Consider the following 57671-nt stretch of genomic DNA (forward strand, 5'->3'; position numbering starts at 1 on the left):
AGACACCATCACCGAACCGTCACCACAACGGCAGCGGGTCACCGAAGCGAAGAGTCACGACCACAGCAGCAGAACCAAGGCCACCCTGCCAGCCAACCTCAGGCCGGCCACGAAAACCCTCACAGCGTAGCGACGGCCAATCAGACACTGTGACGCGTGTCACAACCTCCATGTGTTCTACGCCACACTCTGCGTAGACTCCGGGCACGATCTCAGACCTGGCCCCCGTGGCCGAACTGAAACCCCCGCAGGAGGCAGTCGTATGCCCCATCCGTTCGTCGTCCCGCAGGTAGCAGATGTCGAAGTCACCGGCGGCGATCTCGCCCTCGTGGCCATCGTGGCAGCGATCGCCCTCGGCTCGCTGGGCATGGCCGTGCTGTTCAGATCGGAGGTCCTCCGCGCCGGCGAGGGCACCCCGAACATGCAGCGGATCGCCCAGGCCGTCCAGGAGGGGGCCAACGCCTACCTCACCCGCCAGTTCCGCACGCTGACGGTCTTCGCGGCCATCGCGTTCGTCGTCCTGCTCGCGCTCCCGGCCCACACGGTCGACGGCGCGAGCGGGCTGCAGTCGGAATGGGCGGTCCGGATCTCCCGGTCGATCTTCTTCCTGGTGGGAGCCGGGTTCTCGGGGGCGGTGGGCTACCTCGGCATGTCGCTGGCGGTGCGCGCCAACCTCCGGGTCGCGGCGGCGGCCAACGAGCAGGGGCGCGACCCGGCGATGAACATCGGCTTCCGCACGGGCGCCTTCGTCGGGATGTTCACGGTCGGACTGGGCCTTCTCGGCGCGAGCGTGGTGGTCATCGTCTTCCAGGAGACGGCGCCCAACGTGCTGGAGGGCTTCGGGTTCGGTGCCGCGCTGCTCGCGATGTTCATGCGCGTCGGCGGCGGCATCTTCACCAAGGCGGCCGACGTCGGCGCCGACCTGGTCGGCAAGGTGGAGCAGAACATCCCCGAGGACGACCCGCGCAACGCGGCGACGATCGCCGACAACGTGGGCGACAACGTCGGTGACTGCGCCGGCATGGCGGCCGACCTGTTCGAGTCGTACGCCGTCACCCTGGTCGCGGCGCTGATCCTCGGCTCGCAGGCGTTCGGTGACAAGGGCCTGGTGTTCCCGCTGATCGTCCCGGCGATCGGTGCGCTGTCGGCGATCGCCGGCGTCTACCTCACCAAGCCGCGGGCCGGCGAGAGCGGGCTGAAGACCATCAACCGGGCCTTCTACATGTCGGCCGCGGTCGGTGCGGTCGCGAGCGCGGTCGCCGCGTTCGTCTACCTCCCCAGCGAGTGGAGCGAGCTCGGGTCCGGTGCGACGGCCGACCTGTCGCCGCCGGTGTTCGCGGCCGGTGCGGTCGCGATCGGCATCGTGCTGGCGGCGGCGATCCTCGCCCTCACCGGCTACTTCACGGGGACCGAGCACCGGCCGGTCAAGGACGTCGCCCGGACCTCGCTGACCGGCCACGCCACCGTGATCCTGTCCGGGCTCTCGGTCGGCTTCGAGTCCGCGGTCTACACGGCGATGGTGATCGGCGCTGCCGTGTTCGGTGCCGCGCTGCTCGCGGGCGGCTCGACCGGCCTCGCGCTGTTCGCGGTCGCGCTGGCCGGCTGCGGCCTGCTGACCACGGTCGGCGTGATCGTCGCGATGGACACCTTCGGCCCGGTCTCCGACAACGCCCAGGGCATCGCGGAGATGTCCGGCGACGTGAGCGAGGAGGGGGCCCAGATCCTCACCGAGCTCGACGCGGTCGGCAACACCACGAAGGCGATCACCAAGGGCATCGCGATCGCCACCGCAGTCCTCGCGGCGAGCGCCCTGTTCGCGTCCTACACGCAGAGCGCGTACGACGAGGTCGGTGCCGCGCTGGACCAGGACTTCCTGGTCTACGACGCCAAGCTGATCGTGGGTGCGCTGCTCGGCGCCTGTGCCGTGTTCCTGTTCTCGGGCCTGGCGATCAACGCCGTCGGCCGCGCTGCCGGTGCGGTCGTGATGGAGGTACGCCGCCAGTTCCGCGACATCCCCGGGATCATGGAGGGCACCGCCCGTCCGGAGTACGGCCGGGTCGTCGACATCGTCACCCGCGACTCGCTGCGGGAGCTGGCCACGCCGGGCATCCTGGCGATCCTCGCCCCGGTGGCGGTCGGCTTCGGGCTCGGCGTAGGGCCGCTGGCCGGCTTCCTCGTCGGGGCGATCGCCACCGGCACGCTGATGGCGGTGTTCCTCGCCAACGCCGGTGGCGCCTGGGACAACGCGAAGAAGCTGGTCGAGGACGGCCACCACGGAGGCAAGGGCTCGGAGGCGCACGCGGCCACGGTCACCGGCGACACCGTGGGCGACCCGTTCAAGGACACCGCCGGACCGTCGATCAACCCGCTGCTCAAGGTGATGAACCTGGTGTCGTTGCTGATCGTCGGCGCCGTCGTCAGCCTCTCCTACGGCGAGAACGAGAACGACGTGGTCCGGATCCTCATCGCCCTGGCGGCGGCGGCGGGCATCTTCGCCGCGGTCTACATCTCCAAGCAGCGCGTCTCGACCATCGGGGACGACGCCCCGCAGCCCGCTGCAGCCGAGTCCGCCTGAGGATGCGACGACTCCTGGCCGCGCTGGCGGCGACCCTCGTGGTCGCTGCCAGCGCGGCCGTCGTCGTCCCGGCCCGGGCCACGACGCCCCGGACGACCGCGGCGTCGTACGTCGAGACCTCCGTCATCATCGGTACGTCGACCCGCGGCCGCCCCCTTCGCGCCTACTACCGCGGCGAAGAGGGCGCGCCGTACGTCCTGCTCGTGCTCGGCCAGATGCACGGCGACGAGAAGGACGGCATCGCGACCGCGCGCTGGATCCGGGACCACGCGCATCCCCGCCCCGGCACCGGAGTCTGGGTGGTGCCGACCCTGAACCCCGACGGCAACGCCCGCGGCACCCGCACCAACGGCCGGGGCGTCGACCTCAACCGCAACTGGCCCACGAGCGGCTGGTCGGGTGCCGGTCGCGGCAGCCGGTACTGGGGCGGTCCGCGTCCCGCGAGCGAGCCCGAGACCAGGGCGATGATGGCGTTCCTGGCCCAGGTCCAGCCGGACCGGGTCGCCTCGATCCACCAGCCCCTGCGGGCGATCGGGCGCGGCGGTCACGGGAGGTGGGAGAAGCGGCTGGCCCGGTTCCTGCACCTGCCGCGTCGCCACCTCGGCGTCGGCAACCCGTCCGGGACCGCCGCCCCGACGCTCACCGCCTGGTACGACACGACCCTCGGCGAGCACGGCGCCGCCACCACGATCGAGTACGGCGCCCGCACCAGCCACCGCTACCGCACCCGGGTCGCCGGCCGCGGCATCCTGCGCGCCGCCCGCGTCCTCTGACGGCGCCGCCGACCCGGAAGTGGCGAGGGTTTGCCGAGGTGGGGTGCCGGGTAGGTCGGCGCCATGACGATGCGACGTGCCCGTTTCCGTCGGGCGATGGCCATGGCGGCCGGAGCGCTGGTCCTCCCGGCGCTCGCGATCACGGGCCTCGGCTCGCCGGGCGCCGCTGCCGACGACACGCACCACCGCCCGGCGAAGGCCGGCAGCTTCCAGGTCTTCCCGGTGCCGACCCCCGCGGCCGGGCTCGGACGGATCGTCACGGCACCCAACGGTGACATGTGGTTCGTGGAGAAGAAGACCAACAAGCTCGGCCGGATCACTCCGTCCGGGGCGTTCACCGAGGTCGGGGTCGACCCCGGCTTCGGTGCCCTCAACGACCTCGACGTGGACGGGACCGGCAATCTCTGGCTGGCGTTCGCGGGCGGCGTCGCGCGCCTCCACCCGAGCAACCTCGGCACGGGTGTCTCCTACGAGACTCCCTCCCGGTTCGTCCGGGAGGTCCGAGTGGGACCGACCGCGACCTGGGGAGCCGGATCGACCGCCAACCCGGGCGTGGTGCGGATCGCCGGCGGCGGCTGGACCTCGGATGCCGTGCCGGAGTGCGCCGAGGCGCTCGGTCGCGGCCGCGACGGCCTGATGTGGTGCGCGGACCTCGATCGGCTGGTCCAGCTCAACGAGGCCGGGACGAGCGGCGTGACCCATCCGCTACCGGCGACCGCGACCTATCCCCACTCCATCGCCGCCGGTCCCCACGGCAAGATCTGGTTCGGTCGTGACGACGGCGGGTCCATGTTCACCTCGCCCGCGCGGGGCAACATCGGCTGGGTCGACGACAGCGGCCAGGTCCACACCCTGCGCACCGGCGACCGTACGGCGCCCCGCAGCCTCGTGACCGGAGCGGACGGCAACGTCTGGTTCACCAGCGTGGGCGCGGCGAAGGGCATCGGCCACGTCAACGCCGCGGGCGTCGGCGCGGTGGTCCAGGTCGGCAGCTACGAGCCCACCGCCCTGACCTACGGCGCCGACGGCGCGATCTGGTTCACCGACGAGGCCGACAACTCGATCGTCCGGGTCCCGCGCGAGAGCCTGTGGGTCACCAACGTCAACGTCGGCACCGGCTCGCAGCTCACCCCGCACGCCCAGCCGCCCGCCACCGCGAAGAAGAAGGTCAAGGCGGACAAGAAGCGCAAGAAGGCCACGCTGACGATCAGCTGCGGCAGCGGTCTGGTCGCCTGCTCGGGCACCGTCGTGGTGAAGGCCGGCAGGGCGAAGGCCGCAACTGGCGCGTACGCCGTACCCGTCAGCAGCAGCGGCAAGGTCAGGATCACGCTGACCAAGGCCGGCCGCAAGCTCCTGCAGCGCAGTGCGAAGGTCAAGGTCACGGTCGTGCTGAACGCCGCCACCGGCGCGCAGAGCACGAAGAAGGCCACGCTCACCCGCTGACCCCGACGTCGGTCCGGCCCCAACATTGGGGTCGGACCCTGACGCGGCGCACCTGCCCGACTGGCGCAATGGCACGGTGACCAGAACACTGCGCTACCTCGCCGTCCTCGTCGCGCTCCTCCTCGGGACCGGCCTGCTCCGGCCCGCGCCGGCCTCGGCCGACGACCCGGGCAAGTGGTACGACGGCGGGATCCGGTACTCGACGATCACGAACTGTCCCTCGCTCATCCAGGGCACGCCCTACCTCGAGAAGGGCGCGGGCGCGTACGCCGGCTACTGGGCCGACCCCGACAGCGGAGTCCCGGCGGCAGGGCAGACGTTCTGGATCCACTACGCGTTCTACGGCATGGGCATGCCGTGCTCGGGCGGCACCTACTTCTCCCCGACGATCTACCTGCCGGACGGCGTCACGTTCGACACCAGCCAGCAGATCCGGTGCGGGTACGACGGCAGCGGCGGCGCCGCGCCGCAGGGCAACTGCCCCGGCTGGGACCACATGTCGGCCGGGACCTACTCCAACAACCAGGACTCGGGGCTGTGGGGCGTGGCGCAGGGCCACCACTGGGAGTTCCAGTTCCCGGTGAAGGCGTCGCACGCGATCTCGGGCGCTGACATGCTGATCGCGGTCAGGACCGCGGACGGGAACAACAGCCCGACCCTCAACCTGCTCACGTCGATCTACGTCTTCAACGGCGGCGGCCAGCCGCCCTCGGGGCCGCAGGTCCTCTACGACACCCCGTCGACCATCAACGCGGCGACCGCTCCCGACGGCAGCCAGGCGCGGTACGGCTTCTACTCGACGTTCAACGCGATCACCAACCACGTCGGCGGCAACCTCGGGGTGCAGCTGAGCCCGAACCAGTCGACCGGCTGGCAGCTCGAGCTGCCCTGCGGTTCCTACTGCACCGACACCACGGGCGCGTCGCTGTGGACGACCTGGGACGAGTCCGCCTTCCCGCCGCTCACGCCCGGGGCGACGTACTACTGGCGTGGATATTTCAAGCCCACCAGCGGCGCCATCGTCTACGGGTCCTGGCAGTCGTTCACCGTCGGGGCCTCCGGGAGCGGTGCCACCAGCGACCCCGGCGGACTGGGCAGCACGGGCGGCGGCGCGCCGGGCGGGCTGTCGGGCGGCACCTCCCTCGGCGGCACGATCACCGCGATCAAGGCCGCCGCGACGGTGAAGGCGAAGGCCAAGGGCACGTTGCGTGCAGGCAAGCGCGGCAGGCTCAGGGTCACCGTCACCTCGGCCCGCGGCGCGACCGGCACCGTGACCGTGACCGAGAAGGGCAAGGTCGTCGGGACCGGGGTGCTCGCCGGCGGGACGGCCGTCGTACGTCTCAAGAAGCTCAAGGCCGGCAAGCACAAGCTGGTCGTGAGCTACGGCGGCGACGCGGCGGCCGGTCCCGCCGCCGGCAAGGCGAAGGTGACCGTGCGGTAGCGCGCGACTCAGGCGAGGCCGTCGAACGGACGGACCTCGACCGTGCCCCGGCACACCCGCGACGCCTCGGCGGCCAGCCGCAGCGCGACGTCGAGGTCGGGCACCTGGATCACCCAGAAACCGGCGATCGCCTCCTTGGTCTCCAGGTACGGGCCGTCGGTCATCACCGGCGCCTCACCCTGGCCGTCGACCACGGTGGCGGTCGTCGCGGGGGCCAGTCCGCCGGCGAAGACCCAGTAGCCGTCGGCCTTGAGCTGCTCGTTGAAGGCGCCGGTCTCGGCGAAGGACTGCTCCATCTCCTCCTTCGACCCGTAGCCGTAGAACTCGTCGGTCGTCTCGGTGGGTCCGTGCACGGACATCAGGTACGTCGTCATGTCGTCGCTCCTCGTTCGGGCGGTCCCGGTGACCGCCTCCTGTCCTCACCACGAACGCCACCACACGGATCCGACAGCCGCCACCCCGGAAATTCCTTCCGACATTTCTCGGGGCCGGTGTCGATCCGCGGCGGCGGCGTTCGTGGTACCAGCACAGGCAGGCCACCGGGCCCGCCGCTCACACCCAGGAGCAGAGATGTCCACCACCACCGCCACCCCGGCCCCCGTCACCACCGTCGTCGCCCCGGTCCGCCGTACCGTCTGGAAGCATGGCGTCGCCGCCGCGGGCGCCGCCTCCGTCGTGACCAGCACCCTCGCCGCGGTCGCCTCCGCCGCCGGCATCTCCTTCGCCGACCAGACCGGCGTCTCGATCCCGGTCCTCGGGTTCACCCAGCTGACGTTCGTGTTCTCGCTGATCGGCGTCGGCCTGGCCGCCGTCCTCGCCCGCAAGGCGCGTCGCCCGCGGGCGACCTTCGTGCGGGTGACCGTCGCGCTCACCGTGCTCTCGCTGGTGCCCGACGCCACCTTCGGCTTCGACGTCGCCTCGGCCATCAGCCTGATGACGCTGCACGTCGTGGCCGCGTCCATCGTCGTCCCGGTCCTCGCTGGTCGGCTGGCGCAGCGTCGGTGATCGCCGGCGGACGCGCGCCACGGCAACTACCGTGGCGCGCGTGGAGGGACCCGAGGCCGAGACCGGCCCGCGCACGCTGCAGGAGGCCGCCGGCCTCGTGCTCGTCGGCGCCGCGGACCAGGCGCGGGAGTTCCTGGCGGCGTGGACCGCGGAGCACCCCGACGACGTCGACGGCTGGTTCCTGAGCACGATGGCCGCCGCCGACCTGGCGGAGCAGCTGCCCGCGGTCACGGAGCTGCGCCGCCTGGCCCCCGGGCTCGGGTTCGCCCACCTCGTGGCCTTCGCCGCGCTGCGCGAGGCCGGCCGCCTGAACGACGCGCTGGACGCGCTCGAGCGGGCCCACGCGCTGACGCCGGAGCTCGGCGTACGTCGTGCCCGTGGCTCCGCAGTGGAACCGCTCGGATGTCCCGACCTTCCGTCGCCGCTGGCGGCCCCGGCCCCGGTGTCTGCGGAGGTCCTGCAGCGGCGGATCGTCGCCGGCTGCGCGGGCGACGACCTCGATCGGGTGGCGCTGGACGCCCGCTGGTGGACCCAGCTCGCCCCGGAGAACCCGCGTGCCTGGCGGATGCTGGCCCTCGTCAACTTGGCGCTCGGCCGGGACGACCGTGCGTCGAACGCGGCCCGGCACCTGCTCGACCTCACGCCGCAGGACCCGGCCGCCCAGCAGCTCGTCGTCGAGACGCAGACCGGGCTCGTCGTCGCGCCGCCGCAGCCCGGTCCGGCGCCCGACCCGGAGCAGGTCGACGCCTGCTGGTCCCGCGCCCAGCAGGCCGGGACCGACGACGACCACGAGACCGCGCTGCGGGAGCTGATCGCCCTCGCCCCGCACGTCCGCGACGGGTACGCCGACCTGAGCCTGCTCCTCGCGCGGGCCGGCGACCTGACCGGCGCGCTCGAGATCGCCGAGGCCGGGGCACGACAGGCCCGTCGTACGGCTGCTCCGGACGGTTGGCTCCCGCCGCCGCGCTGGACCGCAGCGGTGGTGGCGCGGTGCGACCGCGCGTGGCCGGATCCGGACGCCGAGGGTGACTGGGCGGCGCTGATCGCTCCGGCCCGGACCTGGGTCCAGCTCGACCCGGCCGCGGTGGCGCCGCTCGTCCTGGTGAGGGAGGCCTGCCGCCGCCTCGACCGCCCGGCCGAGGCGGCCGAGGCGCTCCGCCGGGCCCGGGCGATCGAGCCCCGCGACCGGACGGTGCGCCGGATGGCGAGGGCAGAGCGCTGGGACGACCGGCTCGACGCGCTGGCGCGCATCGACGCGGCCGGCGACTACTACCACCCGGGCCCGTCGGTGCGGCTGGCGATCTGGCTCGTGCTGTGCCTGCTCAGCACGCTTCTCCTCGCACTGCTGGACGACCCGCCTGCCAAGCCGCTCGCGATCGCACTGATGACGATGCCGACGGTCGGCGCCGTGCTGATGTACCGGGCCCGGCCCGACGACGGCACGCTGCGCGGCTTCCTCCGCGCTCTGACGCCGCTGGTGCGGATCGGGTCCGTCGCGGCCCTCGCCGTCACCGCGCTCGTCTGGCTCGTCGGGCTGGCCGGAGCCGTGTAGGCAGGGTCGAGCACCGGCGGACTAGCGTTGTCCCGTGCTGCCGATCTCCCTCGCCGCCCCGCTGCGCGACGCCCTGCTCACCGCCGACTTCACCTACGACGCGGTCAGCGAGCTGATCGGCCCGGAGGGCCACCAGGCGCTGTCGCGCAACGAGACCACGCCCGGCCGCCGGCGTACGACGGACGGGAGCCCGCTCGCGACGCTGGTGCGGCTGTTCCTGCTCCAGACCGCGGTGCCGGTCGAGGACGCGGAGCGGGCGCTGCCCGGGCTGGTCGACAAGCTCGCCAACGCGGGCGCGCTGGCGCAGAGCGTGGGGGAGGTCGCGGCGCGGCTCGACGTGCGGCCGTACGCCTCCGAGGAGGGCGACCTGTGGGTCGTCAGCGACCTGACGCCCGGCCTCGACGGCGTCGCGACGAAGGTGACCGGCGACTACGTGCTCGGGATCAGCCCGGCCTCGTCGAGCCTGGCCCAGCTGACCCTGCGTCACGACGTCGGCAGCGCCCTCGACCTCGGCACCGGCTGCGGCGTGCAGGCGCTGCACCTGGCCACCCACAGCGACCGGGTCGTCGCCACCGACGTCAACCAGCGGGCGCTCGCGATCGCCCGCTTCAACGCGGCCCTCAACGACGTCGACGACAAGGTCGACGTGCGCGACGGGTCGTTCTTCGCGCCGGTGGCCGGCGAGCGGTTCGACCTGATCGCGACCAACCCGCCGTTCGTGATCTCGCCGGCCACCGGCGAGCGGCTCGTCTACCGCGACTCCGGGCTGCCCGGCGACCAGGTCGTCGAGCACATCGTCCGTACGGCGCCCGACCACCTCACCGACGGCGGCTGGTGCCAGGTCCTCGCGAACTGGGTGATCGACCGCGACCGGCCGTGGGACGAGCGGCTCGGGACCTGGCTGCCCGACGAGTGCGACGCGCTGGTCGTGCAGCGCGAGGTGCTCGACCCGGCGTCGTACGTCGAGCTCTGGCTCAAGGACGCCGGCCACCACCCGGCCACCGGAGGCGACCCCGCGTCGTACGCGCACCGCTACGACACCTGGCTGTCTTGGCTCGAGGAGCAGGGCGTCGGCGGGATCGGCTTCGGGTGGATCAACCTGCGCCGCCGCGAGGGCGCCGCCACCGCGACGCTGCACCGCGACCTCCTCGAGTGGCCCTACGACGTCGAGCAGCCGATCGCGCCCGCCATCGCCGCTTGGGCGGAGTCGGCGCAGGCCGCGGGAGCGCTGGACGCCGACACCCGGCTGGTGATCCGCGAGGACGTCATCCAGGAGACCAGCGGCGCGGTCGGCGCCGAGGACCCGGCGGCGATCGTGCTGCGCCAGCAACGCGGCTTCCGGCGGGCCCGCAAGGTCGACACCGTCACCGCCGCGGTCGCCGGTGCCTGCGACGGCGAGCTGCCGCTCGGACCGCTGGTCGACGCCGTCGGCCACCTGCTGGAGCGCGATCCCGCCAGCCTGCGCGAGGTCTACCTGCCCGAGCTGGCCGAGCTGGTTGCCGAGGGCTTCCTGGCACCGGCCGACTCGTAGGCTGGTCCCCGTGACGAACGCAGGCTGGTACCCCGACCCCGCGGGCGCGCCCGACACCTACCGCTACTGGGACGGTCAGGCGTGGAGCCAGATGACCACCACCCAGCCCTCCGGCGGTGCCCGTCCGGCCGACACGCCCGCGACGCCGCCGCCGGCCGCGCCCACGCAGTACGGCGCCGTACCGACCCCGCCGCCCCCGCCCGTCCAGCCGGGCGCGCCGACGCCTCCCGCCCCTCCGGCGTACGGCGGCGGCTACCCCCAGCAGTGGAGCCCCACCCCCACACCGGGCGGCAGCGGTGGCGGCAGCAAGACGGTCGTCATCGTGATCGCCGCGGTGGTGGCGCTCGTGCTGCTCGGCGTCGGTGGCTTCTTCGGGATCCGCGCGATCACCGGTGACGACGACAACGGCGACCGCAAGGCCGACGACAGCTCGCAGGACCAGAAGTCCGACGAGTCCGGTCCGACCGACCAGCCCTCCAGCACGGTCAAGCCCACCGGGATCCAGTGCACCGGCGGGACCCCGGCACCGGCGACCGACCCCGACCCGGCCGCCGCGGACCTCACCGGCGGCGGGCTCTCGATCCCGCGCAACTCGGCGTACGAGCTCGCGACCGGCGACCAGGTCTCGTTCGCGTTCGCGAACGCGTTCGTCCTGCAGTACACCGAGGTCGAGGACAAGTGGATCAGCCTGACCGGCGTCGGCGCCCTGCCGCGCGCCAACGGCTTCGACGACCTGGCGAGTGCCGCCGAGGTGGTCATGCAGTGCCTGACCGGCAGCGACAACGTCTACCGCGGCTTCACCGGTCGCACCGACAAGGTCAACGAGGAGACGACGGTCGACGGCAAGCCGGCGTACCGGATCTCCGCCGAGGTCCGGGTCACCGACGCCGAGGTGAGCGTGGAGGGTGACCTGACCGACGTGATCGTCGTCGACACCGGCGACCCGGCGTCGTACGGCATCTACATCGGCATGGCCGCGCTCGGCCACGACGACCTGATCAGCACCAACGAGGCGGTCATCGACCAGATCAAGGTCGGCTGACCCACCGAGTTCGTCGAGTAGTCCGAGCCCCTGGGCGAGGACGTATCGAGACGCCTCACCACGTCTCGATACGCCGCTCGCTGGCGCTCGCGGCTACTCGACGAACTCGACGGCGGACGACCACTCTGGACGCCGCTCGCGACGGTGCTCGACAGCACGCGCTACCGTGAACCGCCGAATCAGGCAGCGCACGAGTAGTAGAGAAGGTCCCTGTGTCCCACAAGTTGGTGATCGTCGAGTCGCCGGCCAAGGCCCGCACCATCGGCGGGTACCTCGGCGACGGCTATGTCGTCGAGTCCTCCATCGGCCACATCCGTGACCTCCCCAACAACGCGGCCGACACCCCGGCGAAGATCAAGGACAAGCCCTGGGGGCGGCTCGCGATCGACGTCGACAACGGCTTCGAGCCCTACTACGTCGTGCCCCGCGACAAGAAGTCCCACATCTCCAAGCTCAAGAGCCTGCTCAAGGACGCCGACGAGCTCTTCCTCGCCACCGATGAGGACCGCGAGGGAGAGGCGATCGCCTGGCACCTCCTCGACGAGCTGAAGCCGAAGAACATCCCGGTCAAGCGGATGGTCTTCCACGAGATCACCAAGGCCGCCATCCAGGAGGCCGCCGCCAACCCGCGCGAGCTCGACATGGACCTCGTCGAGGCCCAGGAGACCCGCCGGCTGCTCGACCGCCTCTACGGCTACGAGGTCTCGCCGGTGCTGTGGCGCAAGGTCATGTCCGGCCTGTCCGCGGGCCGCGTGCAGTCGGTCGCGACCCGGCTCGTGGTCGACCGCGAGAAGGAGCGGATGGCCTTCAAGGTCGCCTCCTACTGGGACCTCGAGGGCACCTTCGACGCCGGCAGCAAGCACGACCAGCGGATGTTCCCCGCCAAGCTGCACACCATCGACGGCACCCGCGTCGCGTCCGGCACCAACTTCGGCCAGGACGGCCAGCTCAAGGCGAAGGCCGACGTCGTCCACCTCGACCAGCGCCGCGCCGAGGCCCTGGTCACGGCACTCGCCGACACGGCGTACGACGTCCGCTCGGTCGAGGCCAAGCCGTACCGCCGCTCGCCGTACCCGCCGTTCCGCACCACCACGCTCCAGCAGGAGGCCAGCCGCAAGCTCGGCATGAGCGCGTCGGTCACGATGAGCGTGGCGCAGCGCCTCTACGAGAACGGCTACATCACCTACATGCGTACCGACAGCACCACGCTGTCGGGCAGCGCGATCGGTGCGGCCCGCGCGCAGGTGCAGGAGCTGTACGGCGCCGAGTACGTTCCCGACGCCCCGCGCACCTACACCAGCAAGGTCAAGAACGCCCAGGAGGCGCACGAGGCGATCCGTCCCGCGGGCGACTCGTTCCGCACCCCGGCGCAGACCGGGCTGACCGGCGACCAGTTCCGGCTCTACGAGCTGATCTGGATGCGCACCGTCGCCTCGCAGATGAAGGACGCCGTCGGCCAGTCGGTGACGATCCGCCTCGGCGGCGCCGCGTCGAGCGGTGAGGACGTCGTCTTCTCCGCGTCCGGTCGCGTGATCACCTTCCACGGCTTCCTCAAGGCGTACGTCGAGGGCACCGACGACAACGCCGCGAAGGACGACCAGGAGACCCGCCTGCCCAACCTGGCCGAGGGGGACGCGGTCTCCGCCGCCTCGCTGTCGGCCAACGGGCACGAGACGAAGCCGCCGGCCCGCTACACCGAGGCCACGCTGATCAAGGAGCTCGAGGACCGGCAGATCGGCCGGCCCTCGACGTACGCCTCGATCATCGGCACGATCCTCAACCGCGGCTACGTCTACAAGAAGGGCACCGCGCTGGTGCCGGCCTGGATCGCGTTCTCCGTGGTCCGGCTGCTGACCGAGCACTTCACCCGGCTCATCGACTACGACTTCACCGCCGGCATGGAGGACGTCCTCGACGACATCGCCCGCGGCGACAAGAGCCGGGTCGCCGAGCTGACCGAGTTCTACTACGGCTCGGAACAGCTCGCCGGCCTCAAGCGGCTCGTCGACGACCTCGGCGACATCGACGCCAAGGCCCTGGCGACCTTCCCGGTGGGCGATCCGGAGGAGGGGATCGACCTGCGGGTCGGCAAGTACGGCCCCTACCTCGAGGGTCCGGGCGACGACGGTGCCCCGGCGGGCAAGCGGGCGAACGTCCCCGACGACCTGCCGCCCGACGAGCTGACGCTCGAGAAGGCCAAGGAGCTGCTCGCCAACCCGGCGGGCGAGGAGATCGACCTCGGTGTGGACCCGGAGACGGGCCTGCAGGTCGTGGCGAAGAACGGCCGCTTCGGCCCGTACGTCACCGAGGTGCTGCCGGAGGATGCTCCCAAGAGCGCCAAGCCGCGCACCGGCTCGCTGTTCAAGTCGATGTCGCTCGACACCGTCACCCTCGACGACGCGGTGAAGCTGCTCGCGCTGCCGCGCGTCGTCGGCGCCGGCGAGGACGGCGAGGAGATCACCGCCCAGAACGGCCGCTACGGCCCGTACCTCAAGAAGGGCACCGACTCCCGCTCGCTCACCAGCGAGGACCAGATCTTCGGGATCACCCTGGCCGAGGCGCTCACGATCTACAGCCAGCCCAAGCAGCGCGGCCGCGCCGCGGCGGCCCCGCCGCTCAAGGAGCTCGGCAACGACCCGGTCTCCAAGCAGCCGATCGTCGTGAAGGCCGGCCGGTTCGGCGAGTACGTCACCGACGGCGAGTACAACGCCACCCTGCGCAAGGACGACTCGGTCGAGGCGATCACCCTCGAGCGGGCCGCTGAGCTGCTGGCCGAGCGCCGGGCGAAGGGCCCGGCCAAGAAGGCCGCCAAGCGGGGCGCGAAGAAGACCGCGGCGAAGAAGACGCCGGCCAAGAAGACGGCCGCCAAGAAGGCGACGGCCAAGAAGGCGACGGCCAAGAAGGCGGCGAAGAAGTCCTGACCGGGACCGTGTCGGGCCGGTCGTCTAGGTTGCTCCCGTGACGACCTCGACCCAGGACTGGCCCGGCCAGTACGCCGACACCGGCGTCTTCGTCTGCTTCGAGGGCGGCGAGGGCGGCGGCAAGTCGACCCAGTCGCGGTTGCTCCACGACCGGCTGGTGGCGGCGGGGTATGCCGTACGCCTGACCCACGAGCCGGGCGACACCCCGGTCGGCAAGGAGATGCGCCGGATCGTGCTGTCGCCCGAGACCGGCGAGCTGGCCCACAAGACCGAGTTCCTGCTCTACCTGGCCGACAAGTCCGAGCACGTCGAGACGCTCGTGCGCCCCGCGCTGGCCCGCGGCGAGGTCGTCATCACCGACCGCTACGTCGACTCGACCCTCGCCTACCAGGGCGCCGGCCGGGCGCTGGACCGCGACGAGCTCGAGGACGTCTCGCGCTGGGCGACCGGCGACCTGCGCCCCCACCTGAGCGTCGTGCTCGACCTGGAGCCCGCGGCGGGCCTGGCGCGCTTCGAGGGCCGCGACCGGATCGAGGGAGAGGGCCTGGAGTTCCACCAGCGCGTGCGGCAGTCCTTCCTCGACCTCGCCGCGCGCAACCCCGAGCACTACGCCGTCCTCGACGCCCGCGCGCCGATCGAGGAGATCGCCGCGCAGATCTGGGAGCGCATCGAGCCGCTGCTCGTGCAGGCCGCCAGGAGCGGGTCGTGACGGTCTGGGACACCCTGGTCGGGCAGCGCCACGTCATCACGGCGCTGGAGAAGGCCGTCGCCGGTCAGGGGATGACCCACGCCTGGCTGTTCACCGGACCGCCCGGGTCGGGCCGGTCCAATGCGGCGATCGCGTTCGCCGCGGCCCTGCAGTGCCGGCAGGGCGGGCGCGGTCCCGACTGCCCCGACGGGTGCCACGACTGCCACACCGTGCTCGCCGGCTCCCACGCCGACGTGTCCGTGATCCGCACCGCAAAGCTGTCCATCGGCGTCGACGAGGTCCGTGACCTGGTCCGCCGCGCCTCGCTGAGCCCGATGGGCGACCGCTGGCAGATCCTGATCGTCGAGGACGCCGACCGGCTCACCGAGCAGGCCTGCAACGCGCTGCTCAAGGCGATCGAGGAGCCCAACGGCCGCACCCTCTGGATGCTCTGCGCGCCCACCGTCGAGGACGTGCTGCCGACCATCCGGTCGCGTTGCCGGCTCGTGACGCTCTCGACGCCGACGGCCGAGGAGGTCGCCGGCTTCCTGGTCGCCCGGGGCGTCGCGGAGCCGCTGGCGTCGTACGCCGCCCGGGCCAGCCAGGGCCACATCGGCCGAGCCCGCGCGCTGGCCTTCGACGAGGCGGTGCGCACCCGCCGCCAGGAGGTCGTGTCGATGCCGGCCCGGCTGACCGACCTCGGGCGCTGCATGGACGCCGCCACCCGGCTCGCGTCGACGGCGAAGGACGAGGCCGACGCGATCACCGCCGAGCTCGACGCGCGGGAGAAGGTCGACCTCGACGCGGCGTACGGCGTCGTCGAGCGCGGCCGCCGCCCGCGGGAGTACGGACCCGCGCTCGCCGCCCTCGAGAAGGGCCAGCGCACCCGCGCCAAGCGGCGTCACCTCGACGTGGTCGACCGCGGCCTGACCGACCTGATGTCGGTCTACCGCGACGCGATCGCGGTCGCGAGCGGCGCTCCGGGCGCACTGGTCAACGAGGAGATCCGCGACCAGGTCCAGAGCATCGTGGCCAGCTCCACGCCCGAGCTCAACCTGCGCCGGATCGGGTGGATCTTCGCCGCCCGCGAGCAGATGCTCGAGTTCAACGTGCCGGTGGCCTTGGCCCTGGAGTCGATGATGGTGGCACTGCAGGCACCGCAGCGGTGACCTGACCCGAGACCGAGGAGCTGTGTTGTGAGCAAGCGGACCCTGATCGTCGCGGTCGTCACCGTGTGGGCGCTGGTGCTCGCCGGCGCGGTCGGTGTCGGCATCGTCCTGCTCAAGGGCGACGACTCCGACGACTCGGCCGCGAAGGGCGACACCGAGGGCTCCGACGCCGCGAGCCCCGAGGGACCGGACGGGCGCACCCTCGAGGACTTCTACGACCAGTTGATCACCTGGACCCGCTGCGACCAGGACGAGTGCGGCACCCTCGACGTCCCGATCGACTACCAGAAGCCCGGCGACGGCTCGATCAAGCTCGCCGTCGAGCGCACCCGCGCCACCGGCACCCGGATCGGCTCGCTCGTCGTCAACCCGGGCGGTCCCGGCGCCCCCGGCACCGACACCGCCAAGGACGCCGACTTCTACTTCGCCGACAAGCTGCGGTCGTCGTACGACATCGTCGGGTTCGACCCCCGCGGCACCGGCGACTCGGCGCCCGTCGACTGCCTGAGCGACGACGCGCTCGACGCGTACGTCGCCGCCGACCCCGACCCGGACACCCCCGACGAGGTCGAGACCGCGAAGGAGAACTCCGAGGAGTTCTGGTCCGGCTGCAAGGCCCGCTCGGGCGCCGTCGGCGGCCACGTCAGCACGGTCGAGGCGGCCCGCGACATGGACGTCCTGCGCGCGGCGCTCGGTGAGGACCAGCTCGACTACTTCGGCTTCTCCTACGGCACCCGGCTCGGTGCGACGTACGCCGAGCTGTTCCCCGACAAGGTCGGCCGGATGGTGCTCGACGGCGCCGTCGACCCGTCCCTGTCGCCGCGCGACGGCGCGCTGAGCCAGGCCAAGGGCTTCGAGACCGCGCTGCGCTCCTACATCCAGAACTGCGTCGACGACGGCGGCTGCTTCCTCGGCGACTCCGTCGACGCCGGTCTGAAGACGATCAAGGACCTGCTCGACGGCATCGACAAGACGCCGCTGAAGACCAGCGACGCCGAGGGCCGCGACCTGACCGTCGGGCTCGCCTTCTACGGCCTGATCCTGCCGCTCTACAGCGAGGACAACTGGCCCTACCTCGACGACGGCCTCAAGGAGGCGCTCGGCGGCGACGGCTCGACCCTGCTGCAGCTCGCCGACTTCTACGGCTCCCGCGAGAACGGCACGTACAAGGACAACAGCCTCGAGGCGATCTCGGTGATCAACTGCCTCGACGACCCGTGGTCGATCACCACCGACGAGGTGCCCGCGAACTTCCCCGACTTCGAGAAGGCCTCGCCCACGTTCGGCGACGTCTTCGCCTGGGGCCTGACCGCCTGCAACGGCATCCCGTTCACCTCCACCGACGAGCCCGACCTGAAGATCGACGGCTCCGGCGCCGCCCCGATCGTGGTGCTCGGTACGACGCGCGACCCCGCGACGCCGTACGCCGAGGCGGTGGCGATGGCCGAGCAGCTGCAGTCCGGCGTCCTGGTCAGCCGCGACGGTGACGGGCACACGGCGTACAACAAGGGCAACAGCTGCGTCGACGACGCCGTCCACGCCTACCTGATCGACGGCACCGTGCCGAAGGACGGGCTGAGCTGCTGAGCCTGCTGCTCAGAGGGGCTCGATGAGCGCCTGGATCCGCTGGGTGGCCAGCTCGATCATCAGCTGAGCGGCCGGCGACAGCGTCGCGCCCGCCCGGTGCACGATCGCCATGGTGTCGTAGAGGCGCGGGCGCAACGACACCCAGCCGGCGTTCGGCGCGAGCCGCGGGAGCAGCTGGATCGCGACGCCCTTGTTGACCACCGAGTCCGCCAGCCCGCGGCCGACCAGCTCGACGGCCGTCTCGACGTCCTCCACCTCGATCCGGGTGCTCGGGTTGTAGCCGGCCTCGTTCACCATCCGCCTCAGGATGGTCCGCGCCGAGTCGGCGTCGCGCCACGTCGTCTCCGAGAGCACCAGCGGCGCCTCGGCCAGCCTCTTCGCGGTCACCGGTGCGGTCAGCCGCGACGGGTCGGCGGAGATGTAGACGAGCTCGTCGCGCGCGATCGGCCGGATGTCCATGCCCTCGTTGGTCACCGCGGACATCGCGATCATCGCCGCCTCCAGGCGGCCGCGGTGCAGCTGCTCGTGCACGTCGTTGGAGTTCTGGCCGATCAGCTCCACCCGCACGCCGGGATGCCGCTCCAGCACGTCGGCGACCAGGTCGGCGCTGACGTAGAGCCGCGAGGTCCCGAACATCCCGAACCGGATCGTCCCGGTCTCCAGCGACCGGATGCTCGCCACCGCCCGCTGCGCGTCGTCGGCCGCAGCCAGGACCTTCTCCGCGTGCGGCCGGAAGGTGTCCGCGGCCGTCGTCGGTACGACGCCCCGCCCCACTCGCCGGAACAGCTGCACCCCGAGCGACTTCTCCAGTCCCCGCACCTGCTCCGACACCGACGGCTGCGCGTACCCGAGCTCCTCGGCCGCCCGGGTCAGCGAGCGGTGCTCGTAGGTCGCGAGGAAGCAGGTCAGTTGGTGCAGCGACAGCACGTCTCACCCTCCATCCATAGGTGATCCCTAGGGATTGCTCTGGAAAGCGAGGCTACCCCTTGGATCGCCGCCGGCCCACCATGGAGGAAACGCCCCGAAGGAGGTTCGCCATGTTCGCCCACACCTGCACCACCTGCCACCGCCGGGAGCTCATCTTCCCCAGCCAGATCACCGGCATGGAGACGACCGAGCACGGCATCGTCGTCAGCTTCACCTGCTGGTGCGACGCCCCGCAGACGATGGTCACCGGCGTCAACGCCACCCGCCCGGGCGTCGTACCGGCTGCTGCTGCCTGAACCGACCCCGGGGCCGGATTCGCTCCCGGATGACCCTGCTCGGTATGCTTCCGCGGTCACCGGTCACGACTGGTGGCGGCGCCGCCTTAGCTCAGTCGGTAGAGCGAATCACTCGTAATGATTAGGTCGTCGGTTCGATTCCGACAGGCGGCTCAGTGTGATGTCTCAGGACATCGGCATAGCCCGGACCCACGGATGTGGGTTCGGGCTCAGTGCTTTTTCGGCGTGGGTCCGGGTGGTCGTCCCGTGCCCTGGTAGTCCTTGGCTGGATCGATGGTGAGCTCGCGCAGGATCTCGCCGGTGGCGGCGTCGACGATGGGCACCTGGTCGGTCTGGGCGGCGTAGGTGATGTAGGCGCCGGAGCCGCAGATGCCCGTGACGCCTATCTCGCGCGGCCCGACCAACGCGGTGGGCTACTGGGACCGACCCGCGGAGACCTTCCGGGACGGGTGGGTCTGGACGGGGACCTCGGGCGCGTGCTCACCGACGGTGCGATCGTCCTGACCGGTCGGAAGAACGAGCTGATCCGGAGCGGGGGTGAGAGGTTCTCGCCGAACGAGGTCGAGGACCTCCTCACCACCCCCACGGGGAAGGCGCAGAAGCTCCGGCTGGCCGAGCTGGGAGGGGGAAGCAACGAGTGGGCCGCCCGCGGGCCGCGCCAGGGCGAGGCGCTCGCTGTTCACGCGTCAAGGCATCCTCGACGTCGGCCCTGATATCACGGCTGCAAGAGGGGGGTGCAGGCGATGAGCTCGCGAGTATAGGTGTGGCTCGGGCGGTCGAGGACATCCTCCGTCGGTCCCGACTCGCAGATCTCGCCCCCGTTGAGTACGGCGATCCGGTGGGCAAGCGAGCGCACGGCGCCGAGGTCGTGGGTGATGTAGAGCAGGGAGAGGCCGTCCGCGGTGAGGTCGCGGAGGAGCTGGATGATCGCGGCCTGGGTGGAGACGTCGAGTGCGGACGTGACCTCGTCGCAGATCAGGACGCGCGGGCGCGCGACGAGAGCACGGCCGATGGCGACGCGCTGCTTCTCGCCGCCGGAGAGCTCGCGGGGCATCCGGTCCAGCAGGCCCAGGGGGAGCTCGACGCGCTCGGCGACCTCGCGGACGCGGGCGGTCCGTTGCGCAGTGCTGAGGCCGCGCTCGAAGGAGAGGAGCGTGCGGCTGATCGCCTCGGCGACGTTCTCACGGGGGTTCAGCGAGCGGTCGGGGTTCTGGTAGATCAGCTGCAGGGCTCGGAGCTGCTCAACGGATCGGCGACGGGCATCGGGACCCAACGGCGTTCCGTCGAGCAGGATCCGCCCTCCGGCAGGTGCCACGAGGCCCGCGACCGTGCGGCCGAGGGTGCTCTTGCCGCTGCCGCTCTCGCCGACAAGACCGACGCACTCGCCGGCCTTGACCGTGAGGTCCACGCCGCGGAGCACGGTACGTGCGCCGTGCCCGCGTCCATAGGTCACGACGAGCTCCTCGACGCGGAGCACGTCGTCGGCGCCGGGACCGGGCTCGGGGGACGGCGGGACCGGCACGACGGAGAGACGGGTCCACCGGTCGGAGTCGAAGTCGCCGCCGCGCGGGCGGTGGCCGTCCTCATCGACGACGACGCTCACGCCACGAGCATCTGGGGCGGTCGCCACCAGCAGCCGGCTGTAGGGATGGTCGGGCGTGCGGAGCACGGAGGTCGTCGCGCCCGCGTCGACGACTCGACCGGTGTGCATGACCGCGACCCGATCGGCGACCTCGCTCACGACTGCAAGGTCGTGGCTGATGTAGACGAAGGCGGCCTGGCCGGTGTCGGCGAGCTCTCGGACGAGCTCGACGATGTGCTGCTGGGTGGTGACGTCGAGGCCGGTCGTCGGTTCGTCGAGGACGACGACCTGCGGCCGTGCCGCGAGGGCGATCGCGATGGCGAGACGCTGCTGTTGCCCGCCGGAGAGCTCGAACGGGTAGCGCTTGAGCAGGGCCGGGGTCGCGGGCAGGTGGACCAGCTCGAGCAGCTCGAGGCGTCGCTCGGTGCTGTCGTCGCCGACGAAGTCGAGCGCCTCGCCGAGCAGCCGTCCGATCCGATGGGCCGGGTTGAGGCTGGTGGTGGGGTCCTGCGGGACGTAGGCGATCGAGCGTCCGCGCAGACGACGACGTTGCTTCTCCGGCACCGCCAGGATCTCGACGTGGCCGACCCGGACCTCTCCGCGGACCAGCTGCGCGCCGTCGCGGAAGTAGCCGAGGAGGGCGAGGGCGGTGGTTGTCTTGCCCGAGCCGGACTCGCCGACGACCGCGAGCACCTCGCTCGCGTTGAGCTGGAGGTCGACGCCGTCGACGATGACCCGGCCGGCGGGCGTGCGCACAGTCAGGTCGCGGACCTCGAGGACTGGAGTGGTGGTCACGGTGGCTCCGGGATCAGGCGTCGCGGGTCTGGGCGGTGGTACCGAGGGCGCGGGAGATGCCGTCGGTGAGGAGGTTGACGCCGACCGAGAGGGCGGCGACGAGCAGTGCGGGCGCCATCACGCCCCAAGGCTGGACGAGGATCCCGGTCCGGTTCTCGTTGATCATCAGGCCCCAGTCCGCCTCCGGCGGAGCCGCGCCGAGGCCGAGGAAGCTCAGCGAGGCGACGAGGATCACGGAGCTCGTGATCCGGACGCCGAAGTCGGCCAGCAGCGGGGTGAGCACGTTGGGGAGGACATCGCGGCGCAGGACCTGCCATGAGGAGTCGCCGCGGGCGAATGCGGCCTCGACATAGTCCTGGGCGACGACCTCACGGCTGGAGGCCCGCACGATCCGGAAGACGCGGGGCACCTGGACGGCTGCGAGGGCGACGGCGATCACGGCAGTCCCGGATCCGGCGCCGGCAAGCAGGACGAGGGCCACGATCAGTGGAGGAAGGGACAGGACGACGTCCACGATGCCGATGCTGAGTGTGTCGAGGAAGCGCGAGCGCAGCGCGACGAGCATGCCCCAGGTCGCGCCGACCAGGTACGCCAGTGCAGTCGCGGTGAGGGCCACGAAGAGGAGCGACAGCCCGCCGGACAGGACCCGGCTCAGTACGTCGCGGCCGAGGATGTCGGTGCCGAGGACCGCCTGGGAGGACGGGCCCTGGAGCGGGGCGCCGACGACCTGCTGGTCAGGGTGAGGCGCGAGCGCAGGCCCGATGACGGTGAGCCCCGCGACGAGGAGCACGATCATGGCGCCGATCGCTCCCTCGACCGTGCGCAGGCCGCGGGGCACTCGAATCGTGCGACGTCGTGCGGCGTGGTGGGGGGCGCTCACAGCTTCCTCCGGATCTTCGGGTTGAGGAACGCTGCAGCGATGTCGGCGACGATGCTGGCCACGAGGAAGACCGCGGTGATCAGCAGCGCGAGCGACTGCACGGTTGCGACGTCCTGGGTCGTCACGGCCTGCGTGAGGGCGCGCCCGACGCCGGGGAACTCGAACACTGCCTCGACGACCACGACGCCGCCGAACAGCCAGCCGACGTTGAGAGCGACGATCTGGAGTGTGGGACCGAGTGCGTTCGGCAGGGCGTGCTGCCACAGCACGCGACGCTCCGAGACGCCCTTGAGGCGGGCCATGGCGATGTAGGGCTGACGGAGCACGTCGATCATGCACGCCCGCACCATCCGTGAGGTCTGGGCGGCCCCGGCGAACACGAGGGTCAGCGCGGGAAGGACCATCACGGAGAGCTGTTGGCCCAGGGGGCGCAGCGTGTCGATGATCGAGACCGAGGGGAACACCGGCCACCACACGGCGAAGACCAGCAGCACGATCGCCGCCAGCACGAACTCGGGGATCGCGGCGAGGACGAGGGTCACGGCCGACACGGTGCGGTCGGTCGCGCTCGCCTCGCGGGTGCCCGACCACACGCCGAGCACGATGCCGACCGGGACCAGCACCAGCAGGGTGATCCCGGCCAGCGTCGCGGTGTAGCCGATCCGGCCCGCAATGAGGTCCGACACCGGCGTACCCGAGGGGAAGGAACGGCCGAGGTCGCCGTGCAGCAGCCCGCCCAGCCAGTCGCCGTACCGCTCGATGGCCGGTCGGTCGAGGCCGAAGTCGGCCCGGTACTGGTCGAGGAGCTCCGGCGTGGCAGAGGAGCCGAGGGAGGCCGTCGCGGCGTCGCCGGGCAGAGCCTCGATCCCGAAGAAGATCAGGAGCGAGACGACCCACAGCGTCAGTACGCCCACCCCCAGGCGGGTGAGCACGAAGCCCACCGTCCCAGGGAGTGCGATCCGCGGCCGCCGGACAGGTGCGACGGGCGCGACGGCGGTGCTCATGAGAGCGAGGCCTCCCGGAAGTCGTAGTTGCCCAGCGGGCGGATCGCGCTGGGGGTGATGCCCTGGACTCGTGGGCTGAGCGCGTCGACGTTCTTCGCGAATCCCCAGATGACGTAGCCACCCTCCTCGTGCAGCATGGTCTGTGCGTCGACCAGCGCGTCTCGTCGTACGCCCTCGTCGGCGCTCGCCATGGCGGTGTCGACGAGCTTGTTGAAGTCGGGGGAGTCCCAGTCGGTCTCGTTGTAGCTGGCGCCGGGCAGGGCGCTGAGCTGGAGGTGGCTGATCAGGGGCCGGCCGCCCCAGTGGCTGCAGGCGAACGGCTCCTTGAGCCAGGCCCGGCTCCAGTACTCGCTGGTCGGCCACTTCTTCAGCTTCACCGTCACGCCGGCCTCGGCCGCCTGCGCGGCGTAGAGGGTCGAGGACTGGAGCATGGCCAGGCCCGCGTCGGAGGTGTGCAGCTCGACGGTGAGACCCTCGGCGCCGGCGGCCTTGAGCAGCGAACGTGCCTGGTCGGGGTCGTAGGAGCGCTGCGGCAGGTCCGAGGCGTAGTACGGGTCGAACGGGCTGGAGAGGTCGTTGCCGAGGCTGCCGGCACCGAACAGCGCGTTGTCGATCATCTGCTCGCGGTCCGCGAGCAGGCGCATCGCCTGGCGCACCCGGACGTCGGTGAAGGGAGCCTTGGACATCCGCATGTACATCGTCGAGAACGAGCCGGAGGTGGTCTGGATCAGCTTGACGCTGCCGGACTCCGCGCCGTTGACCAACTCGGGCGAGACCTCGGCGATGACGTCGACGGTCCCCGAGCGCAGGGCGTTGAGCCGCGCTGCGGCGTCGTCGATGGAGACGATCTCGAGCTCCTCCACCTTCGGTGCCCCGCCGTAGTAGTCGTCGTAGCGCAGGAAGCGGCTGCGGTCGCCGGGCTTGAAGCTGTCGAACTTGAACGGTCCGGTCCCGATGGGCCTGTCGAAGCTCTTCGTTCCCATCGGCATGATCGCGACCGAGCGCTCGCCGAGCAGGGTGGGGAACAAGAAGTTGGGCCGGGACAGCACGACCTGCACGGTGCGGTCGTCGACCTTCTTGCAACGCGCGACGTCGACCTGGGACAGCGCGGCCGCGGCGTCGGCCTTGTTCTTCGGGTCGGCCATGTACTGCACGCTGTAGAGCACGTCGTCGGCGCTCAGCGGCCGTCCGTCGTGGAACGTCGCTTCCCTGACCCGGATCGTCCAGACCTGGCCGGCGGCGTCGGGCTCGAGCGACTCGGCCAGGCGGTTGACGACCTTGCCCGAGGGGTCGAAGGTGGTCAGTCCCTCGAAGATCTGGGCCGTGCGAGCCACGTCGGTCTCACTGAGCGCGCTGTTGAAGTTCAGCGTCTCGGCATTGCCGCCGCCCAGCACGCCGACCCGCAGCGTCCGGCTCGCCGAGCTGGTGGAACTCCCCGAGTCGCTGCAGGCATTGAGCGCCCCGGCGCCGAGGACGACGGCGCCTCCGGCGAGCGCGCCGTTGGTGAGGAGCCGGCGCCTGCTGAGGTTGATCTCCGACATGGTCATGGTGTCCTCCTGGAGGTGGCCCGAGCATCGGATGGGGTCCTGGTGGCCGTCGCTCCCGCGGCGCCCGATGCCGCCGAAACTACGCGGGCACGCCCGGTCAGACCCTCGCCCCCGGGGCGAATCTCTATTTGCTGCTTGGCCGCGGTGGACATCACGTCAGGTCACGGGTGCCGCGCGCCTTGAGGGCGAGCCAGAGCTCGGTCTGGGTCTCGACGTCGCCGAGGCTGCGGCCGAGCAACTGGGTCGCGCGCTGGATGCGGTTGCGTACGGTGTGGCGGTGCACGCCCATCCGGGTCGCGCAGTCGGCGATCGAGCGCTGTTCGGCCAGCCACGCGTGCAGCGTGTCGACGAGCGCACCCGTGCTGTCGGCCTCCTCCAGGGGAGACAGGACGGCGTCCGCGAACGATGCCAGGTACGTCGGGTCGGCCACGGCGAGGAGGAACTCATGGCTGGCCCCGTCGACGTACTCCACGAGCGCGCCGGTCCGGCGGCTCGTGGCGAGCGCCGAGTGTGCCTGCCGCAATGACCGCGCCGCGAGGCCGGGGCTGACCGACTGTCCGATCCCGATCGGGACGGCCAGGCCGAATGCAGCGATGGTGCCGCGTGGGTCGCTCGACGCGACGGCCTCGACCAGGCGTTCCTTGCGTCGTACCAACCCGGTGTCCAGGGCGATCGCGAGATCGGCGAGGATCTCCTCGGCCTGATCCTCCGTCGACGCCTCGATCGCGATCGCCCGGACCTCGTCGGTCGTGACGCCCAGTGCCTTGAGCTGGCCACTGCCCCGGACGTCGTCCTCGGCGGCGAGCAGGCGTGCCAGGTGGTTGGCGCGTGCCCGGCGCTGGGGTTCGTCGAGCAGCCAGCGTCGCTCGAACTCCAGGGCCAGCAAGGACGTCAACGTCGGCAGCGCGACGTCCGCGGAGTGCAGGGACGGGTGCAGGCGGGCGAGGTAGCCGGCGTGGCGGGTCGCGCCGATCGGTACGACGTGCGCACGCCCCAGCGGAGTGTCTACCGGCGCCAGGTCGGTCGTGAGTGGCGGCAACGTGACCGCGAGGTCGCTGATGAGGGTTGCAGCCTCGGCCGGCACCTCCAGCGTCGAGGAGAGGACGCGGGCCCGGCGGTCCATCAGGACCACCTCCTCGCCGGTGAACTGTCGCCAGGCGTGGATCAGCCCGCCGAGGCCGCGGCCACGGGCCGCGACGCGGGTGAGCTCCCGCTGCAGCTCAGCGCTCAGCTCGGCGACGTGCCGGTCGATCTCGGCGCGCGCATCGAAGATGGCCTTGGTGACGGCGATGAACGGGGTTGCCTCGGGAATGGCGAGCACCGGGATGCCGAAATGCTGTCCGGCCTGCACCAGACCGGACGGGACGGCGTCGTATGCCGCGCTGGCGCCGATGCCCAGAGCGAGGGCTGCCGCTCCCCGCTCCGCAGCCACGGCCACGTAGTCGTTCCAGTCGGCATCGGCGAGCAGCGCGCCCGAGGTGATGAGGAACTCGCCACCCTCGAGCCAGTCCGGCGCGTTGCGGGCCTCGGACACGTGCGCGACCTCGACCACGTTGGCCAAGGCGGCGGCGCCGGCGCAGACCGCGAGGCCCAAGGCGTCCAGGGCCACGATGTCGGCGACCGTCAGGTGTCGGTTCTCCTGCTCCATGGAAGGACCTTAGCGACGAAAGATGGACGCTGGGGAGATGGATTGCTCCCAGATTGTCCACGATGGCGATTGTCTGGGGTGGGCCGGATGCCTAGCGTCCGTTGCGCAAGCAACGGTGTCTGCCAGGAGGTTCCCTTCATGATCAAGCTGAACGAGTACTACGACGGCCAGGTGAGGAGCCTCGAGTTCGAGAACTCGCAGGGCAAGTTCACCTCGGGCGTGATGGAGCCCGGCGAGTGGACCTTCGAGGCGCCCACGCGCGAGTGGATGATCCTCACTCGCGGCTCGTGGGAGGCCCGCCTCCCCGGGACCGACGAGTACGTGCCCTTCGAGATCGGCGAGTCCTTCCAGATCGAGGGCGGTGAGTCGTTCACCGTTCGGGTCCTGGAGCCGAGCTCGTACGTGTGCCCGTACACGTGAGTCGGCTGTCCGTCGCTCAGGTCTGCTGGTGCCCCCAGGGGCACCAGCGGACCCCTGTCGAGGTCGGGCTTGTCCCGGGAATCCTCGTGAAGGCTCAGGACTCGCAGCCCGTCGGCGCAGCAGGCTCCGCGACGTGGGTCGGTGTGCCGGCCGAGCGAACGGCGGCAACCATCCCCGCGATGGTCACGCGACAACCACCGGTTCTGGTCGATCCTGATCGGATCGGGGTCGGAACCGTGTTCTCACGGCAGCGGTGGCTCAGGAGACCGGACCCTGACCAGCACGAGCGCGGTCAGGGGCCGGAGTCACTTCAGCCCGATCGAGCCTGACTGCATGTCAGGAAGGTGATGGGCGCAGAAGACCCTCGCGGACGCTCGTCCGCGAGGGTCAGGGGAAGGACCCGCCGGCAGGTCTGGGTTGACGAGCATCGGGTTCGGGAGCGTTCGCAGCAAGGCCACGGCAATGACCACCCCGCGCGTGCGATTCACCGGGCGACGCACCTGACGCAGTGTCTACTGCGGCCATCGGGCCGAGTCGTCCATCCAGGCCTGCGCAGCCCAAGCTGCGACACGGCGCAGGGCTGTCTCGGCGAGTTCGGGTGCCGGGCAGCCCTTCTGGAGTTGGGTCCTCACCGCGGCGTGCACCTTCAGCAGCGCGTGGCGGCGGTTCTGGCTGAGGCTCGGGCTCGACAGCACCGTCACGGTTCGCGCGGGCGCGCCACCCAGCGCATGCGCCAGCACTGCGTCCTCAACGAGACGAGGAGCCTCCATCAACCGGCGAAGCTGGGTCGACGGGGTGTGCACGGACAGCCTGGCGGTCGCAGCGAGCGCAGGATGCGCCCAGCGCCACATCAGGACAGCGTCGTGGACCTCGGTGCTGGACTGCGACTCCAGGTGCTGCGACTGCATGACCGGTAGACGGCACAGGACCGTGTTCCTGACGCGGTCGCGGGACTTCTGATCGTGACCCCCGGTCACACGCGTCATCCCGTTGCTGGCGCCGTTCTGCCCGCACCCGGCTCTTCCTCGGCCGCCGTCCTGTCGGCCGGCAGCGAGAGCAGCCACAGCGACTGACTCGGCTACGTCTGTTCGGGTGTCATCTCCCGCCCGCGGATCCCTCTGGTGGGCGCCCCGCGTCTCATCCACGCTGTCCCTCCCCTCGGCCGCCGGCGGTGGTGCACCCCTTCGCACCCACCGCCGGCGGCGCCCACTCTGGCCGTGCGGCTCTGGCTTGCTCTGGGCCGGCTCGTGGCATCAGTTGCGCAAGCCGCGTCAGATCACACCTCGGGCCCCGTCTTCTTGGCGTGATGTGGATCCTCGCGATCGCCCTCTGGGCGGTCATCGTGCTGACTGTGCTGGTTGGGCTGGCCCGTGCTCGCTTCGCGCTGAGCCGGGACTGGGCAATGGAGCGACCCGAGCAGACCGCATCATCAAGCGCCGCGCCGGGTGTCTACCGATCGTGATGCCACCACGTGATGCAGCCTGGGACGACGATCAGCCCGGTGAATCCGGCCGCAAGCTCGATGTCGTCGTCGAGCGCTGGGCCCAGGGTCTTGTTGCCCAGTTGGAGCAGCCGTACGCCTTGATGGTCCACAGCGGTTGGGTGACGGAGTACTTGGGGCCGTTCCCGAACGCCCTGGCCGCGGCCTGCGCAGCCGAGGACGAGATGGCAGGCAACCACCTGCTTCCCGAGGAGGAGCAGGTCTCGGTGCGGCTGCTGCCGCTGGTTGCGCCATCTGCGGCTGCCTAGGATCGCCAGGTGCCCGACAAGCACCGGCCCGACAGCCTGTCCGGCCGGCGAGAGACGCCAGGTGCGCTGATCGCCAGCGTCGCGGTGTTCCTGCTCAGCAGCGTGGTCGCAGTCTCCTGGAGCATCGCCGGCAGTCCCGGCGAGCACAGCGGCCCCAGCTCGCCCGCTGAGCACCAGACGTCGCCAGCGCAGGGCAGCCAGTCCTCCGACGAGGACGCCCGGAACAGGGAAGGCGGCGCCGTGAAGGACATCAGCTGCGTGATGGTGCTGGATCCCAGCGAGGCGGCTGCGCTGGGCGAGGACCCAACGAAGTTCCCCACGCCGGACCCCAGCGAGTGCTCCACCACCACGCGGCATCCCTGAAGCCCCGATGGACTGAAACCAGTCCGGTCGAGCGCGTCAGGATCCGTGCCCGGCTGCGTCCTCTGTTCGTGACGATGTGGATGGCTGGATCAGCCCTGTGGATGCTGGTCACGGTGCTCGCGGTGTTCGGGATCGCGCGCTACAAGTGGATGATGGTCCGTGGCTGGGATGTCGAGAGGCACCTCGACGCAGACAAGACCAGCGCAAACAGTGCGGAAGCCGAGGCTGGGCTGGACTCGTCCCCAGCCTGACTCCGGTCGTCGCCTTCTGTCGGCGAGACCGCCCGGGCAGCCGCAGCGCAGTCCGCACGGTGCTGGCGCAGGTGGTGTCCGGGCTTCTGCGCCAGCACATCTCGGTTCGGAGTCGGCCGGCCAGCGAGAGGGTGCCCGCCGCCCGGTTGGTGCCTTCTCCGTGAAGGGGGACATCCAGCTTGGCGCCCGATGATGCGGTTCCGTCACGAATCCCGAGGAACTTTCTTCGGCCGACCGCGTCATGAGCGTTGCGCTCAGATGTCCCCCCACTGGGGGAGCACGGAAGCTGGCACTGGTGCGCTGGCTTCCATCGGACACCCGCGGGACCTTTCCAGGGGGAGGGGAACTGCGGGTGTCCGAACCTCCCGTGTCATGGCCCGGGCCCAGTGCCCATGTCCCTGCCCGGGCGCCGTGCAACCCGATCAGGAGGAGTCATGAACCCCGCAGTCACAGCCCCGAACCACACGCCGATGGCGATCCAGCGTTGCACGGACCGCAGTGCTGCCGCGGGGGATGGCGGGGCCCTCGTTGGCGCCGGCGGCAGCCAGGATCTGCGGGAGGTCCCATGCCCCTCCCCAGACGTCCACGACAACGTGGTGCCGTTCCCCACGAGTGCTGAGCAGCGCTGGATCGCTCTCGAGCAGCGCCTCGTGCGCCTGTTGGAGGACGACGACCGGGCGCAGGGCCAGGGGCCGCATCTGGTCATTGCCCGCAGCGCCGTCGAAACCCGCTACATCGGGCCGTTCGCCACGCAGGCGGCTGCGATGGAGGTGGCCGTGCGCGAGCGCCGCGAGTGGGAGGCTGAGTTCTCGGCGGCTGCGGTGTCGTTCGACGTCGCGCCCCTCACCAAGGCTGATGAGCTGAGCAGCGCCGGTGACCTCGCCTGATGGCCGTGCTGCCCAGGTTGCTCTGGCTGTCGGCTCACTGGCCCGGCTCAGCCCCTCGTCCGTGAGCGTTCTGAACTTCTTCCGCACGTCGCGTCATGGCAGGTCCCCGGGTCTGTCTACCAGGCAAGGGAACCGTCACCACGGGCCCGTGGCGTGAGCGCATCGCTCTGCTCGAGTTGACCCCCGAACGGGTGTCTTTTGGGCGAGAGGCCAGCGCCATCGGCTCCGTGGGTCGTTCCCATCGTCACAAGATCCCTACATCAGCCAGCCCTGTCGCACAGGGCTGTGTCGCAGTGCTGGCGTCCCGGGTGGGGCCCGGGCCGGCTGCGCGGATCGATGGCGAACGACCGTGGGTAGTGCCCGTCAAGCCGGGTGCCCCGCCGAGACAGAGGGGACAGGTCATTGAGCAAGTCGAATGGGAGCCGCCGGGCGTGGCGGGCGTGGGTGATGAGCACGGTGGTCGGCACCGCGCTCGCGCTTGCTGCCGTGCTGATGCCGTCGCTGGCGACGTCAGCATCAGCAGCAACCGAGCCGGCGGCTGGTGACCCGGTCTGGCTCGGGAGCCCGGTGGGCTACAGCGGCACCCACTTGGTCCCGGTCTACTCGCCGCCGCCGGCGGACACGAGCAACCCGGGCACGCCGTCGTACTACGCCTACTGCATCGAGCACGACGTCAGCCTGAAGGCGAACACCGGCGGTGTCGTGGGCAGTGCCTCGGACTTCCTGGGCAGCAACTACTTCGAGACCGACCCGACGATTTCCGGCAAGGTGCTGTGGGTCCTGGCGCACAGCTACCCGGCGGTCAGCCTGGTGGACCTGGCGGCAGCCGCGGGCGTGGCGAGCATCTCGCCGAACGACGCGATCGAAGCCACGCAGTACGCCATCTGGCGCTACACCGACCTGGGGTTCGACGCAGCGTGGCCCTGGGCGTCGCCCAACTCGCAGGCCGCGTACGAGTACCTCGTCAACAGCGTCAACGGCGGCGCGACCATGTCGCCCGGAGACGTCCCATCAGTCACGGCGTCCGTCACGGCACCCGCCGGCGCCCAGCAGGCCGGCACGCTGGTCGGGCCGTTCACGGTGCACACCAACCAGCCGAGCGCCAGCCTCACCGTCGTCCCGGGTGTCGCTGTCACAGACGCGTCGGGCAACCCGGTCAACGCCGCGTCGGTGGTCGACGGTCAGCAGGTCTACCTCGACCTGCGCAACGCCACGACCGCTGGTTCGGCCACGGTCACGGTCACCGCCCAGGGCGCCGGCGGTACCGGGAAGATCATCTCGGTGCCGACGACCGTCGGCGGTACGCCGACCGAGGCCAGCCACAAGCAGACGCTGATCCTGGTCGCGGGCAGCACCGCCACCACCACCGGCTCGGCATCGGTGACCTGGACTGCGGCTCCGACCCCGTCGATCGCCACCACCCTGGTCGGGAAGATGGGCGGTACCCACACCGTCGACTGGTACCTGTCAGACCTCGTCGACACCGTGTCGTACCAGAACCTGACCCCGGGCACCCAGTACACGGTGACCGGCGAGCTGATGAAGAAGTCGGACGGCTCGGCCACGGGCATCACGGGCTCGAAGACCTTCACCCCGACCCAGCCCAACGGCACGGTCAACGTGTCCTTCACCGTGCCCCTCAGCCTCGCCGGCCAGGAGCTGGTCGCGTTCGAGAAGCTCACCGTCACCAGCAGCGGCACCGTCGTCGCGTCGCACGAGGACATCAACGACGCCGCGCAGACCGTGACCATCACGAAGCCCTCGATCGGCACCACACTGGTCGACAAGGCTGACGGCGACCACACCATCCCTGTTGGCGGTGGCACGGTCGTCGACACGGTCGCCTACCAGAACCTGGCGCCGGGCATTCAGCACACCGTCACCGGTGAGCTGTACCGCAAGTCCGACGGCACGGCGACCGGCATCACCGCGACGAAGACGTTCACGACGAGCGGCACCGGCAACGGGACTGTCGACGTCGAGTTCACGGTCCCGGCCGGCTACGCGGGTGAGTCGTTGGTGGCCTTCGAGAAGGTCACCTACGCCGGCAGCAACACCGCCATCGCGAGGCACGAGGACATCAACGACACCGCGCAGACGGTCACGGTGGGCAAGGCGCCGGTCATCGGCACCACGCTGACCGACAAGGCCGACGGTGACCACGTCATCCCCGCCGGCGGCGGAACCCTCGTCGACACGGTGGCCTACCAGAACTTGGTCCCCGGCACCGAGTACACCGTGACCGGCGAGCTTCGCCGCAAGTCTGATGGCACGGCCACGGGCATCACGGGCTCGAAGACCTTCACTCCCGACACCGCCAACGGCACGGTCGAGGTGGAGTTCGCGGTGCCGGCGGGCTACGCAGGCCAGAAGCTGGTGGCCTTCGAGGAGCTCACGGTGACCGCTCAGGAGCCGGTCGTCGCGTCCCACAAGGACATCGACGACGCCGCACAGACCGTGTCGGTGGACAAGAGCGTCCCGGCCGTGAACACCCAGGCCAGCGCGGCCACGGTGACCATGGACGGTGCCAGCGTTGCCCTGCACGACACGGTGACCATCACCGGGTTCGTCGCTGGTGCCACTCCGGCCAGCACGGGCACCGCGACCCTGTACGGGCCGCTGACCTCGGTGAACGACGAGGTGTGCACGCCGGCCAACGCCGTGGGCACGGTCAGCCTCACCCCGGCCAACGGGACGATCGCCACGCCGAGCATCACGGTGACCGAGGCGGGCATCTACACCTGGCAGGTCACCCTGACCGCGGACGACCGCAACCAGGCTGCCAGCCATCCCTGTGGCATGGCCGAGGAGACCACCAAGGTCATCAAGTCCCAGGTTGGGGCGGGGGAGAAGTCGAAGGTCGACCTGACCACCGAGACCTCCCACGCCGAGGTCGAGCCGGGTGCCCAGGTGTCCGACGAGGTCACGATCACCGGCTTCGTCCCCGGCCACGGTGCCACTGGCTCCGCGACGCTGTACGGTCCGTTCGCCTCGCGCAGCAAGATCACCTGCACGCCGGCCCATGCCGTGGCCACGGTGGCCTTCACGCCGGCCAACGGCACCGTCGAGACGCCCAAGGTGGAGGTGAACCGCACCGGCTACTACAGCTGGGTCGCCTCGACCACGGCTGACAGCCACAACACGGCCGCCACGCACGCCTGCGGCCTGGTCTCGGAGACCACGGTGGTCCGCAAGGACCAGTACGCGGTTCCCGTGGTCAGCACGGGGTTCAGCAACGACGGCTGGGACGGTGCGGCCCGCCGTACCGTGCAGAAGGTCTCCATCCCCTCGATCGGTGTCAACGCGCGCAGCTCGCTCGTCGGCATCAAGCGGGGCACGATGCAGGTGCCCGGCAACGTGGCCCGCACCGGCCAGCTCACCCAGTCCGCTGCGGCCGGTGACCTGATCGGCACGACGGTCATCGCGGGTCACGTCTCGGACCGGCACGATCGTCCGGGTGCGTTCTGGAAGCTGACCAAGATCCGCAAGGGCAAGGTCGTCACGCTCTGGCAGAACGGAAAGAAGCTCAAGTACCGGGTCACCGGCGTCGAGAGGTTCTCGCGCACGCAGAAGCTGCCCGAGCGGTTCTTCTCGACCACCGGTGAGCACAAGCTCGTGCTGATCAGCTGCGCGGGCAAGGTCACCACGCCGGGAGGCGGATTCCACTACCGCCAGAACGTCGTCGTGACCGCGGTTCCGATCGGCTGAGCCCGACCAACCGATGCCTACGGGCTGAGCAGACCGAGCAGACCGACCGGCGTGGCCTGGACACCTTCCAATCCCCGGGCCGTGTCGGTCTCCAGCTCCAGGCGACACCTTCAACCTCGACAACCGCCAACCTCGACAACCGGCGCCTGACGGCACCGTCGACACACACAGACTCCGGCGGCGGCGGTGCTCCCGCCGCCGCCGGAGCGTTCCGGGGCACCCAGCCGGCTGCCCGCCCGATCCATCGACGACCAGCTACTCCCCGCAGGAGCGAGCAGATGACCGAACCCCATCTCGACCGTCACCACCCTGATCCCCAGGACGAGCCCGGTACCTCGACCGCCCGCCGCAAGAATCCGCGGCACCAGCCTGCGGTGATCGAGGAGCACGGTGTCCGCGTCGACCCGTTGGCCATGCGCGTGTGGCGAGACGGCCTCGAGATCCGCCTCAGCCGGATGGAGTTCAGGCTCCTGCACTGCCTGATCGCCAACGCCGGCACCATCGTGAGCCGCCCTCAGCTGATGCGCGAGGTGTGGAACACGACCTGGCCCACACTGGCCTCCTCAAAGACCATCGACGTCCACCTGGGCTGGGTGCGCCGCAAGCTCGGCGACGACCCTGCTGCGCCCCGCCTGATCACCACCATCCGCGGGCAGGGCCTCAGGTTCGAAACGGGCTCCTGAGCCCGTGCCGGGCCCGCCGGTGTGGGCGCCGCGCCGGCGGGGTAGACACCGCACGGCCACGACCCACGCCAACCCATCCCGAGGAGCCCCCATTGGCTGACGCTGCCGGATTCGAGGTGGCCACCGGGGCATTGCGCAGTGCCGCCGCAGACTACGCAGCCATGGCAGCCGCCTACCCGAGCGCACTGTCCTACGCCCAGCGTCGCCTGGTCGTCCCCGATGGCGGCAACATCATCGAGTCCATCAAGTACGAGATCGAGCGGGCGCGCACCGACCTCTTGGCGGCCTACGCCGACGGCGCGCCGCTGCCGGCCTATGTCACGGCGATGGACGCCGCGTTGAGGGACACCGCCACCGACTACGACAACGTCGACCGGGCCAAGCGTGCGGAGTTCGACGCGCTGCTCCAGAAGATCGCCGTGCCCACGAACGAAGACGGTGCACCCGACTGGGGGTTCGACGCCAACGGCGAGAACGCCGGCCTCACCGCCGCTGACCTGACCGCGACGCTGGCACCGCCGGGCGACTTCTTCGAGGGCCTGGACATGTGGCACGACATCACGAACAACGTCAGCCACGTCGTGAGCTGCCTGTGGGTCTTCGACTTCCTTACCCAGACGCCGTTCTACTACGAGCTGCCCAAGCCCACCGAGGACCTGCGGACGATGCTGACCGGCCAGTGGGAGGCAGTCGGCGAGGTCTCCCAGGCGCTCACGTCGCTCGAGGAGTTCCACCAGCGGCTCCAGGACGAGTCAGCCGCCAGCGCGATGCAGATGCAATCCCATTGGAGGGGCCTGGCTGCGGACTCGGCGATGTCGTCGCTGTCCACCTTCGACGAGGCCGTGGCCGACCACGTGAAGAACCTGGCGAAGACCTCGAACGGCTTGAACGGGTTCGCTGTGGGCATGCGGTTCGTCACGGATGCGATGTGCAGTCTCCTGGACAAGATCGTGGGCGTCGTCATCGAGTTCTGCAAGTTCAACCCGATGGACGTCCTGGAATCGCTCGCGCGTGGTTCCAAAGAGCTCCTGAAGTGGATCAACCTCATCTCGAAGATGGTCGACCTGGTCATCTTGTGCATCGACCTGCTGTTCGCGCTGGTTTCGGCCTTCCCGCTGACCCTGGGCCAGTGGTGGAACTACCCCGGTCTCAAGACGCCCAGGGCGGACGTGCCGGTGTTCGCGGCACCCGACGTGAACGGACCGGCAGCATGACCGGCCAGATGCCCGTCAGCGGGACCGGCTTCGACCTGCCGCCGGTGCCGCGTGACCCCGACCAGCTGCTGCGCTACGCGCGCCAGCACATCGGCGAGATCCAGGCCCAGGTCGACGACGAGATCCGCACCCTTCCGAGGCTGGCCGGCGCTGGTGCCCAGCGCGACCCGGTCCTCGAGGCCGTGCGCCGCAGCAACGACCCGGGGTTCCACGCGCTCTGGGACCGCGTCCAGCGCGGCGAGGCCGAGGAGAGCGAGCTGCGCCGTCATCCCGAGTTCGGCCGGGGGATGGTCGCGCTCGCCGCGGAGCTGCGGGATGGCTACCGATGAGAGCACGGGCAGGCGCAGGCACGCCGGCGGCCACAGTCCGGCCGCGGCGATGTCGACACAGCCTCGGGCGGGCTGCAACGGCGCTTGCCTGCGCTCGGGGTGGTCTCGCTGTTGCGGTGTCCACTGCTCTGGCCGTAGCGCTGGCGGGCTGCTCGACGAAGGGCGGCCTGCCAGCACCGAACTGACGTACCGCAGTGAGAGCGAGACGTACACGATCCGGACGAACACCGGATTCCTCATCTGTCCGACATCAGCTGAGCGCTGCGACCTGTCCCAGGAGGGGCGGCCAGCAGCCGAAGCTCGAGCACACCAGCAACACCAGGAGCACACGTGTCGAAGCGGGACTCGATCGCCGCCGTCGTGGCGGTCGTCATTGCCGCAGTCGCCACATCGCTGACGACAGGCATCTTCGACGGGCGAGGCAGCTCATCAACAGCAGGGGAGGAACCCACCATGGCAGGTCCACAGAGCGACCCCGTGAACGCCGACGAGGCTGTTGCCCCCGCCGACTCGGGCGGCTCCGACGGCCAATCCATCGGCGACGGCAGTGCTGGTGGCGGCAACGGCGACAGGGTCGCGTACTACCGCACGGTGGCGGATGCACTGCCGGACGAGGAGTCGTTCACCGTGCTGGTCGTGGCTGGGGCAACGCGGGACGAGGTGGCGCAGGTGCTGCACGTCGACCTGGCTCAGCCAGTGGGCGAGGACGACATCTGGTCCGACGACCTCGACACGACCGGATGGGCGCTGATCGACATCGCCGGCGGCGTGCTGGCAGTGGAGCCGACCGGCTACGGCGACCCGGCGCTGGGCACGCTGCGCGAGTTGTCGGCAGACGGCCGGGCTGCCGCCGTGCTGCGCGGCAACGTCCAGGCCCACGACCGGTTCGGCGCGGCTCGCGACGGCGAGTTGCTCTTCGACGACGACGAGTACACCTTCATCGACGACCCCGCGGTGGTCCCTCAGGAGCTGCGGGCTCTGTTCGATCTGGCATGGGTCGATCTCGAGGCTGACACCGACAGCTATGACGGGGCAGATCCCACGGCTGTGTCGTTGGCGATGGCCGAGGTGGTCACGGGGCTCACCCTCACACCGGCAGACGTGGCAGACGTCAGCCAGGCGCAGTACTTCCACGGACCCGCACAGGTGTACGCCGACTCGCTGGGGGAGTGACCCCCGCAGCCGGCCACAGGTGGTTCAGATCGGCCGGGTGGAGTCTTCGTGAACCCGAGATGGTGTGCCTCGAACCGTCGCGTCGACCGTGTGCCCAGCGGGCACGGCGGGGAAGGCCCGAGGACGTGCTCCCGCGTCCCGTCTCGGACGGCGTGCCGACAGTGCCAGGTCGGCGCGCGCCTGGCCCTGTCAGCAGAGCAGTCAGCCCTCTCGAATGGTCATCGACGAGACCCGCTCGCCGTCGATGCCGAAGGTGAACTTGCTCAGGCCGTTGGCGTCGTTGCTGCGCCAGTCGCCGACCACGACGACCTCACGGGCGTTGGTGTTGCTCACCGACTGGATGGTGAGCGTGCCGTCGGCGCCGATGGGCTCCTTGCTGCTCCAGCCATGGATGGCATCAGGGCCGGCGATCAGCAACGACAACTGTTGTCAGGTCCCGGCGGGGGCGCCATCGGCCGACGGACCGGTCGGTCAGCCGGTCGCCGGGACCGACGAGATGGTCGCGAAGTGCGGCCCGTCCCCACCCGGTACGCCGCGCAGTCCGCGGCCGGGGGTGCGGAGCGTGATCCGGACTCGGTCCGAGCGGAACAGGTCGTGGGAGAACTCGAACGGCGTCCCCGCGGTGTCGTACGTCGTGCGGGTGATCGAGACCAGCGGGTCACCCACGGCGACAGCGAGCAGGGCTGCCTCTTCGTCGGTCGCGTGGACCACCTCGACGACCTCCTCGGCGTCGGCGATGGAGACGCCGTAGTCGTGCTCGATCAGCTCGTAGATCGAGCCGCCGAGCGGCTGCTCGAGCAGGCCGGGGAAGCGGTCGGCGGGGAGCCGGGCGTGGTCGAGGGAGAAGGGCGTGCCGTCGGCGAGCCGCAGGCGGCGTACGTCGACGACGAGGTCCCCCTCGGCGAGCTGGAGCGCGCGGCGGGTGGGTGCGTCGGCGACGCCCATCCGCGTGGCGACGACGCGGGTGCCGGCGGAGTAGCCCTGGCGGGCGAGGTAGGCGGGCACGCCGACCACCTTGGTCAGGTCGTGCTCGACCTTGGCGTGGTTGATGAACGTCCCGCCGCCGCGGCCGGCCACCCGCCGGACCAGGCCGGCCTCCTCGAGCGCGGCGAGCACCTGGCGCAGCGTGGCGCGGCTGACGCCGTAGTGCTCGGACAGCTCGCGCTCGCTGCCCAGCCGGGCGCCGGGGGGCAGGGTGCCGGCGCCGATGTCGGTCAGCATCCGGCGGCGGAGGGTCTCTGCGACGGCGTGCTCCGTGGCCATGGCGCCGCTCCTTCCTTCCGGTCCTCTTCGGTCGGCCCGATCCGCCGAATGGTCTGACCAGATGCTTGCAACCTACCCCAGAGCCGCCGCGGCAGCCCTCAGATCTCCGCGAGTGCCTGCAGCGACTCGGGCAACACCTGGCCACCGTCGACGATCAGCGTCTGACCGGTGATGTACGACGCCTCCTCGGTCGCGAAGAAGAGCGCGGCGTTGCCGATGTCGGCGACGCCGCCGAGCCGCTTCTGCGGCACGCTGGCCGCCATCGCTGCCAGGTAGTCCTCCCCGAGCCCGTCGAGACCTTCGGTGGCGATGTTGCCCGGGAGCACGGCGTTGATCGTGATGGCGCGGGGCGCGAGCTCGAGAGCGGCAGTGCGCACGAAGCCGAGCTGTGCCGCCTTGCTGGCTCCGTAGTGCGACCAGCCGGGGTAGCCGGTGTGCGGACCGGTGATCGAGGAGGTCACCACGACGCGGCCGCGGCCGCTCGCCGTCAGGGCCTCCAGGCACGCCTGGACCGCGAACACCGTGCCGTTGAGGTTGGTCGCCATCACCCCGTTGAGGTCGTCGGCGGTCATCGCGTCGAGGCGGGCGGCGGGGAAGACACCCGCGTTGGCGCACAGGACGTCGATGCCGCCGTGGCGCTCGACCGCGGTGGCGGCCATCCGGTCGCAGTCCTCGCGCCGGCTCACGTCGGCGATGACGTACGACGTCTCGCCGCCGATCGCCGCGCACGCGGCCGCCAGCGACTCCTCGTCACGCCCGGTGACCAGGACGCGAGCGCCGGCCCGGGCGAAGACGGTGGCGATGCCGCGGCCGATGCCCTTGCTGCCACCGGTGACGACGACCGAGCATCCGGCGAGTGAGGTGAACATGGGGTCTCCGATCCAAGTCTCTGTTACAGGGATGCGCCGTCCGACGCGACGTACCGCCGCGCCAGCTCGACGGTGCCGGCGGTGTAGCCGGGCCCGAGGTCCTGGCACTCGCGGGAGTGCGCGTGCGAACCCATCCAGGCGACGAGGAGCAGGCGACGCAGCATCACGAAGGTCGCCAGCATGGCCTCGTGCTCGGCGGACAGCTCGGTGACCGAGCGGTACCCGCGCAGCCAGGCGGCCTGCCACTGCGGGAGGCGCGGGTCGTGCTCGATGAACGACACGGCGGTGCCGAAGTCGTACATGAACCACGAGTAGCCGCAGTCGTCGAAGTCGATCACGGTGACCAGGTCGCCCTCGACGAGCAGGTTCGCCAGCCGGAGGTCGGCGTGCACGAGGCCGAAGCGGTCGGTCCCTGCGCCGTACGCCGAGAGCCGCTCCCGCACGACCTCGACGGCCGCTCCGAGCGCGGCCTCCTCGACCGGCCCGACCCCGATGCCGTCCTGCCAGCGTCCCCAGCGGGGCTGGTCGCCGAGCGAGTGCTCCCAGTCCCAGCTGAACCGGTGGAAGTCGTGCGGCGGCCGCCAGCTCCGGGCGTGCTGGTGCATGCGGGCCGTGATCGCGCCGAGCGTCTCGAAGTCGGCGGTGCCGAGGGCGACGTCGTCGGGCTCGATGCCGGGCACGACGTGGAAGAGCACCGCGTGCCGCTCCTCGCCGTCGACCTCGACCGTGGTGACCCACTCGCCGCCGCTGGTCGGCACGACTTCGGACGTCGCGACCCCGGACTCCTCCCGCAGCGCGGCCAGCCAGGACAGCTCGCTCTCGATGTCGGAGCGCGAGTGGTAGCCCATCCGGTGCACCCGCAGGATCGCGCTGCGCTCGCCGTCCTCGACGAGGAAGGTCGCGTTCTCGGAGAGGTTGATCATCCGCAGCGTGCACCGGGGACCGAAGCCGTACCACGGCAGGACCTCTTCGGCGACCCGGGTGTCCACGGCGGCCGTGGTCGTCTCCATCAGTGCTCCCGTCCTTCGATCGCCTCCAGCACCTTGGTGATCCGGTCCCGGGCCACCTCGACGTCCTCGGTGCTGCCGCTGAGGTAGAGCCGGCCGGCCGCCCCGATGAACTGCACGTCGACCATGGTGATGCCGGGCGCGGCGCGCTCGGCCTCGTTGGCCGCCACGGCCGCGAAGAGGGCAGGCGCCATCTCGTAGACGAGGAGGGACTGTCCCGGCATGATCATCGACCCCGAACGGTTGCGGTTGAGGATCACCGCGTGCTGGTCGGTGATGCTCTCGATGATGTCGTGGTAGAGCACGCGCGGACGCAGCTGGTCACTGGCCGAGCTGCCCGTGCCGTCGAGGACGGCCTGGCCGGCCGCGACGACGTCCTCCAGCGACGAGGCGTGCAGCTCGAGCACCCCGAACTGTCGCTCGACGAAGAGGATGCCGGGCTCGACCGACGGCGCCGCCCGCAGGGCGAGGTCGATGACGCGCTCGATCGCGAGCGCGGGGGCGACCTCGATGATGAGGGCGTGGTCGCCGGCGTACGGCGGGTAGCCCCGGGCACGGGTGGGCGTGCCCAGGTAGGCGGCGAACTGCGGCTGCAGGTCCTCGACCATCAGGTAGACCCGCAGCTCCGCGCGGGCGTCGGTGGCGGCCATCGGACCTCCTCTTCTCGTGTGCTGGCTGGTGACGGTGGCGGGAAGCGCCGGGCTACTTCGCGCTGACGTCGAAGTGGTTGCCGAGCTCGGCGTGCGGGCGCGGGATGACGTGCACGCTGACGAGCTCACCGACCTGGGAAGCGGTCTCCGCGCCGGCCTCGGTGGCGGCCTTGACCGCGCCGACCTCGCCGGCGATGACGACGGCGACCAGGCCGTCGCCCACCTCCTGGCGGTCGGTGATGGTGACGTTGGCGGCCTTGACCATGGCGTCCGCAGCGGCGAGCGCGGCGACGAAGCCCTTGGTCTCGATCATGCCGATGGCGGTGCTGGACATGTGGTGCTCCTTGGTTGTGCGGTGGGTGGTGCGCGGGGCGCCGGTGGCGCCCCGACAACTGGGGGTCAGGACGAGGCGGGCGGGTTGTCGATCGAGCCGATGACCAGCGCGTCGACGGGCGGTGGCGCCCCGGGGAACCAGGCCGCGGCGACCGAGCCCTGGGCGACCAGGACGGTCTCGCCGACGCCGGTGCCCAGGACGTCGAAGGCGACCAGGCGGCTGCCGCCGCCCTCCACCTCGACCTCCAGGAACGCGCCGTTGGGCAGGCCGTCGATCCTCTTGGTGGACCAGACATTGCCGGTCACGACTGCTCTCAGCATCAGCGCTCCTTCTCGATGGGAACCCCCAGCGCGCGAGCCCTCTCGCGCGCCAGGGGAGTCAGGACGGCACGGCGGCCGAGGACCAGACGGCGGCCCGCCTCGGCGGCCGCCTTGACCTGGCGCTCGGTCACGGCGCCGGTGTCGATCCGCTGGACCGGGCGGTCCGTCGGTACGGCGGCCGCGGCCCCACCCTCGAGGCGGAAGCGCAGCCGTCCGGCGCGCAGGTCCTGGCGGTTCTTCGGGTTCTCGAACAGCGCGAGAAGGTGCCGGGCGAACCGGTCCAGGTCCGCGTCGTCCCCGATCCGGACCGCCTCGACGCGCTCGCGCAGCTGCGGTGCCGTCACGTGCTCGGCACCCGCGACGCCGGCGGGAGGGGCCGGCGCCACGGGCGGTGCCGGAGGCGCGGCGGCCGCCGGACCGGCGAGGTCCGCGACGACCTCGCGGACGACGTCCGCGATCACCGCACGCAGGTCCAGGGACGTGCTCACGTCAGGCCCCGGAGCGCTTCCTCGGCGGCCTCCGCGGCCTGCCGGACGTCGGCCTCCTTGCCGGACAGGTAGACCCGGCCGGTGGCCCCGATCATGCGGTAGTCGACGACCTTGATGTCGGCCGCCTTCTCCGCCTCGTTCGTCGCCACGATCGCGTACGACGCCGGCTGCACCTCGAGCACGTACATCGACTCGCCCGGCAGCACCATTGAGCCGATCTTGTTCCGGTTGATCAGGAAGGCGTGCTGGTGGTCGATCGAGCTGATGATCTTGCTGGCCAGGATCTGCGGGCGGACCGCGCTGGTGGCGTCCGCGCCGAGCGCGTCGAGCACGCCCTCCGCGGCGGCCTTCACCGAACCGGTCTCACCGTGGAACTCCAGGTAGCCGAACTGCCGCTCGACCACGAGCACGCCCGCGGCGACCTCGGCGTGCTTGAGCGCGACGTCGGTGATCGGCTCGATGTCGATGCCGGGCGCGACCTCGATGATCTGCGCGGCCATGTGGGCGCGCGGCAGGGTGCCCTTGATCCAGGTGCCGAGGTAGCACAGCGTCTGCGGCTGCAGCCGGTCGATGAAGATGAAGGAACGCAGTTCAGCCATGGGTCAGCCCTTGATGAGGTGGGAGAGCTCTTCGACGACGAGGCGTCGTACCTGCTCGCGGAAGGCGGCGTCGTCAGCGCCGGCGGTGGTGGTGCGGGCGCCGATCCGGTCGACCAGCGCGTCGACGTGGGACGGCGCGACAGCGCGGTCGTCGTTCGACGCCAGCGGGTACGCCGGCACCGGGGCGTGGTGGTCGCGCCAGGGGCTCAGCCCGGCGTACGCCGGCATCGCCTCGGCGGGGTCGCTGTTGTAGGCGATCCGGGTCCAGTTCACGAGGTGCTTCGGCTGGAGGTTCTCGCCGAGGGCGCTGCGGCCGACGAAGCCGGTGCCGATCGTCATGGTCGGCGCCAGGTTGGTGTCGAGGCCGGAGCTCCCCGTGCTGTTGCCGACGTTGACCGACACGCGCAGCACCGCGACGTCGGCGGCGTACCGCATCACGGTGGCGGGATCGGTCGAGTGGATCGCCGCGCTGTGGCCCGCGCCGGCGATCCGCACGATCGCGCGGGCCGTGGCGATGCCGGTGACCGCGTCCGGGACCCGGATCATCCCGAGCACCGGCGACAGCTTCTCGTGGGTGAGCGGCTCCTCCGGGACGGCCACGTCGAACGGCGCGACGAGGACCTTCGTGCGCGGCCCGACCCGGATCCCGGCCTGCTGCGCGATCCACGACGCGTCCTTGCCGACGACGTCCACGTTGAGCCGGCCGAGCGGGAACATGTAGTCGCGCAGCCGCTGGGTGTCGTCCGGACCGAGGACGGCAGCGCCGACGCGCTCCATCTCGCGGAGCAGCTTGTCGGCGACCGCGTCCTCGGCGATCAGCACCGACTCGTTGGTGCAGAGCACCGAGTTGTCGAACGCCTTGCTCTCGACCAGGCGCTGCGCGGCGGACCGGACGTCAGCGGTGCCGTCGACCAGCACGGGAACGTTGCCCGGGCCCACACCGATCGCGGGATTGCCGGAGCCGTACGCCGAGCGGACCACACCGGTGCCGCCGGTGGCGAGGATGACGTTGGTGCGCTCGTCGCCCATCAGCGCCTCGACCAGCGGGATGGTCGGCTCGGCGACGCTCTGGACGATGCCGTCCGGCGCGCCGGCCTCGACGGCGGCCCGGGCGAGGAGCTGTGCCGCGTCGTGGCAGCACTCCTTCGCCATCGGGTGCGGGCTGACCACGACCGCGTTGCGGGTCATGAGGGCGAGGATCACCTTGAAGAACACCGTGGCGACAGGATTGGTCGACGGCGTCAGCGCCAGCACGACGCCCGCCGGTCGCGGCACCTCGACGATCTTGTCGTCGACGCGGACCCGGGGACTGACGAAGTCCTGGCCGGCGTAGGTGTCGAGCAGCCCGCGCGAGCAGGCCTGGTTCTTGCGCACCTTGTGCTCGACGACACCGAAGCCGGTCTCGCTGACCGCCCACTCGGCGTACTTCTGGGCGTTCGCGTGGGCGACCTCCGCGACGGCGCGCACGATCCGCTCGACGTCGCCCTGGGAGTACGTCGCGAACGAGCGCGCCGCCCAGCGGGCGCGTTCGAGCATGTGCCCGGCCTGAGCGGGTGCGGTCGCGGGTCCGTTCGGCTGGTCGGCCATCAGCTTGCCCTCCGGCGGGAGACAGCGGGGTCGGCGGCCGCGCGGCCGATCGCCAGCGCGGTGCGGTCGAGGAGCTCCTCGACGAGGTCGGGCGTCATCAGGATCCCGGGCTTGTACTGCAGGACGCGCGGATCGAGCGTCGAGAAGATCGCCCACACGCCCAGCGCGTAGAGCTCGCGCATGACGTACTTCGCGCCTTCCGGGTGGGCGAACTCGAGGCCGAGCACGACGCCGTTCTGGCGGATCCCGACGAACCAGTCGGGGTACTGGGCCTGCACCTGGCGCAGCCCGGAGCCGACGAGGTCCGCGATGTAGTGCACCATCGAGCGGACCTCGGGCCGGCGGCTGATCTCGAGCGTCTTCAGCGCGGCGACGCAGCCGAGCTCGGCGCCGCCGAAGGTGGAGATGTGGCCGAAGCCGTCCTCGCGCAGCCACGCGCCGGCCCGCTCGCTCAGGAGCACCGCGGCGATCGGGTAGATGCCGCCGGACAGGCCCTTGCCGCTGACCAGGATGTCCGGCTCGATGCCATGCTTGGTGATCCCCCAGAGCTCACCGGTGCGCATCAGGCCGGTCTGGACCTCGTCGGCGATGTAGAGCGCGTCGTACTTCTCGCACAGCTTCTTGACGGCCTCGAGGTAGCCGGGCTGCGGGAGCGGGAAGCCGTACGTAGCGGGGATCGTCTCCATGATGACCGCGGCGACGTCGCGGCCCTTGAGCGCCTGTTCCATCGCCTCGAGGTCGTTGAACGGGACCTGGGGGAACTCCTCGGGCCGGTCGGAGAGGAAGAGCTTGGAGAAGCGGTCGTCGCCGGTGGCGACGGCGAGCCCGGTGTGCCCGTGGTAGGCCTTCACGATCGAGACGATCTTGCGCTTCTGCATGGCGTGCCGGGCGCTCTTGAGGGCGATGTCGATCGCCTCGCCGCCGCCGGAGGCGTAGGCGACCTTGGTCAGGCCCGCCGGAGCCGACTCGACCAGGGCCTCGGCGAGCGCCGTCCGGCCCAGCGAGGGGAAGTGGTGGTTGCCGACGTCGAAGCGGTCCATCGCCCGCTTCACCGCGGTGACCACCTCGGGGTTGCGGTGGCCGAGGTTGTAGGTGCCGCCGTTGAGGTGGACGTCGATCAGTCGGCGGCCGTCCATGTCCCAGAGCAGGTAGCCCTCGCGACGGTCGATCACCAGGTCGATCCCGCTGTCGGACCAGAACTTCGTCTTGTCCGGGTTCCAGTAGTGCGCCGACTTCTCGAGCATCTCTGCCTTCGAGTCGAAGCTGAACGCGTCGTAGTCGTGCATCGCCATCCCTTGGTGTCGGTGGCCACGTCCGTGGCCACCGGAAGCCTTGTGTCGAGAAGCCTGTTTGGTCAGACCGAAAAAGTCAATGGTCTGAATCGAAAGAAAACTGTCTGACCCAAAACCTTGATTTGGTCTGTTCGGTAGTGCCAACATGCGGGGCCTGGTGTGAGCCAGCACACAACCGTCAGGTGCCGGCCGGCACCGGAGAGAGGGTCCGCATGTCTGCAGAGGAGACGCGCACCGCGTCCGAGGCCGAGACGGGGGTCCAGCGGCTCAAGCCGAACGCCGTCGGCCTGTTCGGGGTGATGTTCATGGCGGTGGCCACCGCCGCGCCGATCACGGCGATGGTCGGCAACGTCCCGATCGCGATCGGCTTCGGCAGTGGCGCGAACGCACCGGCCGGCTACCTGGTCGCCACGATCGTGCTGGGGCTCTTCGCGCTCGGCTACTCGGCGATGGCCAAGCACATCGTCTCGACGGGAGCCTTCTACGGATTCATCTCGCACGGGCTGGGCCGGGTCGTCGGCATGGGCGCCGGTGCGCTGACCACGCTGGCCTATGTCGTCTTCGAGGCCTCGCTCGTCGGCATCTTCTCGTTCTTCGCCGCGAGCTTCTTCTCCACGCACACCTCGCTCGACATCTCGTGGGTCTGCTACGCGCTGCTGATGCTCGGCGTCAACGCGGTGCTGACCTACTACGACATCAACCTCACGGCCGTCGTGCTCGGCGGCTTCCTCGTGACCGAGATCGTCATGCTCGCCGCGATGACGATCTCGATCGTCGTCTCCGGCGGTGGCCCCCAGGGCTGGTCGCTCGGCTCGCTCAACCCGCTCAACGCCTTCCACGGTCTCAGCGGCTCGGTGACCCACCCGGACACCGGTGCCACGCTCGCGGTCGCCGGGACGGCGGGCATCGGCCTGTTCTTCGCGTTCTGGTCGTGGGTCGGCTTCGAGTCCACCGCCATGTACGGCGAGGAGTCGCGCAACCCGAAGAAGATCATCCCGCTCGCGACCATGCTCTCGGTGCTCGGCATCGGCATCTTCTACGTCATCGTGTCGTGGTCCGCGATCGTCGGCACCGGCCCGGACAACGCCGTCGCCCTCGCCCAGGACAGCGCGACCGCCGGCCAGATCTTCTTCGGTCCCGTCGAGCAGCACCTCGGTCACTGGGCGGTCATCGTCTTCGAGTTCCTGCTGATGAGTGGCTCGTTCGCCTGTGGCATGGCCTTCCACAACTGCGCGTCCCGCTACATCTACGCCATCGGCCGCGAGGACCTCGTCCCCGGCTTCGGGAAGACGCTCGGGGCTGCCCACCCGGTCCACGGCTCGCCGTACATCGCCGGCTTCACGCAGTCCACCGTCGCCACGGTGATCGTGGTGGGGTTCTACGCGACCGGCCGCGACCCCTACGGCCAGCTCTACGCGCTCATGGCCATCCTCGGGACCACGGCGATCCTCATCGTCCAGGCGCTGGCGGCCTTCTCCTGCATCGCCTACTTCCACGTCCAGGGCAAGCATCCCGAGACAGCGAACCTGTTCCGGACCTTCCTCGCCCCGCTCGTCGGCGGCATCGGCATGGTCTACGTCATCTGGCTGCTGATGGAGAACGCCGGCTTCGCGGCGGGTGCCGCCGCCAGCGACATCGTCTTCAAGCTGTCGCCGTGGATCGTCGGGCTCGTGGGTCTCTCGGGGCTCGGTTTCGCGCTGTGGGCCAAGCGGTTCGCGCCCGAGCGCTACGACACGATCGGGCGGGTCGTCCTCGAGGACACCCAGGAACGTGCGGACTGAGACGTCCGCCGTGGCCCCACCGGGGGAGCGGCGGAGGGCGTACGCTTCAGGGATCGCCAGCTGGGGGTCCCGATGAGCAGTCGTCCTTCGCCGCTCGACCTGGTGGCCGACGTGGCCGCCATCTGCGTCGAGCCCACGCCCGCCGCCGATCGGGCTGCCGCCGTCCTGGAACGGATCGGTGAGGCCATCCCGCTCGAGGCGGCGGCCCTGTCGACCTTCGACCCGGTCGAGGGGCGGCACTTCACGGTGGCCGAGATCGGCTACAGCGACCCGGTGCTGAGCTACCTCAACGACGGTTTCGTCAACGAGGACCCGGCCTTCCTCACCATGCGCTTCCGTAACCCGAGGCCGCTGCGCTGGTGCGACATCCCCGACTACCGCAACATGTTCAGCGCCCACGAGGTGTTCATCCCCGGCGGTTTCGCCGAGGGGTCGACGACCTGCCTGTTCACGCGCGACGGGCGCTACACCGGCGCGCTTCACCTGAGCTCCGACTCTCCGTTGCCCATCAGCGACTCGGCCATCGAGACGCTCATCGCGCTGCAGCGGGTGATCGCGCCGGTCATGGACGCGATGCGCCCGCCGGTCGGGCACACCTGGACCGACCTGCTCGAGGAAGCCGGTGAGGCGGCGCTGCTGACCTCCGACCGTCGGCTCGTCACGCTGCCCGGCCTGCGCCGGGACAAGTGGCTGGCCGACGACTCGCCGCTGGTGGCCGAGCTGCTGGCCAGCGCCGAGGGTGCGGTGCACCGGTTCGCCTGGGTCTCCCCGACCGGCCGCTGCCACGAGGTACGCCGCACCCGGCTCGCGGCGGGCGTCCTGGTGACGCTGCGCGAGGCGGCGGCGCCGTACCGGCTCTCGCCGCGGGAGGTGCAGGTCCTCACCCTGGTCGCGTCCGGCCTCGGCAACCCCGACATCGGGCTGGCGCTCTCGCTCAGCCCGCGCACGGTGGCGACCCACGTGGAGCACATCCTCGCCAAGCTCGGCTGCGCCACCCGGGTGGCCGCGGCGAGCAAGGCGGTGGCGGAGGAGATCGTTCCCCTGCCGGGGCCGCCCGCCACCCCCCTGCTCGTGCGCACCTGAGGTTCCTCTCGTCTGTCGCGGGTCAGGCGCCGAGCTCGACCGGCGTACCGATCGTCCAGCCGCCGTCGACCAGCAGGTTGTCGCCGACCACGTGGTCCGCGAGCGGGCTCGCCAGGAACAGCACGGCGTTCGCGACGTCCTGCGGGCTCGCCCACCGGCCCCGCGGGGTCTGCGCGGCGAGCGCGTCGTGCGTGGCCTGGTCGTAGAGCGCCGTCATGTGCGTGGTGACGAAGCCCGGCGCGACCGCGTTGACGTTGATGCCGTGCGCGGCGTAGTCGAGCGCCACCTGGCGGGTGAAGTTCACGATCGCGCCCTTGGTCGCGCAGTACGCCGCGAAGCCGGGGTTGCCGCGGAAGCCGCTGATCGAGCTGATGTTGACGATCTTTCCGGGGCTCTTGCGGGCCAGCAGCCCGCGGACCATCTCGCGGGTGCAGTGGAAGGTGCCGTCGACGTTGACGAGGAACTGGGTCCGCCAGGTCTCGTCGTCGGTCTCGTGCACGCTGCCCTCGCGCAGCACCCCGGCGTTGTTGACGAGGATGTCGAGTCCGCCGAGGCGCTCGTCGAGGTCGGCGAAGACCGAGGCGACGTGCGCGCTGGCCGTGACGTCGAGCTTCACGAACTCGGCGGAACCGCCGGCCGCGACGATGACGGCCGCCGTGGCGTCGCCGCCCTCGCGGGCCTCCTCGGTCAGGTCGGCGACGACGACGTGGGCGCCGACCTTCGCGAGGGTGGTGGCGATGGCCCGTCCGATGCCGGACGAGCCTCCGGTGACGACGGCCTTCTTGCCGGTGAGGTCGATCATGATCGGGTCCTTTCGATGGAGGGGAGGGTCATTCGGCGCCGCACCAGTCGAGGGCGAGCGAGGCGTAGGTCCGGGCGGCGAGGTGGACCTCGTCGACCAGGCAGTACTCGTCGTCGGCGTGCGCGACCCGGAGGTCGCCCGGGCCGTAGCTGATCGCCGGGATCCCGGCTGCCGTGAGGAACGAGCAGTCCTCGACCGCACAGAACCCGGCGACCGGCGGCGGTCCCTGGTACGCCGTCATCCCGGACACCCGCTCGTGGGCCGACGAGACGGCGGCGGTGATCGCGTGCGCCGCCTCGCCGGGGTCGTTGGCCGGCCAGTTGAGCTTCCACTCCACGACCGGCGGGTGCTCGCGCAGCCAGCCGTCGGTCTGCGCGATCGCGCGGATCTGGGCCTCGACCTCCGCCTTCACGGTCGCGGGGTCGTCCTGCGGCGGGTACCAGATGCAGTACTCGATGGTCATGTACTCCGACAGGATGAACGGCACGAGCACCCCGTGCGGTCCGCCCTGGACGACGCCGGGGTGGATGGTGAAGTGGCCCGGCGCGAACAGCGGGTGGGTCTTCGTAAAGGCCCACTCCTCCTCGAGGCGCTGCATCGCCTGGAAGACGAGCATGCCCTTGTCGATCGCGTTGACGCCGACGGCGCTGCCGCCACCGCCCGCGCGGATCGTCTGCCCGCGCATCGAGGAGTGGGTTGCCTTGCCCTGCACGGTCACGGAGAACCAGAGCAGGCCCGGCGTCACCGGGATGACGCCGAGGTTGGTCGGACCGCTGGGTTCGGCGACGACGGCGGCGTCGGCGCGGTAGCCGTGCTCGATCGTCGACGTGACGCCGCACTCGTGGTCCATCACCTCCTCGCCGACGACCGCCTGGACGATCAGGTCGCCGCGGAGGGTGACGCCAGCCCGCTGCAGTGCCTTGACCGCGAACGCCTGGGCGACCAGACCGGCCTTCATGTCGCTGGCGCCGCGGCCCCAGACCCGGTCGCCGTCGACCTTGCCGGAGAACGGGTCGCCGGAGGTCCAGCGGTCCGGGTTGCCCGGCGGCACGACGTCCACGTGGCCGTTGAAGATCAGCGACTGCCCGCCGCCGGTGCCCTTGAGGGTGCCGACCGCGTTGTCGCGGCCCTTCTCCACGGCCCAGTACTCGACGTCGGCGCCGGCGTCCTCGTAGATCTCGCCGACGAGGCGGGAGACGCGTCCCTCGAGGCCGACCACCTCGTCGTACACCTGGCCCGGGTACTTCGGGTTCACGCTCGGGATCGAGATGACCTCCGAGAGCGTGGAGACGAGGTCGTCCTTGAGGGCGTCCACCGCCGCCAGCACGCGGTCGTGGGTCTCCTGCGATGTCATGGCACAGCTCCGTTCGGGATCGGGACGGGTTCAGTGGGTGGGGGAGAGGGACGGCTCGGTCCGCGACTTGCCGGCCTCGAAGAGCTCGTCGATCCGGCGCCGCTCCTGATCCGAGTGCGGCAGCAGGTAGGCGAGCACGACGTACACGACGAGGTTGACGCCGAGGGCGACGACACCGCTGGTGAGGCTGCCGAGACCGGGCATGTCGTCCGGGTATTTCCAGGTGAGGACCGCGGCGACCAGGAAGCCGGTGCACATCGAGGCGAGCGCCGCGACCTTGGTGCCGCGCTTCCAGAACATGCCGAGGAACATCGGCACCGAGAGCTGGACGATGCCCTGGTAGGACATCTGCGCCAGCAGCTGCAGCCGTGGGTAGTCGAAGGCGATGTAGGCGACGATCGCCGAGGCGAGCATGTAGACGACCATCGAGCCCTTGGCGACGACCTTCAGCTGGAAGTCGGTGCGCGGGGAGATGACGTGCACGATGTCGTTGGCGATCTGGGCGCCGCAGACCTGCACGCAGCCGTCGATCCAGCCCATGCTCGCGGCCAGGACGATCACCAGCGCCATGCCGAGCAGCCACTGGCCGCCGCGGTCGTAGAGGAGGGTGAACCAGCCGTCCTGCGGCGCGGCGGCGATGTCGGTCATCGAGGCGGCGGCGAGGGCGACCAGGGTCAGCATCAGGTAGAACCCGCCGGCCACGAGCATCGTCTGCAAGGTGCCCTTCTTGACGCTGCGCACGCCCTTGGCGGTGTAGATGCGCTGGTAGCTGGTCGGCCAGCACAGCGAGCCGATCACGCCGGTGACGATGAGGGAGAAGAGGTACCAGTGGCCGTAGGTGCCGCCGTCGCCCGGGACGTGGAGCAGCGCGTCCGGCAGGTCGGTGACGGCGCTGAAGCCGGCGGAGTCGGCAGGCCCGAACAGGATGCCGAGGCAGACCAGGGCGGCCAGGCCGTAGGCCACGATGCCCTGCACCAGGTCGGTGATGACCAGGCCGCGCATGCCCATCTGGACGGTCCAGATCTGGCGGACCGCGATCACCGCGACGCCGACGACCAGGCAGGTGGTCACCGACCACTGCCCGAAGCTCGCGAACCGGAAGATCAGGCCCATCGCCTGCATGCCGAGGACGATCCACGGGAACAGGCACACGACACCGATCGCACTGGCGATCACCCGCACCGCCGGCGACTGGAAGCGCAGGCCGAGCATGTCGGGCTGGGTCTTCAGGTCGTAGCGCTTGCCCCACAGCCAGGCCCGCTCGGCCATCAGGTACATCGCGGTGACGCCCAGGAGCGAGTAGGCGAGGGCGTAGAAGCCGAGCACCCCGGCTCCGACGCTGAGGCCGAAGAAGGCGGTGTACGTCGCGCCCGGCCACCAGGAGTTGGTGTACGACATCGCGATGTACCAGCTGCTGAAGGAGCGCCCGCCCACGGCGTAGTCCGAGAAGGACTTGGCGCTGCGGTTGGTCGCGTAGAGCACGAAGACGATGAGGGCGAAGAACGCCGTCAGCAGGCCGAGCGTGACGGCCATCGAACCGGTCATGGTGGACATCAGGCCGCCACCTCCTCGGGCTCCTCGCCCACCTCGCCGCGGATGTTCTCGAAGATCCAGAGCAGCCACACCGCGCCCGTGGCGAGGAGGGCGTCGAAGATCCAGTAGGCGACGCTGAACGGCACGCCGAGGATCGGGGTGTCGATGCCGCTGCCCGCCAGGTAGAGCGGGGGGAACACCGCGAGCAGGATGCTGCTGCCGAAGAGCAGCCAGAAGATCGTCATCTTGGTCCGTGACGACATCGCACGGATGGCGCTTGTCATGGGTCCTCCAGGGTTCGGTCTGACCGAGATGCCCCGAAACTATGTGCGCCAGATCACGTCCGGTATCGGGTCAGGTGCCCGATCTGGGGGGCCCTGGAGGCCGCGGCATCCGTCAGTTGACGGATGCCGCCGCGTGGGGAACCCGGCCCGCGCCCGGGGTGTCGGTGGTCAGACCGAAAGTCGCGCCGAGCGTCCGCCCGTCGCTCAGCGCTGCGCCAGCTCGGCGGTGACGCCGACCAGCATCATCCGCAGCCCGCACTCGAACGCGGCCTCGGCCCGGTGCAGGGCGTCGCGCTGCTCCGCCAGGGCGGCCGCGAGACGGGGAGCCTCGACTCCTTCGGGGATCTCCCACATCACGTCCGGCGCCGCGAGGTCGAGGGCGGAGCCGATGACGAAGCTCTCCGCGGCCGTGAGCACCTCCATGGCGCGCTCGACGGGGAAGCCGATCTCCTCCAGGAGCGCAACCATCCGGTCGTACGCAGCGAGCACCTGCGGTGACCGGATGGTCGTCGTCGTGAGGAGGGGCACGACGCGCGGGTGGGTGGCGAAGACGGCTCGGTAGGAGCGGAAGAACGCCGGCACCGCGACGTCCCACGGTCCCTGGTCCAGGGCCGACACGTCCATCCCGTCACTGACCTGCTCGCGGAGCAGCTCGATCACGCCGGAGCGGCCGTCGACGTGGTGGTAGAGCGAGGACGTCGTCACGCCGAGCCGCCGGGCCAGCTCGGGGAGGTTGACGTCGCCGGTCTCGTCGACGAGGTCGAGGGCGGCGCGGCCGATCTTGGCGCGGTCCAGGACCGCCTTGCGGGGGCGCCCCGCGCGGCGCTGGGTGATCTCGCTCACGACTGCCTCTTCCCTCCGGGTGTGATCGGGATTACTCTAGCCCAGCAATCGAAATCGAAACGGTTTCAATAAAAGGAGCACCAGATGTCCACCACCTCGCCGGCGGGCACGGACCACGGGTCCGCACCCGGCCTCAAGGCCAACGCCCTCGGGACGAGCGACCTCGTCTTCATCGTCGTGTCGGCGGCCGCGCCGCTCATGGTGATGGTCGGCGTCGCGCCGCTCGCCCTGATGATCGGCGGCATCGGTGCGCCTTCGGCGTACGTCTTCGCGGGCATCTCGCTCGCGATCTTCGCGGTCGGCTTCACGACGATGTCGCGTCACATCGACAACGCCGGTGCCTTCTACTCCTACATCGCGGTCGGGCTCGGGCGCACCGCCGGCGTCGTCTCGGCGCTGGTCGCACTGGTCTCCTACAACGCGCTCCAGATCGGCGTCTACGGCCTCGCCGGCGTCGCCATCCAGGGCACCTTCGTCGAGGTGTTCGGGATCGACCAGCCCTGGTGGGTCTACGCCCTCGCCTGCATCGTGATCGTCTGGTACGTCGGCTTCCGCAGCGTCGACTTCGGCGCGAAGCTCCTCGCCGTGCTGCTGACCGCGGAGACCGCGCTGCTGCTCGTGCTGGCCGTCGCGATCGTCGCCCAGGGCGGCGGCAAGGAGGGCCTCGGCCTCGACTCGTTCGCTCCGGGCAACATGTTCGTCCAGCCGATGACCGTCATCCTCCCGACCGCGTTCGCGGCCTTCATGGGCTTCGAGGCCACGGTCATCTACCGTCGCGAGACCCGCGACCCGCGCCGCACGATCCCGCGGGCGACCTACCTCGCCGTCGCCGTCCTCGCCGGCACGTACGCCTTCATCGTGTGGAGCATCGTGCAGGCCTTCGGTGCGAGCGGTGCCGTCGAGGCTGCCACCACGAACGGCGTGGGCATGTTCTTCGTCGCCGGCGAGACCTACCTCGGTGGCTGGTTCACCACGGCGATGCACCTGCTCATCGCGACCAGCGTCGTCGCGAGCCTGGTCGCCTTCCACAACGCGGTCACCCGCTACTCGGTGGCCATCGCCGACGAGGGCCTGCTCCCCGCGGCCCTGGCGAAGGTGCACCCGCGCACCCGGGCGCCGTACGTCGCCGGGCTGGTGCAGACCGCGCTGTCCGTCGTCATCGTGGGCGGCTTCGCGATCGCCGGGGCGGACCCGTACACCCAGCTGCTGATCTGGGTGAACACCCCGGGCATCTTCGGCATCCTGCTGCTCCAGGTGGCCGCGGCGATCTCCGTCGTCGCCTACTTCCGCAAGCACGCCACGGGCGAGGGCGCCTGGCGCACCGTGGTGGCGCCGGTCGTGTCCGCCGGGCTGATGCTGTTCGCGATCGTGCTCTCCGCCAGGAACATCTCGTTCCTGACCGGCACCACCGGGCTCGTCAACCAGGTCCTGTTGCTGACCATCCCGGTCACCTGCCTGCTCGGCCTCGGCTGGGCGACCTGGCTGCGCCGCAACCGCCGCGAGGTCTTCGACGCGGTCGCCTCCTCGTGCGACACCGGCGACGTGGTGGCGGTGTCCGCATGAGCGCCGACCTGCTCCTCGTCGGTACGACGGTCCGCACCCTCGACCCGGCCCGTCCCACCGCCCACGCCGTCGCCGTCCGCGGCGACCGGATCGTCGGGCTGGACGACGACGCGCTCGCCCTGCGCGGGGCCGGCACCGAGGTCGTCGACCTCGGCGGCGCGGTGACCACCCCGGGTCTCGTCGACGGCCACGCCCACCCGCTGCTCGGTGCGACCTCCTTCGTCGGCGTCGACCTGTCGTCGTGCCGGGACCTTGCCGACCTGCGCGCCGCCCTCGCCGGGGCGCAGCCCGGGACCGACGGCTGGGTCACCGGCTTCGGCCTCGACCACAACGTCTTCGGCGGTGCGCCGATCACCCACGCGGTCCTCGACGAGGTGCTGCCCGGACTGCCCGTCCTCGTCGTCCTGTACGACGGCCACTCGGCCCTCGCGAGCAGCGAGGCGTTGCGCCGCGCCGGCGTCACCGGCCCGCGCCGCTTCGAGCAGCGTGCGGAGATCGTGTGCGACGACGCCGGCCGTCCGACGGGGATGCTGCTCGAGCACGCGGCGATGGGGGTGGTGCGCGACGTCGTACCGCCGATGCCCGTGGCCGAGCTGCGCGCGCGGCTGCACGCGGTGCTGGACGGAATGGCCGCCACCGGCCTGACCGGGGCGACCATGATGGACGCCGAGGGCGACGCCCTCGCCGCGCTGGCCGGCGCCGAGGAGGACGGTGAGCTCGCGGTCCGGCTGCGGGTGATGCCGTGGTGCATGCCCGAGGACGACCTCGCGGCGATCGACGCCCTCCAGGGCCGCGGCGGCCGCCGCTGGGCCGTGGGCGGCGTCAAGTTCTTCATCGACGGCACGGTCGAGGGCGGCACTGCCTGGCTCGAGCACGCCGACTGCCACGGTCAGGGCGTCGACGCGTTCTGGCGCGACCCGGCGGCGTACACCCGTGCGGTGCGGCACTTCGCGGCCGCGCGGGTGCAGACCGCCACCCACGCCATCGGCGACGCCGGCGTGCGCCACGTGATCGACTCTCTCGCCGGCGTCGACACCGACGGCGTCCGGCACCGGGTCGAGCACCTGGAGACCCTGCCCCTCTGCGACGTGCGACGCCTCGTGGGCGCCGGTCTCGTGGCGTCGATGCAGCCCTCCCACACCGGGTACACGCGCGCCGACCTGACCGATGAGTGGGCGACCCGGCTGGGTGCCGACCGGGCGGCTCGGGCCTGGGTGTGCCGCGACGTGCGCGACGCCGGCGGTGTCCTGGTGCTCGGCTCGGACTGGCCGATCGCCGGGTACGACGCCCGCGAGGTGCTCGGCTACGCCCGGCTGCGCCGCCGTCCCGGCAGCACCGACACCCCCGTCGTGCCGGAGCAGGCCCTCACCGGGCTGATGGCGCTGGAGGGCATGACGACCCACGCCGCGATCGCCGACGGGACCTCCGCGTGCGCCGGGCGGATCGCGGTCGGGCACCGCGCGGACCTCACCACCTTCACGCTCGACCCGGTGGACGCCCCGGCCGACGAGGTCGCCGAGGCGCCGGTCCGGCTGACCGTCTCCGGTGGCCGGGTGACCCACCGCGAGGAGGTCTCGTGCCCGGCGTGAACGCCGCCAACTGGCAGGAGCCCGCGCACCTGCGCTGGTCCTTCCAGCACATGTCCGACCTGTTCCCGGTCGCCACCATCGCCCGGGGAGCGGAGATCCCGCTCCCCGAGGCACGGGCGGACCTCGGGAACCTCTCCGTGCCGAGTGAGGACACCGATGCCTGGCTGGTCCTGCACCGGGGCGTCGTCGTCGCCGAGGAGTACGCCGGCACCATGACGCCGGAGACCCGGCATCTGCTCATGTCGGTGAGCAAGTCCGTCGTCGGCCTGGTCGCGGGGATCCTGTGCGGGCAGGGCCGCCTGGACGAGGCGGCACTCGTGACGTCGTACCTCCCCGACCTGGTGGGCTCCGGCTGGGACGGCGCCACCGTGCGCCACCTGCTCGACATGCGCGTGGGCATCCACTTCTCCGAGGACTACCTCGACCCCACCTCCGAGGTGCGGCGGCTCGACGAGTCGGTGGGCTGGGCCGAGCGCGGTCCGCGGTCGCCCGCGCACCTGCGCGCCTTCCTCGCCGAGCTGCGCAGCGACCGCCCGCACGGCGGCCCGTTCGCCTACAGCAGCGCGATCACCGACGCGCTCGGCCTCGTCTGCGAGGCGGCGGCCGGCGTGCCCTTCCCCGAGCTCGCCTCCGACCTGCTCTGGTCGCGGATCGGCGCCGGGCACGACGCCGTCGTCACCGTCGACCCGGTCGGTACCAGCATGTTCGACGGCGGCATCTGCGCCACCCTGCGCGACCTCGCGCGGTTCGGCGCCCTGGTCGCCGCGGGCGGCCGGTCGCTCGCGGGCGAGCAGGTGGTGCCGGCCGCGTGGATCGACGACCTCTTCCGCGGAGGCGACGACTCGGCCGAGGCCTTCGCCGCCGCGGAGCACGACCACGGCCTCCCCGGCGGCAGCTACCGCGGCCAGTTCTGGTCACCGTCGGCCGGCGGCGACGTCGTGCTCTGCCTCGGCATCCACGGTCAGCTGGTCTACGTCGACCGCGCCCGCGACGTCGTCGGTGTCAAGCTCTCGAGCTGGCTGCTGCCCGTCGACGAGGTGCGGGGGCCGGCCGACGTCGCCGCCTTCCGGGCCATCGCCGAACGGCTCGCGCCCCAGGTGTGATGCCCATCAGGTGCCGCTCGGCCGAGACGCACTTCCCGCCACCGCGAGGGCGGTGTCTCGGACAGCAGCGTCGGCGATGTCGCGCAGCTCGACCGGCTCGCGCCCCAGTCGACTTCGCTGGATGAGGCCTTGCGACAGTGTCAC

54 protein-coding genes and 1 tRNA gene (1 of these 55 running past the window's edge) are annotated in these 57671 nt (G+C 70.9%); 29 read left to right on the forward strand and 26 right to left on the reverse strand.

Annotation, left to right across the window (positions count from 1 at the left end):
- Positions 1-262 precede the first annotated feature (262 nt).
- The 4 genes from ACZYRU_RS19010 to ACZYRU_RS19025 all read left to right on the forward strand — a co-directional run bounded on the left by ACZYRU_RS19010 (position 263) and on the right by ACZYRU_RS19025 (position 6232).
- Entirely contained in the window at positions 263-2575 is a 2313-nt protein-coding gene (locus ACZYRU_RS19010) for a sodium-translocating pyrophosphatase (RefSeq protein WP_488958664.1), read from the forward strand.
- A gap of 2 nt (positions 2576-2577) precedes the next feature.
- Complete coding sequence (locus ACZYRU_RS19015) at positions 2578-3348, forward strand: M14 family zinc carboxypeptidase (protein WP_488958665.1); 771 nt, start codon at positions 2578-2580, stop codon at positions 3346-3348.
- Positions 3349-3411: 63 nt separating this feature from the next.
- Positions 3412-4791 carry a Vgb family protein gene (locus tag ACZYRU_RS19020; protein WP_488958666.1) on the forward strand — a complete coding sequence of 460 codons (1380 nt, stop codon included), beginning with the start codon at positions 3412-3414 and terminating at the stop codon, positions 4789-4791.
- A gap of 76 nt (positions 4792-4867) precedes the next feature.
- The gene (locus tag ACZYRU_RS19025) at positions 4868-6232 is read left to right on the forward strand and encodes an Ig-like domain-containing protein (RefSeq protein WP_488958667.1); all 1365 of its coding nucleotides are present in this window, start codon (positions 4868-4870) and stop codon (positions 6230-6232) included.
- 8 nt (positions 6233-6240) lie between these two features.
- Here the strand turns inward: ACZYRU_RS19025 and ACZYRU_RS19030 are convergent, their stop codons facing one another.
- Positions 6241-6606, reverse strand: coding sequence for a YciI family protein (locus tag ACZYRU_RS19030; protein WP_488958668.1), 366 nt, complete (start codon positions 6604-6606; stop codon positions 6241-6243).
- A 196-nt stretch (positions 6607-6802) separates the two neighbouring features.
- On the opposite strand from ACZYRU_RS19030, the gene ACZYRU_RS19035 reads away from it, so the two are divergent.
- The 8 genes from ACZYRU_RS19035 (at position 6803) to ACZYRU_RS19070 (ending at position 17727) form a co-directional block, all read left to right on the forward strand.
- Positions 6803-7237, forward strand: a complete 435-nt coding sequence (locus ACZYRU_RS19035) for a DUF6069 family protein (protein ID WP_488958669.1) — start codon at positions 6803-6805, stop codon at positions 7235-7237.
- A 40-nt stretch (positions 7238-7277) separates the two neighbouring features.
- A complete protein-coding gene (locus ACZYRU_RS19040) occupies positions 7278-8789 on the forward strand; it encodes a tetratricopeptide repeat protein (RefSeq protein WP_488958670.1) in 1512 nt (503 codons plus the stop codon).
- Between the two features lie 34 nt (positions 8790-8823).
- Complete coding sequence (locus ACZYRU_RS19045) at positions 8824-10320, forward strand: DUF7059 domain-containing protein (RefSeq protein WP_488958671.1); 1497 nt, start codon at positions 8824-8826, stop codon at positions 10318-10320.
- A 10-nt stretch (positions 10321-10330) separates the two neighbouring features.
- Positions 10331-11362 (forward strand): DUF2510 domain-containing protein, encoded by a 1032-nt coding sequence (locus ACZYRU_RS19050; protein WP_488958672.1) that lies wholly within the window; start codon positions 10331-10333, stop codon positions 11360-11362.
- 212 nt (positions 11363-11574) lie between these two features.
- Entirely contained in the window at positions 11575-14283 is a 2709-nt protein-coding gene (topA, locus tag ACZYRU_RS19055) for a type I DNA topoisomerase (protein WP_488958673.1), read from the forward strand.
- Between the two features lie 37 nt (positions 14284-14320).
- Positions 14321-14992 carry a dTMP kinase gene (gene tmk / locus ACZYRU_RS19060; protein WP_488958674.1) on the forward strand — a complete coding sequence of 224 codons (672 nt, stop codon included), beginning with the start codon at positions 14321-14323 and terminating at the stop codon, positions 14990-14992.
- On the forward strand, positions 14989-16140 hold the full coding sequence (locus ACZYRU_RS19065) for a DNA polymerase III subunit delta' (protein WP_488958675.1): 1152 nt from the start codon (positions 14989-14991) through the stop codon (positions 16138-16140). Before tmk ends, ACZYRU_RS19065 begins: the two co-directional genes overlap by 4 nt.
- A 27-nt stretch (positions 16141-16167) precedes the next feature.
- Positions 16168-17727, forward strand: coding sequence for an alpha/beta hydrolase (locus ACZYRU_RS19070; RefSeq protein ID WP_488958676.1), 1560 nt, complete (start codon positions 16168-16170; stop codon positions 17725-17727).
- Positions 17728-17736: 9 nt separating this feature from the next.
- On the opposite strand, the gene ACZYRU_RS19075 is transcribed toward ACZYRU_RS19070, so the two are convergent.
- Positions 17737-18654, reverse strand: coding sequence for a LysR family transcriptional regulator (locus ACZYRU_RS19075; RefSeq protein ID WP_488958677.1), 918 nt, complete (start codon positions 18652-18654; stop codon positions 17737-17739).
- Between the two features lie 110 nt (positions 18655-18764).
- Here ACZYRU_RS19075 and ACZYRU_RS19080 point away from each other — a divergent pair, with 110 nt between their 5' ends.
- Both ACZYRU_RS19080 and ACZYRU_RS19085 read left to right on the forward strand, forming a co-directional pair.
- On the forward strand, positions 18765-18950 hold the full coding sequence (locus ACZYRU_RS19080; RefSeq protein ID WP_488958678.1) for a hypothetical protein: 186 nt from the start codon (positions 18765-18767) through the stop codon (positions 18948-18950).
- A gap of 80 nt (positions 18951-19030) precedes the next feature.
- Positions 19031-19103, forward strand: a tRNA-Thr gene (locus tag ACZYRU_RS19085).
- A 56-nt stretch (positions 19104-19159) separates the two neighbouring features.
- Here the strand turns inward: ACZYRU_RS19085 and ACZYRU_RS19090 are convergent.
- The 6 genes from ACZYRU_RS19090 to ACZYRU_RS19115 all read right to left on the reverse strand — a co-directional run bounded on the left by ACZYRU_RS19090 (position 19160) and on the right by ACZYRU_RS19115 (position 26406).
- A complete protein-coding gene (locus tag ACZYRU_RS19090) occupies positions 19160-19354 on the reverse strand; it encodes a hypothetical protein (RefSeq protein WP_488958679.1) in 195 nt (64 codons plus the stop codon).
- A 311-nt stretch (positions 19355-19665) separates the two neighbouring features.
- Complete coding sequence (locus ACZYRU_RS19095; protein WP_488958680.1) at positions 19666-21327, reverse strand: ATP-binding cassette domain-containing protein; 1662 nt, start codon at positions 21325-21327, stop codon at positions 19666-19668.
- A 13-nt stretch (positions 21328-21340) separates the two neighbouring features.
- Positions 21341-22207, reverse strand: a complete 867-nt coding sequence (locus tag ACZYRU_RS19100) for an ABC transporter permease (RefSeq protein WP_488958681.1) — start codon at positions 22205-22207, stop codon at positions 21341-21343.
- On the reverse strand, positions 22204-23211 hold the full coding sequence (locus ACZYRU_RS19105; RefSeq protein ID WP_488958682.1) for an ABC transporter permease: 1008 nt from the start codon (positions 23209-23211) through the stop codon (positions 22204-22206). The genes ACZYRU_RS19100 and ACZYRU_RS19105 overlap by 4 nt, the downstream gene beginning before the upstream one ends.
- A complete protein-coding gene (locus tag ACZYRU_RS19110; protein WP_488958683.1) occupies positions 23208-24758 on the reverse strand; it encodes an ABC transporter substrate-binding protein in 1551 nt (516 codons plus the stop codon). The genes ACZYRU_RS19105 and ACZYRU_RS19110 overlap by 4 nt, the downstream gene beginning before the upstream one ends.
- Before the next feature lie 151 nt (positions 24759-24909).
- The gene (locus tag ACZYRU_RS19115; RefSeq protein ID WP_488958684.1) at positions 24910-26406 is read right to left on the reverse strand and encodes a helix-turn-helix domain-containing protein; all 1497 of its coding nucleotides are present in this window, start codon (positions 26404-26406) and stop codon (positions 24910-24912) included.
- Positions 26407-26544: 138 nt separating this feature from the next.
- Between ACZYRU_RS19115 and ppnP the strand changes: the two genes are divergently transcribed.
- Positions 26545-26826, forward strand: a complete 282-nt coding sequence (gene ppnP, locus ACZYRU_RS19120; RefSeq protein WP_488958685.1) for a pyrimidine/purine nucleoside phosphorylase — start codon at positions 26545-26547, stop codon at positions 26824-26826.
- A gap of 512 nt (positions 26827-27338) precedes the next feature.
- Here the strand turns inward: ppnP and ACZYRU_RS19125 are convergent.
- Positions 27339-27734 carry a hypothetical protein gene (locus ACZYRU_RS19125; protein WP_488958686.1) on the reverse strand — a complete coding sequence of 132 codons (396 nt, stop codon included), beginning with the start codon at positions 27732-27734 and terminating at the stop codon, positions 27339-27341.
- Positions 27735-28284: 550 nt separating this feature from the next.
- Here ACZYRU_RS19125 and ACZYRU_RS19130 point away from each other — a divergent pair.
- The 9 genes from ACZYRU_RS19130 to ACZYRU_RS19170 all read left to right on the forward strand — a co-directional run bounded on the left by ACZYRU_RS19130 (position 28285) and on the right by ACZYRU_RS19170 (position 37183).
- Complete coding sequence (locus tag ACZYRU_RS19130; RefSeq protein WP_488958687.1) at positions 28285-28575, forward strand: hypothetical protein; 291 nt, start codon at positions 28285-28287, stop codon at positions 28573-28575.
- Between the two features lie 9 nt (positions 28576-28584).
- Complete coding sequence (locus tag ACZYRU_RS19135) at positions 28585-28938, forward strand: hypothetical protein (protein ID WP_488958688.1); 354 nt, start codon at positions 28585-28587, stop codon at positions 28936-28938.
- Between the two features lie 68 nt (positions 28939-29006).
- Positions 29007-29189 (forward strand): hypothetical protein, encoded by a 183-nt coding sequence (locus ACZYRU_RS19140; protein WP_488958689.1) that lies wholly within the window; start codon positions 29007-29009, stop codon positions 29187-29189.
- 434 nt (positions 29190-29623) lie between these two features.
- Positions 29624-30076: a hypothetical protein gene (locus ACZYRU_RS19145; RefSeq protein ID WP_488958690.1), complete on the forward strand. Its 453-nt coding sequence runs from the start codon at positions 29624-29626 to the stop codon at positions 30074-30076.
- Between the two features lie 447 nt (positions 30077-30523).
- Positions 30524-33784, forward strand: coding sequence for a VaFE repeat-containing surface-anchored protein (locus tag ACZYRU_RS19150; RefSeq protein ID WP_488958691.1), 3261 nt, complete (start codon positions 30524-30526; stop codon positions 33782-33784).
- 278 nt (positions 33785-34062) lie between these two features.
- On the forward strand, positions 34063-34467 hold the full coding sequence (locus tag ACZYRU_RS19155; protein ID WP_488958692.1) for a winged helix-turn-helix domain-containing protein: 405 nt from the start codon (positions 34063-34065) through the stop codon (positions 34465-34467).
- A gap of 92 nt (positions 34468-34559) precedes the next feature.
- Positions 34560-35681, forward strand: coding sequence for a WXG100 family type VII secretion target (locus tag ACZYRU_RS19160; protein WP_488958693.1), 1122 nt, complete (start codon positions 34560-34562; stop codon positions 35679-35681).
- Complete coding sequence (locus ACZYRU_RS19165) at positions 35678-36010, forward strand: hypothetical protein (RefSeq protein ID WP_488958694.1); 333 nt, start codon at positions 35678-35680, stop codon at positions 36008-36010. The genes ACZYRU_RS19160 and ACZYRU_RS19165 overlap by 4 nt, the downstream gene beginning before the upstream one ends.
- Positions 36011-36340: 330 nt before the next feature.
- Entirely contained in the window at positions 36341-37183 is an 843-nt protein-coding gene (locus tag ACZYRU_RS19170; protein ID WP_488958695.1) for a DUF6461 domain-containing protein, read from the forward strand.
- Positions 37184-37384: 201 nt separating this feature from the next.
- Here the strand turns inward: ACZYRU_RS19170 and ACZYRU_RS19175 are convergent, their stop codons facing one another.
- From ACZYRU_RS19175 to ACZYRU_RS19225, 11 genes are all read right to left on the reverse strand, one after another.
- Positions 37385-37606, reverse strand: a complete 222-nt coding sequence (locus ACZYRU_RS19175; RefSeq protein ID WP_488958696.1) for a hypothetical protein — start codon at positions 37604-37606, stop codon at positions 37385-37387.
- A 48-nt stretch (positions 37607-37654) separates the two neighbouring features.
- Positions 37655-38446 carry a GntR family transcriptional regulator gene (locus ACZYRU_RS19180; protein WP_488958697.1) on the reverse strand — a complete coding sequence of 264 codons (792 nt, stop codon included), beginning with the start codon at positions 38444-38446 and terminating at the stop codon, positions 37655-37657.
- 98 nt (positions 38447-38544) lie between these two features.
- The gene (fabG, locus tag ACZYRU_RS19185) at positions 38545-39315 is read right to left on the reverse strand and encodes a 3-oxoacyl-ACP reductase FabG (RefSeq protein ID WP_488958698.1); all 771 of its coding nucleotides are present in this window, start codon (positions 39313-39315) and stop codon (positions 38545-38547) included.
- 23 nt (positions 39316-39338) lie between these two features.
- Positions 39339-40325 (reverse strand): phosphotransferase enzyme family protein, encoded by a 987-nt coding sequence (locus tag ACZYRU_RS19190; protein WP_488958699.1) that lies wholly within the window; start codon positions 40323-40325, stop codon positions 39339-39341.
- Positions 40325-40972, reverse strand: a complete 648-nt coding sequence (locus ACZYRU_RS19195; protein ID WP_488958700.1) for a hypothetical protein — start codon at positions 40970-40972, stop codon at positions 40325-40327. Before ACZYRU_RS19195 ends, ACZYRU_RS19190 begins: the two co-directional genes overlap by 1 nt.
- 52 nt (positions 40973-41024) lie before the next feature.
- Positions 41025-41306, reverse strand: coding sequence for a BMC domain-containing protein (locus ACZYRU_RS19200; RefSeq protein ID WP_141800723.1), 282 nt, complete (start codon positions 41304-41306; stop codon positions 41025-41027).
- Positions 41307-41371: 65 nt separating this feature from the next.
- Positions 41372-41626 (reverse strand): EutN/CcmL family microcompartment protein, encoded by a 255-nt coding sequence (locus tag ACZYRU_RS19205; protein WP_488958701.1) that lies wholly within the window; start codon positions 41624-41626, stop codon positions 41372-41374.
- On the reverse strand, positions 41626-42114 hold the full coding sequence (locus ACZYRU_RS19210; protein ID WP_488958702.1) for a hypothetical protein: 489 nt from the start codon (positions 42112-42114) through the stop codon (positions 41626-41628). Before ACZYRU_RS19210 ends, ACZYRU_RS19205 begins: the two co-directional genes overlap by 1 nt.
- Positions 42111-42713, reverse strand: a complete 603-nt coding sequence (locus ACZYRU_RS19215; RefSeq protein ID WP_488958703.1) for a BMC domain-containing protein — start codon at positions 42711-42713, stop codon at positions 42111-42113. The genes ACZYRU_RS19210 and ACZYRU_RS19215 overlap by 4 nt, the downstream gene beginning before the upstream one ends.
- A 3-nt stretch (positions 42714-42716) precedes the next feature.
- Positions 42717-44300, reverse strand: a complete 1584-nt coding sequence (locus tag ACZYRU_RS19220) for an aldehyde dehydrogenase family protein (protein ID WP_488958704.1) — start codon at positions 44298-44300, stop codon at positions 42717-42719.
- The gene (locus ACZYRU_RS19225; protein ID WP_488958705.1) at positions 44300-45586 is read right to left on the reverse strand and encodes a class-III pyridoxal-phosphate-dependent aminotransferase; all 1287 of its coding nucleotides are present in this window, start codon (positions 45584-45586) and stop codon (positions 44300-44302) included. Before ACZYRU_RS19225 ends, ACZYRU_RS19220 begins: the two co-directional genes overlap by 1 nt.
- Before the next feature lie 218 nt (positions 45587-45804).
- Between ACZYRU_RS19225 and ACZYRU_RS19230 the strand changes: the two genes are divergently transcribed.
- Positions 45805-47373 (forward strand): APC family permease, encoded by a 1569-nt coding sequence (locus ACZYRU_RS19230; RefSeq protein ID WP_488958706.1) that lies wholly within the window; start codon positions 45805-45807, stop codon positions 47371-47373.
- A gap of 72 nt (positions 47374-47445) precedes the next feature.
- The gene (locus tag ACZYRU_RS19235; protein WP_488958707.1) at positions 47446-48456 is read left to right on the forward strand and encodes a response regulator transcription factor; all 1011 of its coding nucleotides are present in this window, start codon (positions 47446-47448) and stop codon (positions 48454-48456) included.
- A 22-nt stretch (positions 48457-48478) separates the two neighbouring features.
- Here the strand turns inward: ACZYRU_RS19235 and ACZYRU_RS19240 are convergent, their stop codons facing one another.
- From ACZYRU_RS19240 to ACZYRU_RS19260, 5 genes are all read right to left on the reverse strand, one after another.
- On the reverse strand, positions 48479-49258 hold the full coding sequence (locus ACZYRU_RS19240; protein WP_488958708.1) for an SDR family NAD(P)-dependent oxidoreductase: 780 nt from the start codon (positions 49256-49258) through the stop codon (positions 48479-48481).
- Between the two features lie 28 nt (positions 49259-49286).
- A complete protein-coding gene (locus ACZYRU_RS19245) occupies positions 49287-50612 on the reverse strand; it encodes a M20 family metallopeptidase (RefSeq protein ID WP_488958709.1) in 1326 nt (441 codons plus the stop codon).
- 30 nt (positions 50613-50642) lie between these two features.
- On the reverse strand, positions 50643-52166 hold the full coding sequence (locus tag ACZYRU_RS19250; protein ID WP_488958710.1) for a sodium:solute symporter family protein: 1524 nt from the start codon (positions 52164-52166) through the stop codon (positions 50643-50645).
- Positions 52166-52429 carry a hypothetical protein gene (locus tag ACZYRU_RS19255; protein WP_203045393.1) on the reverse strand — a complete coding sequence of 88 codons (264 nt, stop codon included), beginning with the start codon at positions 52427-52429 and terminating at the stop codon, positions 52166-52168. Before ACZYRU_RS19255 ends, ACZYRU_RS19250 begins: the two co-directional genes overlap by 1 nt.
- A gap of 204 nt (positions 52430-52633) precedes the next feature.
- Complete coding sequence (locus tag ACZYRU_RS19260; RefSeq protein ID WP_488958711.1) at positions 52634-53272, reverse strand: TetR/AcrR family transcriptional regulator; 639 nt, start codon at positions 53270-53272, stop codon at positions 52634-52636.
- A gap of 84 nt (positions 53273-53356) precedes the next feature.
- On the opposite strand from ACZYRU_RS19260, the gene ACZYRU_RS19265 reads away from it, so the two are divergent.
- From ACZYRU_RS19265 to ACZYRU_RS19275, 3 genes are read left to right on the forward strand one after another with little or no spacing between them, the layout of a single operon-like run.
- Positions 53357-54835, forward strand: coding sequence for an APC family permease (locus tag ACZYRU_RS19265; RefSeq protein ID WP_488958712.1), 1479 nt, complete (start codon positions 53357-53359; stop codon positions 54833-54835).
- A complete protein-coding gene (locus ACZYRU_RS19270) occupies positions 54832-56424 on the forward strand; it encodes an amidohydrolase (RefSeq protein ID WP_488958713.1) in 1593 nt (530 codons plus the stop codon). The genes ACZYRU_RS19265 and ACZYRU_RS19270 overlap by 4 nt, the downstream gene beginning before the upstream one ends.
- Positions 56412-57527 carry a serine hydrolase domain-containing protein gene (locus tag ACZYRU_RS19275; protein WP_488958714.1) on the forward strand — a complete coding sequence of 372 codons (1116 nt, stop codon included), beginning with the start codon at positions 56412-56414 and terminating at the stop codon, positions 57525-57527. Before ACZYRU_RS19270 ends, ACZYRU_RS19275 begins: the two co-directional genes overlap by 13 nt.
- Positions 57528-57533: 6 nt before the next feature.
- On the opposite strand, the gene ACZYRU_RS19280 is transcribed toward ACZYRU_RS19275, so the two are convergent.
- Positions 57534-57671, reverse strand: partial view of a TetR/AcrR family transcriptional regulator gene (locus ACZYRU_RS19280; protein WP_488958715.1) — the 3' portion only. 477 nt of this gene lie beyond the right edge of the window; the window shows 138 of its 615 coding nt (coding positions 478-615); its start codon lies off the right edge, out of view — the gene reads right to left on this strand; it ends in the stop codon at positions 57534-57536.

The organism is Nocardioides sp. F233 (assembly GCF_057813895.1).

Bases quoted from the DNA above. Each gene is read 5' to 3' on its own strand.
- ACZYRU_RS19010 (WP_488958664.1), top strand. From the start codon at position 263: ATGCCCCATCCGTTCGTCGTCCCGCAGGTAGCAGATGTCGAAGTCACC.
- ACZYRU_RS19015 (WP_488958665.1), top strand. From the start codon at position 2,578: ATGCGACGACTCCTGGCCGCGCTGGCGGCGACCCTCGTGGTCGCTGCC.
- ACZYRU_RS19020 (WP_488958666.1), top strand. From the start codon at position 3,412: ATGACGATGCGACGTGCCCGTTTCCGTCGGGCGATGGCCATGGCGGCC.
- ACZYRU_RS19030 (WP_488958668.1), bottom strand. From the start codon at position 6,606: ATGACGACGTACCTGATGTCCGTGCACGGACCCACCGAGACGACCGAC.
- ACZYRU_RS19035 (WP_488958669.1), top strand. From the start codon at position 6,803: ATGTCCACCACCACCGCCACCCCGGCCCCCGTCACCACCGTCGTCGCC.
- ACZYRU_RS19080 (WP_488958678.1), top strand. From the start codon at position 18,765: ATGTTCGCCCACACCTGCACCACCTGCCACCGCCGGGAGCTCATCTTC.
- ACZYRU_RS19105 (WP_488958682.1), bottom strand. From the start codon at position 23,211: ATGAGCACCGCCGTCGCGCCCGTCGCACCTGTCCGGCGGCCGCGGATC.
- ACZYRU_RS19110 (WP_488958683.1), bottom strand. From the start codon at position 24,758: ATGACCATGTCGGAGATCAACCTCAGCAGGCGCCGGCTCCTCACCAAC.
- ACZYRU_RS19115 (WP_488958684.1), bottom strand. From the start codon at position 26,406: ATGGAGCAGGAGAACCGACACCTGACGGTCGCCGACATCGTGGCCCTG.
- ppnP (WP_488958685.1), top strand. From the start codon at position 26,545: ATGATCAAGCTGAACGAGTACTACGACGGCCAGGTGAGGAGCCTCGAG.
- ACZYRU_RS19125 (WP_488958686.1), bottom strand. From the start codon at position 27,734: ATGCAGTCGCAGCACCTGGAGTCGCAGTCCAGCACCGAGGTCCACGAC.
- ACZYRU_RS19145 (WP_488958690.1), top strand. From the start codon at position 29,624: ATGAACCCCGCAGTCACAGCCCCGAACCACACGCCGATGGCGATCCAG.
- ACZYRU_RS19150 (WP_488958691.1), top strand. From the start codon at position 30,524: ATGAGCACGGTGGTCGGCACCGCGCTCGCGCTTGCTGCCGTGCTGATG.
- ACZYRU_RS19155 (WP_488958692.1), top strand. From the start codon at position 34,063: ATGACCGAACCCCATCTCGACCGTCACCACCCTGATCCCCAGGACGAG.
- ACZYRU_RS19165 (WP_488958694.1), top strand. From the start codon at position 35,678: ATGACCGGCCAGATGCCCGTCAGCGGGACCGGCTTCGACCTGCCGCCG.
- ACZYRU_RS19180 (WP_488958697.1), bottom strand. From the start codon at position 38,446: ATGGCCACGGAGCACGCCGTCGCAGAGACCCTCCGCCGCCGGATGCTG.
- fabG (WP_488958698.1), bottom strand. From the start codon at position 39,315: ATGTTCACCTCACTCGCCGGATGCTCGGTCGTCGTCACCGGTGGCAGC.
- ACZYRU_RS19190 (WP_488958699.1), bottom strand. From the start codon at position 40,325: ATGGAGACGACCACGGCCGCCGTGGACACCCGGGTCGCCGAAGAGGTC.
- ACZYRU_RS19195 (WP_488958700.1), bottom strand. From the start codon at position 40,972: ATGGCCGCCACCGACGCCCGCGCGGAGCTGCGGGTCTACCTGATGGTC.
- ACZYRU_RS19200 (WP_141800723.1), bottom strand. From the start codon at position 41,306: ATGTCCAGCACCGCCATCGGCATGATCGAGACCAAGGGCTTCGTCGCC.
- ACZYRU_RS19205 (WP_488958701.1), bottom strand. From the start codon at position 41,626: ATGCTGAGAGCAGTCGTGACCGGCAATGTCTGGTCCACCAAGAGGATC.
- ACZYRU_RS19215 (WP_488958703.1), bottom strand. From the start codon at position 42,713: ATGGCTGAACTGCGTTCCTTCATCTTCATCGACCGGCTGCAGCCGCAG.
- ACZYRU_RS19220 (WP_488958704.1), bottom strand. From the start codon at position 44,300: ATGGCCGACCAGCCGAACGGACCCGCGACCGCACCCGCTCAGGCCGGG.
- ACZYRU_RS19225 (WP_488958705.1), bottom strand. From the start codon at position 45,586: ATGCACGACTACGACGCGTTCAGCTTCGACTCGAAGGCAGAGATGCTC.
- ACZYRU_RS19230 (WP_488958706.1), top strand. From the start codon at position 45,805: ATGTCTGCAGAGGAGACGCGCACCGCGTCCGAGGCCGAGACGGGGGTC.
- ACZYRU_RS19235 (WP_488958707.1), top strand. From the start codon at position 47,446: ATGAGCAGTCGTCCTTCGCCGCTCGACCTGGTGGCCGACGTGGCCGCC.
- ACZYRU_RS19240 (WP_488958708.1), bottom strand. From the start codon at position 49,258: ATGATCGACCTCACCGGCAAGAAGGCCGTCGTCACCGGAGGCTCGTCC.
- ACZYRU_RS19245 (WP_488958709.1), bottom strand. From the start codon at position 50,612: ATGACATCGCAGGAGACCCACGACCGCGTGCTGGCGGCGGTGGACGCC.
- ACZYRU_RS19250 (WP_488958710.1), bottom strand. From the start codon at position 52,166: ATGTCCACCATGACCGGTTCGATGGCCGTCACGCTCGGCCTGCTGACG.
- ACZYRU_RS19255 (WP_203045393.1), bottom strand. From the start codon at position 52,429: ATGACAAGCGCCATCCGTGCGATGTCGTCACGGACCAAGATGACGATC.
- ACZYRU_RS19265 (WP_488958712.1), top strand. From the start codon at position 53,357: ATGTCCACCACCTCGCCGGCGGGCACGGACCACGGGTCCGCACCCGGC.
- ACZYRU_RS19270 (WP_488958713.1), top strand. From the start codon at position 54,832: ATGAGCGCCGACCTGCTCCTCGTCGGTACGACGGTCCGCACCCTCGAC.